The following is a 40,379-nucleotide window of genomic DNA, read 5'->3' as shown; positions in this document are numbered from 1 at the left end:
GGGCGCGGGCGGTGCGGCGACGACGCGGCGCGGGGCGGGCGGCGGGCCGGGCCGCCAGGTCGTGGCGGGGGCAAGCGGGTCGCGGAGCGAGACGTTGAGGTGCACCGGGCCGGGGGCGCTGGTGCGCAGGCCCTGGGCCGCGGCGAGCGCGCGGGTGACGACCTGGTCGAGCAGCGGGCCGCCGGGGGCGCCGGCGGGCAGGTCGACGGCGTAGCGCGGGGCGGAGCCGAAGATGCCCACCTGATCGGTGGTCTGGTTGGCGCCCGTGCCGCGCATCTCGTGCGGCCGGTCGGCGCTGACGACGACGACGGGCAGGTTCGAGTGGGCGGCCTCGAGCACCGCGGGGTGGAGGTTCGCCACCGCCGTGCCGGAGGTGGTCACCACGGCGACCGGGGCCGGCGGGCTCTGGGCGTCTGTCTGCGCCGCGCCGGCCCGGGCGAGGCCGAGGGCCACGAACCCGGCGACACGCTCGTCGACCCGGACGTGCAGCCGGAGCCAGCCGGCCTCCTCGGCCGCGAGCAGGGCGTAGGCCAGCGGCGCGCTGCGCGAGCCGGGGGCCAGGACGACGTGGCGCACGCCGTGGGCCACGAGGGCGGCGACGAGCTGGCGGGCGGTGGCGGTGGAGGGCTCGACGTCGGCCCGGGCGGAGCGCCCGTGGACGCCGTCGGCGCTCACGCGGCGGCCCGCAGGTGCTCGGCCATCGCGTCCAGCCGGGCGCGCCAGCGCCGGTCCTGGTCCGCGGGCGCCGCCACGGCGGCCAGGGTGTCGGCGGTGGGCTCGGGGCGGCGGACCTCGAGGTGGCCGTCGACAGGGAGCAGCGGGTCCGGGACGGTGTCGCGGTCGAAGAGGTGGACCGTGGCGAGGCCGCAGGCGTAGGGCAGCTCGGGCAGGGCCGCGGCCAGCGCGAGGCCGGCGGCGATGCCGACCGAGCTCTCGAGGGCGGAGCTGACCACCACCGGCAGCCCCACCTCCTCGGCCAGGCGCAGGCAGGCCCGCACCCCGCCGAGCGGCTGGACCTTGAGGACGACGACGTCGGCCGCCTCGGCGCGGCGCACGGCGAGAGGGTCGGTGGCGCGGCGGATCGACTCGTCGGCCGCGACCGGGACGTGCGTGCGGCGCCGTACGGCGGCGAGGTCGGCGACGTCGGCGCAGGGCTGCTCGACGTACTCGAGGCCCCCGGCGGCCCGGTCGAGCACGGCCAGGCGGGCGAGGGCGGTGTCGAGGTCCCATCCGGCGTTGGCGTCGACCCGGATCTTCCCGGCCGCTCCGAGCGCGTCCCGCACCGCCTCGAGCCGGGCCTGCTCCTCCGCGACGGACTGACCGGGCTCGGCGACCTTCACCTTCGCCGTCGTGCACCCGCCGGAGCCTGCCACGATCCGCGCCGCCTGCTCGGGGCCGACGGCGGGGACGGTGACGTTGACGGGGATGTGGGTGCGCACCGGCTCGGGCCAGCCCTCCTCGGCGGCCTCGAGCCCCGCCCGCAGCCAGGCGGCGGACTCGGCGGCGTCGTAGTCCCAGAACGGGGAGACCTCGCCCCAGCCGGCGTCCCCGCGCAGCAGCACGCCGTCGCGCACGGTGATGCGGCGGAAGCGGGTGCGCAGCGGGGTGGAGTAGACGGCGCGCACCGGCAGGGGTCCGGCGGCGGTGGAGGAAGGCATGATGGCCAGGATAGGAGGCCGCGCCGTCACGATGCCGCCGGGCGAGGGTACGGCCCCGGAGGGCGACGCCGCATCACAGCACGCGCCTGAGCAGGTCCGCCGCCGTCTTGCGGACGTCGCGGCCCTCGCTGAGCGCGCTCACCACCGCGCCGTCGACGACGGCGACGGCCAGGGCGGCCGGGCACCGGCTGCCGGTGGCGGCGAGGACGTCGCCGATGGCGGCGTCGAGCCGGGAGCGGCCGGCGTGGTAGGCCCGGGCGACCGCCGGCGTCGCCCCCGCTGCCAGGAGCTGCTGGTAGTGCCCGCGCACCTGACCTTCGGGCGGCAGCAGCGCCGCAAGGACGGCGGCGACGGCGAGCTCCGGTGTCGGCTGAGGCCCCGGGGCTGCGGGCTCGTTCGCGCTCGCTGGCTCCTCCGGCGGGGGCTCCGCCCCCGCCGGTTCCTCCCCCGCCACCTCCTCCCCCGCCGGCGCGGCCGTGGCCGCCGATCCAAGGCTCTCGAGCACCTCGTCGCGCACACGTTCGGCCTGCTCCGCCCATCGGGCCACCAGATGGGCGCCGGCCGCACCGAGGAGGTCGTCGAGGCCGGAGAAGTAGTACGTCGTCGCCGAGAGGGACGCCGCGGCCCGCTCGGCGACGGCCCGGTGAGTCACTGCCGCCGGCCCCTCCGCGACGACGAGCTCGGCGGCCGCCTCGACCAGGCTCTGCCTGCGTCGCGCGCCGCGCGCGCTCGACGATCCCGTCACCGTCATCGCCCGACGTTCTCCGGAAGGGCGAGGGCGGCGCCGTTCTCCGCCAGGTTGAGGCCGACGATGCCCGCCACGATGAGCACCAGGGAGACGAGCTTGAGCACCGAGACACCCTCCTGCAGGAATGCCATGCCGACGATCGCGGTGATGCTCGCACCGACGCCCGTCCACACGGCGTAGGCGGTACCGACCGGAAGCGTGCGCAGGGCGTAGGCGAGCCCCGCGAAGCTCGCGACCGCAAGGACCAGGAACCCGAGGGTCGGCCAGAGCTTGCTGAAGCCTTCCGACGCCTTGAGGCACAGCGCCCATCCGGCCTCGAGAAGGCCGGAGAGGATGAGAACGACCCACGCCATGATGACCACTCCCCTATCTAGTACGTACGTGCCAGCGTAGCGGCGTCCGCTCGCGGTCCCGCGATCAACACTGGCTGGTCCGTCTGGGATGCACGCCCTCGTGAGTCGAGCACTCTCAGTCACTTGTCCACAGCCCTAGCCGGCGCCCGACGCGATGTCAGCGGGTCGCCCTAGTCTGGACGCATGTTCGATGACGAGCAGGATGAGAGCCGCGGCGGCGATGGCGCCGTGCCCGACGGCACCCCCGGCCGCCCGGGCGTCCCCGATCCCGACGGTGCAGCTGACCGCGCCGATGCCGCGGATTGCGACGACGCCGGGGACGCGGGCGAGCGCGCCGAGGCCGCGGACCGCGAGGCCGACGTCGCGGGCGCTTGCCCGCCCCCGGGTGGGCTGGCCGGGGTGCTCGAGGAGATGGCGGCCCTGGTCGGGCTGCCGCTGGCGGTCGGGCTCGCCGCGATCGATCCGGACGGGCAGGACCCGTCGGATCTGGTGGAGCTGGCCGCGCAGTGGTCCCGGGTGCTCGCGTGGGCGCACTATCAGCGTGCCGAGGCCCTCGCGGCGCTGGTGGCCGGGGCGATCGAGCACGACGCGGCGCCCGGCGCGCTCACGGCGGTGAGCACCGAGGTGGCCATGCGCCAGGGCATCTCCCGCCCGGCCGCCACCCGCCTGGTGCGCACCGCGCTGGCGCTGACCGGGCCCTTGCAGGCCACCGGGGAGGCGCTGGCCCGCGGCGCGCTGGACCCGCGCAAGGCCGACGTCATCGCCGCCGGGCTCGAGCACCAGCCCTACCAGGTCTGCCACGACGTCGAGGACGCCGTGCTGCCGAAGGCCCCCGGGCGCACCCCGCCCCAGCTGGCCCGGGACGTCGCCGAGGCCCTCATCGCGGTGGACCACCACGAGGCCGAGGCCCGCCACCGCGGCGCCCGCGCCCGGCGGCGGGTGTGCCACCCGCGCCCGCTGGCCGACGGCATGGCCTCCCTCTACGCGGTGCTGCCCGCCGCCGACGCCATCGCCGTGGACCTGGCCCTGGACGGCGCCGCCCGCGCGGCCAAGGCCGGCGGGGACGCCCGCACCATCGACCAGCTGCGCGCCGACGTCCTGGCCGCCGCCGGCGCCGACGCCCTGACCCGCGGCGGCTTCGGCCTCCCACCCGACCAGCCACCATCCCGGCCCGCCACAGCCGCCACACCCACCACGGCCACCGCGACGGGCACGACCAGCGCGACACCCACGCCCGCCGCCACCACCACGGCGGCACCCGACGGGAACGCCGCCGCCCCGACGCCGGCCACCACCACGGCGACCACGACGCAGGCCGGGGCGAGCGACACCGGCCCCACCGCCCCGGGCGGCCCCGAACCCCCACCGCCACCACCGGCCGCGCCGCCTGCGCCGCCGGTGCCGTGGATCCCCATCGGCCGGGTCGGCGGGGTGCCGGTACGCATCAACGTCACCGTCCCCCTGACCACCCTCCTCGGCGGCGGGCAGGCCGGCCACCTCGACGGCTACGGCCCCATCGACCCCGCCACCGCCCGCGCCCTGGCCCTGGGCGGAACCTGGAAACGCCTCGTCACCGACCCCCTCACCGGCACCGTCCTCGACCTCGGACGCACCCGCTACCGACCCCCACCCGACCTCGCCGAGCTCATCCGCCACCGCGACAAGACCTGCTTCCGCCCCGGCTGCGGCGCCCGCGCCACCGGCTGCCAGCTCGACCACACCATCCCCTTCGCCCACGGCGGCACCACCGCCTGGGCCAACCTCGCCCCCGCCTGCTCCGTCGACCACCCCCTCAAGACCGACGGCCACTTCCACGTCCGCCAGACCACCCCCGGCATCTTCGAATGGACCTCCAAACGCACCGGCCGCACCTACCGCCGCGAAACCGACGGCACCACCACACCCCTGCACCCCCGCACCGGCCAACCCCTCACCCCACCCCACGACCCACCACCCTTCTGACCCCGAGACGAGTTCTCCGGCCCACCCGGCTCGGCTGCCGCCCAGAGGGCGGCGGTTAGGGTGAGCGCCGTGACTGACCTCCCCTCCCGTGTGTCCGAGATCTTCGACCCGACGCTGTGGCGCGACGTCCAGGGCTTCGACTTCACCGACATCACCTACCACCGCGGTGTCGACCGCACCGGCGAGGCGGAGCGCGACCTGCCGGTCGTCCGCATCGCCTTCGACCGGCCGGAGGTCCGCAACGCCTTCCGCCCCCACACCGTCGACGAGCTCTATCGCGCCCTCGACCACGCCCGGATGACCTCCGACGTCGCCGCCGTCATCCTCACCGGCAACGGCCCGAGCCCCAAGGACGGCGGCTGGGCCTTCTGCTCCGGCGGTGACCAGCGCATCCGCGGGCGCGACGGGTACCGCTACGAGGCGGAGGGCGCCGACGACGAGGCGCCGCTCGAGCAACGACGCGAGCAGATCGACCCCGCGCGGGCGGGCCGGCTCCACATCCTCGAGGTGCAGCGCCTCATCCGGACGATGCCCAAGGTCGTCATCGCCGCCGTGCCCGGCTGGGCGGCCGGCGGCGGGCACAGCCTCAACGTCGTCTGCGACCTCTCCATCGCCTCGCGCCAGCACGCCCGGTTCATGCAGACCGACGCCAACGTCGGCTCCTTCGACGCCGGGTACGGCTCGGCGCTCCTGGCCCGCCAGGTCGGCGACAAGCGGGCGCGGGAGATCTTCTTCCTCGCGCGCGAGTACTCGGCGGACGACGCCGAGCGCTGGGGCGTGGTCAACGAGGTCGCCGACCACGAGGACCTCGAGACGCTGGCCCTGGAGTACTCGCGCATCATCGCCACGAAGTCCCCGCAGGCCATCCGCATGCTCAAGTTCGCCTTCAACATGGCCGACGACGGGCTGGCCGGCCAGCAGGTCTTCGCCGGCGAGGCCACCCGGATGGCATACATGACCGACGAGGCCGTCGAGGGCCGCGACGCCTTCCTGCAGCGCCGCGACCCGGACTGGTCCGGCTTCCCGTACTACTACTGACGGCGGGCGGCGCTGCCCCGGGCCAGACCCCGGGCAGCGCCGCCTCACGTCTGCGGCGCTACTGCCAGCTGACGTTCCCGCCCGAGATGGGCACCAGCTCGATCCAGGTGTTGCCCGGCACCAGCTCGACCTTCTTGCCCGCGCCGTCGGTCAGGGCCAGCGGGTCACCGGCACCGGGCTTCGACCAGTGGGCGTTGACGACCTTCCCGCCGGACGCCACCACCGCCTCGCCCTCGCCGGTGAGCACGGTCTCGGGCACGGGGTTGCCGGCCGGGTCGCGGGTGCCGGTGTCGACGACCTGCACGCGCAGGACGACGACGTTGGTCGCCACGATCCGCGTGCCGCCCGCGGACGCCTGCGCCGCCCCGTTCTCGTCGCGCACCCAGGCCCCCGCCGGCCCGCCGCGCCCGGCGTCGGCCCCGGCGTCCCACGTCCAGCCCGGCGCCGCGGCGGGAAAGGCGACGCGCAGCCTGGACGCCGGGGCGCCGCTCAGCACGGCGGTGGCGCGGGCCGGGTCCCAGGCGTAGGCCAGCTGCTCGGGCGGCGGCGCGGAGTGATCGGCGTCGGCCTGGCCCAGCAGCTGGGGCCCGTTGCCGTACACGTTGTGCGGCGCCCGCCGGAAGCCCACCCGGTACATCCCCGGCGCGTGCTCGTCGTTGCTCAGCACCTGCAGCCCCGCGGCGCGCATCTGCTGCACGAACTGCGGCTGGCCGCCGGAGAACACGATGAGCCCGTGCAGCGGTGCCGAGATCGCGGCGTCCATCGGGCGCACCGACCGGATCGGCCCGATCTCCTCCGGGATCACCGAGTGGTAGACGGCGTTGAAGCGGGTGATGCCGCCCTCGACCATCTCCTCCCAGACGATGTCGGCGGCCTCGAGCCCCGTCTGCGGCCGCGCCGAGACCGAGTTCTCCACCTTGACCGACATCGCCGGCCGCTGCTCGACCTCACCGGCCACGCCCGTCAGCGGCCACCGCGCCGGCACGGGCTTCGGTGTGGGCTTCGTCGGCAGGTCGACGGTGGGGCTCGGGGTGGTCGGCGCGGGCTCCGGCTCGCTGCGGGACGTGCAGGCCGTCAGCGCCAGCAGCGCGGCGGCCCCCAGCGCGACGAGGGCACGACGGCGCCGCCCCTGCCCGGCCGTGCCGCGCGTCGACGCCCCCGGCTGGTCCCCCGCCGTCTCGCCACAGCCCACCTCGCTCCCGTGCCGACCGGGTCGGGGCGCCGCGCCCCGCGACGGGCGGTGCTCGGAAGTGGACGTGGTCATATCAGGCCTGCTCTCGGACGTGGACGTCAGGGGCCACGTTAGTGGCGGACCTACCCTGGATCGGTGAGCCAGGCCCCCGCGTCGCCCCAGTCGTCCCCCCAGCCGCTCGCCCTCCCGGGCGGCACCGGGCCGGGCGCGGTCGCCGCCCTGCTCGCCGGGCTGCGCCAGGCGCTGGCGGGCGACGCCCTGCTCGTGCCCCACGCCCCCGGCCGCGACGGGGCCGAGGTCCTGGGCGAGCTGCGCGCCCGCGTGCACCGGCCGGTCCCGCCGGGCACCGCCGTCGTGCTGCAGACCTCCGGCTCGACCACCGGCCAGGGCCACCTCGTGGCGCTGCCCGGGGCAGCGCTCGCCGCCTCCGCCCGCGCCACCTACGAGCGCCTCGCCGGCCCGGGCCGGTGGCTGCTCGCCGTCCCCGCCCACCACGTCGCTGGGCTGCAGGTGCTCGTGCGCTCGCTGGTCGCCGGCACGTCCCCGGTCGTGGTGGACACCGCCCACGGCTTCGCCCCCGACGCCCTCGCCGCGGCCGCCACCACCATGGACGACGGCGCCCCGGCCTACCTCTCCCTCGTCCCCACCCAGCTCGTCCGGGTCCTCGAGGCCGGCGAGGAGGCGGTGGCCCCGCTGCGGCGGTTCGCGGCGATCCTCGTCGGCGGCGCCGCGTCCGGCCGGCGCACCCTCGAGCAGGCCCGCGCCGCCGGGCTGCGCGTGGTGACCACCTACGGCATGACCGAGACCGGCGGCGGCTGCGTGTACGACGGCGTCCCCCTCCCCGGCGTCCGGCTGCGGCTGGGCGCGGAGGACCGGGTCGAGATCGCCGGGCCGGTGCTTGCCGCCGGCTACCTCGACGACGACGCGGCCGATGCCGCCGCCTTCCGCACCGACGGGACGCAGCGGTGGCTGCGCACCTCCGACCGCGGCCGGCTCGACACCGGCGCCGACGGGGCGACGCACCTGACCGTGCTCGGCCGCGTCGACGACCTCATCAACACCGGCGGCGTCAAGGTCGCCCCGCTGAGCGTCGAGCGCCTGCTCCGCGAGCACGAGGCGGTGGGCGAGGTCGCCGTCGTCGGCGTGCCCGACGGCCAGTGGGGCCAGCTCGTCACCGCCGTCGTCGCGCCCGCCACCGGGCGTCGCGCCCCCGCCCTGGCCGCCCTGCGCGACCTCGTGCGCCCTCGGCTGGGCGGGGCGCACGCGCCGCGCGCGCTCGTCGTCGTCCCGCACCTGCCCGAGCGCGGACCGGGCAAGGTCGACCGCCTCGCCGCCGCGCGGCTCGCCGCGGGCGTGCTCACCGGGGCGGAGGCGACGCCGCCCGGGGTCGCCGTCGAACGTCACGGCGGCGCACCGGCGCCGACCCGGTAGCGCCCGGGCACAAGCTTGCGCGCGGCAGACGGGGTTCCGCTCCGCCCGATTCGGGCCCGGTCCCCGGAGCGGAACTATCCTCGAGTGTTCCCTCTCTCGCGGCCCGGCCGCGTCCCCTCTCTTCCGGATGGAGTCTCATGGCCACGCTGACCGACTGGCTCGAGGGCGCGCGGGTGCGCACCCTGCCCGCCGCCGTCTCGCCGGTGATCATCGGCACCGGGGCGGCGGCCGGGATCGGCCAGGCGTCGGCCGGGCGCGCGCTGCTGGCCGCGGGCGTGGCGCTGGCCCTGCAGGTGGGCGTGAACTTCGCCAACGACTACTCCGACGGCGTGCGCGGCACCGACGACGTGCGCACCGGCCCGCCGCGGCTCACCGGCGGCGGGAAGGCCAGTCCGGCGACGGTCAAGCGCGCGGCGTTCCTCAGCTTCGGCGTCGGCGCGGTGCTCGGTCTCGTCCTCGTCGCCCTGTCCGGCACCTGGTGGCTGATCGCCGCCGGCGCCCTCGCCGTCGTCGCGGCCTGGGGGTACACCGGCGGCAAGCACCCCTACGGCTACCTGGGCCTGGGCGAGGTCGGCGTCTTCGTCTTCTTCGGGCTCATGGCCACGCTGGGCACCACGTGGACGCAGGCGCTCGCGCTGCCCTGGACGGCGTGGGCCGGCGCCGTGGGCGTCGGGCTCATCGCCTGCGCGCTGCTCATGGTCAACAACGTGCGCGACCTGCCGACCGACGCCCAGGTGGGCAAGCACACCCTTGCCGTGCGGCTCGGGGACCGGCGCGCGCGCTGGGGCTACGTGCTCATGGTGTGGGTGCCGCTGGCGCTCGGCGTGCTGTGCGCGTTCGCGTCACCGTGGGCGCTGCTGGTGCTGCTCCTCGTCCCGTGGGCGGTGCGCGTCTCCCGGGTGGTCCTCGGCGGGGCCGCGGGCCGCGACCTCATCGTCGTCCTGCGGGACACCGGGCTGCTCGAGCTGGCCTACGGCGTCCTGCTCGGTCTCGGGCTCGCGCTCTAGCGTGCTGCGCTCCGCGGCGGCGTCCTCGGGGGGCGCCGTCGTGGCGGGCCGGGCGCCGTGCCCGGCGTCGTCGACGAGGCCGTCCTCGTAGGCGGCGTCCTCCTCGACGCGCTCGGAGAACTTCGGGCGCTCCTCGCGCAGCGGGGACAGCTGGGAGATGGCCTCGGCGGCGGCGTGGCCCTGGTTGCGCAGCAGCAGGTAGGACAGCAGGGCGCCGACGACGACGGCGGTCAGCCACAGCAGCCAGGACCGCATGCCCAGCAGGTAGAGCACCCCGGCGGAGGCCAGCACGAGGAGCACGCGGAGCAGGGAGTAGACGAGCAGGCGCACGCCACCACCCTACGTGCCCCGTGGCGGGCCATCCGCTGCCCGGGCGGACCCCCGGCACGCCGCGCGTGCGCGCCGATTACCCTGGTGGTATGGGCAGGCTAGTGCCGGTGATACTTCTCCTGGCGATCGTGATCTACGCGATCATCGACTGCATCCGCACTCCGAAGGACTCGGTCCCCACCGGGATCCCGAAGACGGTGTGGGTGCTGCTGATCGTGATCTTCCCCGGCCTCGGCGCGCTCGCCTGGCTGCTGGTCAGCCGGATCGCGCGCTCGGAGTCGTCGGGCTCGGCGCGTGCCGGCGGTGCGGCGGGCGGGTGGAGCCCCGAGCCGCGGCGCCCCGCCCGGCGCAGCGGGCCGGTGGCTCCCGACGACGACCCGGAGTTCCTCGCGCGGCTGGAGGCCGAGCGTCGCCGCGCGGAACGGGAGCGGCGGGCGCGGGAGCGCCGGCAGGCCAAGGACGCGGGGGGCGGGGCCGACGACGGCGCGCGCCCGCACGGCGCCGACCGCCCGGAGCCGGACCGCCACGAGCCGGACCGCACCGAGGCCGACCACCACGAGACCGACCGCCGCGAGGCCGACCGGCACGACGGTGGTGCCGGCTCCGACGCCTGACGCACAGCAGAAAGGGGCCGCCGCGCCGACCGGCGCGGCGGCCCCTTCGTCGTGCGAGGGCTGCCCGGAAGGGCGGCTCAGCCCAGGCCGCTGTAGGAGTGCAGGCCGTTGAACACCAGGTTGACCACGAAGTAGTTCGCCAGGATGCACGCGAAGCCGAACAGCGACAGGTACGCGGCCCGGCGCCCCTCCCAGCCTCGCGTGGCGCGGGCGTGCAGGTAGGCGGCGTAGACCACCCAGATCACGAAGGACCAGACCTCCTTGGGGTCCCAGCCCCACGGCCGGCCCCAGGCGTGCTCGGCCCAGATGGCCCCGGCGATGACCGTGAAGGTCCACATCATGAAGCCGACGGCGTTGAGCCGGAAGGCCAGCCGCTCGAGGTCCACCGAGCCGGGCAGCGACTCGAGCACCCGGCCCCAGACGCTGGGGCGGGCGGGCTGAGCCGGGGCGGTGTCGGCGACGGTGGTGGTAGCGGCGGCGGTCCCGCCGGCGGCCCCGCCCGACAGCACGGCACCGGCGGGCACCGCGGCACCGGCGGGCACCGCCGCGGCCGTGGCGACGGTGGCGGCGCGACGCAGCTCGGCGCGCTCCTGGGCGAGCTGGAGCGCGGAGATGGCCGCGGAGACGCCGAAGATGCCGACGGCGACCGTGGCGATGGAGACGTGGATGATCAGCCAGTAGCTCTGCAGGGCCGGCTGGAGGCCGTCCGCGCGCACGTAGAGCACCGCGACGGCGACGCCGAGCAGCAGCAGCACCGGCCCGACGACGAACGTGCCGAGGATCCGCAGGTCGCGCACCCGCTGCAGGCCGAGGAAGACCGCGACGGCCACCAGCGTGGACAGGATCGAGAACTCGTACATGTTGGCCCAGGGCACCCGGCCGGCGGCGAGGCCCCGCAGGACGACGCCCACCAGGTGGAGCGCGAAGGCGAGCCACGTCGTCGACATGCCGATCGCCACCGCACGCCGCCGCCCGCCGGGGCCACGGTCGCGCACCCCCGACAGGTCGATGGCGAACGCGACGAGCGCCACCACGTACGCCGCCATGGCGGCGTAGACGAACATCGTGCTCAGCTGGCCGAGCTGTGTCTCGGGCATCAGTGTCCTTCCTGGGCCGGGCCTGCGCCGGCACTCGTGGCCACGGCCTCGCCGGTGGCCGCCGCGGGCGGCCCGGCGCTCGCCTGGGCGTCCTCATTCTGCCTCGCCGCACCGGCCGCGGACATCACGCGCTCGAGGTCCTTGTCGAGCCCGGGGTCGTCCCCGCGGGCCAGCGCGGCCCCCTCGACGACGCTGCCGCCGTCCTCGCCCGGCCTCACCCGCACCCACATCCGGCGCCGCGGCACGAACAACGAGCCGAACAGCCCGACCATCGCCGTGACGGCGAAGGTGAGCAGGTACGGCAGCGACGGGTCGTAGCGCAGGTCGAGCGCGGCGAAGCGCGGGAGGGACTCGAACGTCACCGACCCCAGCCCCTCGGGCAGCTGGACCGTCTCCCCGGGCCGGATCATGAGAGAGACGGGCTTCTGGCCGCCCTCGGCCGAGCCGGGCTTGCCGCCCGGCGCCGGCTCGTACACCTGGCGCATGCGCTCGGTGTCGAGGACGTAGACGTTCTGCGGGACGCCGTCGTCCAGGCCGAGGTCGCCGGCGTAGAGGGTCAGCGCGAGCATCGGGTTGTCGGGCTGGGGGTAGATCGACTGGGCGGTGCCGTCCGGCGCCACGAGCGCGGTGGGCAGGAACATCCCGGTCAGCCCGAGCTGGTCGCCGGTGGAGACGTCGGGGACCTTGACGACGCCCTTGGAGGTGTACGTCCCGTCCTGCGGCAGGAACGGCACCGCGCCGGAGAACGCGACCTTGCCCACGCCGTCGCGCACGGTGATCACCGGCGCGAACCCGTTGCCGGAGAGGTAGACGTTGGCGCCGCCGGCGGTGACGGGATGGTTCACCCGGATCGTCTCGGACCGCTTCGAGCCGTCCGGCTCGACGACGTCCAGCTCGCCCTTGAAGTTCCGCGCCTGCGCGACCTCGTTGAAGGTGGACTCGAACTTCGTCAGCGTGAACGTGAACGGCTCGAGCTGGTCCGGCTCGAAGAAGGTGCCCGGGTCGAAGGAGTCGTAGGACAGCACGGAGTTGGCGAAGGACTGCCCCTCGATGACCACGGCCTGCCCGCGGTAGCTGAACAGCTGCCCCGCCGCCAGGGAGACCAGCAGCCCGACGAGGGAGAGGTGGAAGACGATGTTGCCCGTCTCGCGCAGGTACCCGCGCTCGGCGGTGATGCCCTCGGGGGTCACCGCGGTGCGGTAGCGGCCCTTCAGTGCGGCCAGCACGCGGGTACGGACGTCGTCGGGGCCGGCCGCGACGGTGCGCTCCTCGTGCGCGGGGAAGCGCTCGAGGTTGCGCGGCACCCGGGGCGGCTGGGAGCGCAGCGCCCGCCAGTGCACCGCGATGCGCGGCAGGATGCAGCCGATGAGCGAGGTGAACAGCAGCAGGTAGATCGCCGCGAACCAGGGCGAGCCGTAGACGTCGAAGAAGCCGAACCGGTCCAGCCAGGGGGCCAGCTGCGGGTGGTCGAGATGGTACTGGGAGACCCGGTCGGGGTTCTGCGGCTGCTGGGGGAAGAAGGAGCCGGGCAGCGCCGCCACGGCCAGGAGCAGCAGGAGCATGAGCGCCACCCGCATGCTCGTCAGCTGGCGCCACATCCACCGGGCCCAGCCGCGCACCCCGAGGGCCGGCTGGGCGGGGCGCCCGCCGGCCGGCGCCGGCGCCGCGTCGGACGCCGCGGGCGCCCGCCCCTGGCCCGCCTTGGAGCTGAGGTTCGTCGGGTCGGTCTCGTTGGTCGGCCGAGCCATCACACCACCGTCTCGAAGTTCGCCACGAGGCCCTGCAGGTGGCTGGAGAGGACGCCCCACAGCCCTGTCACCAGGGCCAGGCCGAGCAGCACGAGCAGCGCGCCGCCGAAGACCTGGATCCCGCGCCGGTGCCGGCGCAGGAAGCCCAGGGTGCGGGTCGAGCGGGCGAACGCCATCGCGAGCACGACGAAGGGCACGCCGAGCCCGAGGCAGTACGCCAGGGCGAGGACGGCGCCGCGCGTGGGGTCCGCGCCGCCGAAGGACAGGCTGAGCACCGCCGCCAGCGTGGGCCCGATGCACGGGGCCCAGCCGAACCCGAACACCACCCCCAGCACCGGGGCGCCCCACACGCCCTGGCGCGGGGAGAGGTGGAGGCGCCGGTCGCGCTGGAGGAAGGGCACGCCGCCGAGGAACGCGACCCCCATGACGATGACGAGCACGCCGAGCACGCGCAGGATGACGTCCACGTGCTGCTGCAGGGCCAGCCCCGCGAGCGAGAAGACCACCCCGAGCAGCACGAACACCGCGCTGAAGCCCGCGACGAAGAGGAGCACCCCCGCCAGCAGCCGGCCCTGCGTCCCGCGGCGCGCGCCCTCGGCCCCGGCCATGCCGCCGAGGTAGCCGACGTACCCCGGCAGCAGCGGGAGCACGCACGGGGAGGCGAAGGACACCAGCCCGGCGAGGGCCGCGACGGGCAGCGCCACGAGCATCGAGCCGTCGACGACGGTGCGCTCGAAGAGGGTCGCGATCTGGTCCATGGGCCGCTAGGCCTTCTCCGCCAGGGTGTCGTCGATCAGCCCGCGCAGCACCTGGGGATCGAACTCGCCGAGGATGCGGGCCGCCACCCGGCCCTGCCGGTCCAGCACCACCGTCGAGGGCATGGCCTGCAGCGGCACGAGGCCCTCCAGGGAGGCCACGGCCCGGGCGTCGGAGTCGTGGATCGAGGGGTAGGGGATCTCGAAGGTGCGCTCGAAGGCCTGGGCCGCGCCGGCGTCGTCGCGCGGGTTCACGCCGAGCAGGTGCACGCCCCGGTCGCCGTAGTCCTCGGCGATCGCCCGCAGCTCGGGCGCCTCGGCCCGGCACGGCGGGCAGGCGGCGTACCAGAAGTTCAGGACGACGACGTCGCCGCGCCAGGTCGCGACGTCCACCTGCTCGTCGGTGTAGGTGGTGCCCGTCATCGCCACGGGCGCGCCGCGCTCGTCCGGCTTCCAGGTCGCGAAGGACCCGTCGCCGGCGACGTACCCGGCCCCGGCCGCGCTCGTGCCGGTGCCGCCCGGCGAGCAGGCCGCCAGCGCCAGCGCCGCGGCGCCGGCGCCGATCGCGCGCAGCAGCGTCCGGCGGGAGAGGGCGCGCCGGCCGTCCCCGGCGCCCGGGGTCATGCCCGCACCTCCCCCAGGTTCTCGGCGGCGGCCGAGGTGCCCGGGACCATGTCCGAGGCGCCGTCGAGCAGCTCGCCCGCCGGCTCCCAGTAGCTCAGGCCCACCAGCCGGCGCCCCTCGAAGGTCAGCGACGTCAACGACGCCAGCGAGCACTGCCGCCGGCGCGGGTCGTGCGCCAACGGCCGGCGCTCGAGGAAGAGCCGGGTCACCCAGATGGGCAGCTGGTGGCTCACCAGCAGGGCCTCCCCGCCGGCGGCGCCGGTCAGCGCGTCGGCGATGGCGGCCCGCATGCGGGCCACCTGCTCGCGGTAGGGCTCGCCCCAGCTGGGCCGGAAGGGGTTGACGTAGGCGTGCCAGTAGCGCGGGTGGGCGAGGATCGCGCGGTTCTTGTTCACCGCGACGCCCTCGAAGATGTTGGCGGCCTCGATGAGTCGCTCGTCCGAGCGCACCTCCAGCCCGTAGGCGCGGGCGGCGGGCAGCGCGCTCTCCTGGGCCCGCTGCAGCGGGGAGGCGATGACGGCGCGCAGGTCGTGCCCGCCGGCGTGCAGCACCTCCGCCACGCGGGCGACCATCTGCTGGCCGCGGTCGGAGAGGCGGTAGCCCGACGCGCGCCCGTAGAGGATGCCGTCGGGGTTGTGCACCTCGCCGTGCCGCATCAGGTGGACCGTCGTTCGCTGCATGGCCACCAGTGTCGCAAACTCCTGGGGCGGCTCCGACCGCCGGCCGCCGGCCGCCCCGCGTCAGGCCTCGTCGGCGGGGGCGTCCTCGATGAACGTGGCCATGATCTCGCCGAGCTGGCGCAGCTGGGCGGGGCTGATCCGGTCCACCAGGCGCGCGCGCACCGACTCCACGTGCCCGGGCGCCACCGCCTCGAGCCGGGCGAAGCCGGCCGGGGTGAGGGTGCAGTTGACCCCGCGCCGGTCGTCGGGGCAGCTCGAGCGCTCGACGAGGCCGGCCGCCTCCATCCGGCGGATCGTGTGCGTCAGCCGCGATCGGGAGTGCACGAGCTCGTCGGCGAGGACGGACATCCGCATCCGGCGCCCCTCCGCCTCCGACAGGCGCACGAGCACCTCGTACTCGCTGAGGGAGAGCCCGGACTGCTCCTCGAGGTCGCGGTTGAGGTCGTCGAAGAGCTTGGCGGACCCGCGCAGCAGCTGGCGCCAGCTGTGCTGCTGGTCCTCGTCGAGCCAGCGGGTGGTCGACGTCGTCGGCGCCGTCATGATGTCCTCCTCCTGGGGCCGTAGGCCAGTCTGCTCGTTCGCGCGCTCCCGCGGGAGCCCTTCGCGCCCGCCTCGGGGCGGTCCCGGCCGGTCCTGGCCGATCTTCCCGTTCCTCTTGCGTGAATGTTCAACCACCAATATAGTTCAAACGTCAACTATCCGCCTCGCCTCGAGGAGAACCACATGGCCACCGTTCCCGCTGGCAGCTACGTCATCGACGGCTCGCACACCGACGTCGCCTTCACCGTCCGCCACGCCGGCATCTCCAAGGTGCGCGGCAAGTTCGAGAAGGTCGAGGGCACCATCACCGTCGGCGAGAACCTCGCCGACTCCGCCGCCTCCGTCACCATCGACGCCGCCTCCATCAACACCGGCGACGCCAACCGCGACGGCCACCTGCGCTCGGCCGACTTCTGGGACGCCGAGAGCAAGCCGACCTGGACCTTCGTCTCCACCGGCGTGGAGGGTGACGGCGAGGAGTTCGTCCTCAAGGGCGACCTGACGATCAACGGCGTGACCAACCCCGTCGCGCTCGACGCGGAGTTCAACGGCTCGGTCGTCGACGCCTTCGGCTCCCCGCGCATCGGCTTCTCCGCCACCACCGAGATCTCCCGCAAGGAGTTCGGCCTGACCTGGAACGCGGCCATGGAGACCGGCGGCTTCCTCGTCGGCGACAAGGTCAAGGTCCAGCTCGAGATCGAGGCCACCCCGGCCCAGGCCTGACAGCCCCCACTCACGTCGAAACGGCGGCGCCCCTCGCGGGGCGTCGCCGTTCGTCGTCCCGGGCGCTGAGGCCGCGCCTCAGCGGGCGAGGGCCGCCCGCACCCGGGCCGCCTCGATGCGCCAGTACCCCTGCTGCACGCCGTCGACGGTGACCACCGGCACGAGCTCGCCGTAGCGCTCGCGCAGCTGCGGGTCGGCGTCGATGTCGACCTCCACGAAGCCCTCGCCGGTCTCCTCCCGCACCCGCTCGAGCATGGTGCGGGCCTGGTCGCACAGGTGGCAGCCGTCGCGGCCGTAGAGGACGACGCGGGCGGGGTCGGCGGGGGTGGTGTCGTGCATGGACCCGACCCTACGCGGCCCCGGGGCCCCCGCGGTGGGCGCGCGGGCCGGCCGGGGAACGACTCAGGCCCGGCACATGGGCCGGGCCTGGGGTCACGACGCCCGCGCGGGGCGCCGGGGCGTCACTTCTTGTTGCGACGCTGGTGGCGCGTCTTGCGCAGGAGCTTGCGGTGCTTCTTCTTCGACATGCGCTTGCGGCGCTTCTTGATGACCGAGCCCATAGGGGAACCTCACATGCTTGGTTGTACGTGCGCGAGCGCGCGGCCAGCGGCCGCGCGCAGAACAGAACGATCCTACCCGGTCAGCGCCCGGAAGCGGACGCCTGACCCCACTCCCCCAGCCCCTCGCTGATGAGGTGCTCGACCGCGGCCTGCGGGACGCGGAAGGACCGGCCCATGCGCACGGCAGGGAGCTCCCCGGCGTGCACCATGCGGTAGACCGTCATCTTGGACACCCGCATCAGCTCGGCGACCTCGGCGACGGTGAGGAACCGTGGCGCTCCCAGCTGCTCGGCCATGTCCGTCCGTCCTTCTCGTCCCCTGCCGGTGCGGCGGGGCTCTCCAGATCGAAATATAGGGGTAATCGCCGCGTCGGCGAAATGCTTCCGCGGAGCGTGTCTGTGACCAACGCCTCGGCCGTCAGTCCAGCAGCGGGTCCAGGCCGTGCCAGGGGAAGACGGCCTGGCGGGTGGCGAGGATGGCCCGGTCGGCGGCGTCGTCGGGGTTGTACCCGTCGGCGAACCGGGCGAAGGCACCGTCGCGGCCGTCGCTCATCGTCGACGGGGCCTCGACGTCGGCCATCTCCCGCACCCGCCGGCGCCACGCCTCGGGCACGGGCGTGGCCGGGTCGAGCGGGCGGCCCGCGACCGTCGCCACCAGGTGGGACCAGGCCCGCGGGACGACGCCGATCACCTCGTACCCGCCCCCGCCGAGGGCCACCCAGCGGCCGCCGGCGTGCCGCTCGGCGATGCCGGCGACGAGGAGCTGGGCGGCGCGCTGGGCGTCGACGGACACGTCGAGCTGGGCCAGCGGGTCGCTGCCGTGGCAGTCGCAGCCGTGCTGGCTGACGATGATGTCGGGCTCGTGGGCCCTGATCAGCGGCTCGGTGACGGCCTCGACGGCGCGCAGCCAGGCGGCGTCGCCCGTGCCGGCGGGGAGGGCGACGTTGACGGCGCTGCCCCGCGCCCGCGCCGAGCCGGTGTCCTGGGCGTAGCCGGTGCCGGGGAAGAGGGTGCCGGGGTGCTGGTGCACCGAGACGGTCAGCACCCGGTCCTCGTCCCAGAACACGCGCTCGACGCCGTCGCCGTGGTGGGCGTCGAGGTCGACGTAGGCCACCCGGGCGCCCTGCTCGACGAGCCAGGAGATGGCCACGGCGGCGTCGTTGTAGACGCAGAAGCCCGACGCGCGGCCCGGCATGGCGTGGTGCATGCCGCCGGCGATGCTCGCCGCCCGGGCGACGTCCCCGCGCCAGACGGCCTGCGCCGCCGTCAGCGTCGAGCCGACGATGCGGGCCGAGGCGGTGTGCACCTGCCCGAAGACGGGGGTGTCCTCGTCGCCCAGGCCGTAGCCGGGCCGGGCGTGCCCGCGCTCCTGGGCCTCGCGCACGACGTCGACGTAGTCGGGGGTGTGCACCCGCAGCAGGTCGGCGTCGGCGGCGACCGGCGCGGGCACGACCCTCAGCCGCCCGTCGAGCACCCCCAGGTCCTCGAGCAGCTGGTGGGTGAGGAGCAGACGGACCGGCGTCATCGGGTGGGCGAGGCCGAAGTCGTAGCTGACCAGGTCCTCGGACCAGACGAGGAGCGCGGCGGCGGGCATGCTTCACCGTAGCGGGCGGCGGGGCCGGCGTGCGCCGCCGCCTCGCGACGGGAGGGCCGGGCGGCCGCGCCGGTGACCAGGTGCGCCGTCGCGCTGGGCCGGGGGCCGTTGTGCCAAGGTGATCCCTGGCCCGCGCTCGGCGGGCCCGCGGTCGCGGCCGCGCCGGGTGTGCGGAAGGGGCAGGCGTGGCGACGCTGTCGTTCCCCGGGGCGCTGCGCGCCTCCCGGGACTGGGTCGACCACATCGCCCGCAGCTCCCCGGCCCGCCTGGCCCTGCTCGTCTTCGCCGCGATCATCGCCGTGGAGACGGCGCTGCTGTCGCTGCCGGCGGCCACCGCCTCCGGCGAGCGCGCCCCGTTCGCCGACGCCCTGTTCACCGCGACGTCGGCGGTGTGCGTCACCGGCCTGGTCACCGTGGACACGGCGACGTACTGGTCGTTCTTCGGCCAGGTCGTCATCCTCGTCGGCATCCAGATCGGCGGCCTGGGCGTGATGACCCTCGCCTCCATCCTCGGCCTGGCCGTCTCCCGGCGCATCGGGCTGACCCAGCGGATGCTCACCGCCGTCGAGACGAAGACGACGGGGCTGGGCGAGGTGGGCTCCCTCATCCGGGCCGTCATCGTGGCCTCGGCGGTGGTGGAGGCCTCCCTCGCCGTCGTGCTCGTGCCGTGGTTCCTCGACCAGGGCGAGTCGCTCGCGCCGGCCCTGTGGCACGGCGTGTTCATGGCCCTGAGCATCTTCAACAACGCCGGCTTCGTCGTCGTCCACGGCGGGCTGACCCCCTACGTGGGCGACTGGTGGCTGGGGCTGCCGATCGTCGTCGGCACGTTCGTCGGCGCCGTCGGCTTCCCCGTGATCCTCAACGTCGCCCGGCAGTGGCGCGAGCCGCGCAGGTGGAGCCTGCACGCCAAGCTGACCGTCGTCACCTCCGCGGTCCTCTTCGCCGGCGCCGCGGTGGCGGTCGCCCTGTTCGAGTGGACCAACCCCGCCACCCTGGGCCGGCTCTCCCTCGGGGACCGGGTGCTGGCCAGCCTCGTGCAGGGCATGACGCCGCGCTCGTCCGGGCTGGCCACGGTCGACGTCGGCCAGATGCGCGAGTCCACGTGGTTCCTCACCGACGCGCTGATGTTCGTCGGCGGCGGCAGCGCCTCGACGGCCGGCGGCATCAAGGTCACCACCCTGGCCGTGCTGGTCCTGGCCATCGTCGCCGAGGCCCGCGGGGACCGGGACATCGAGGCCTACGGGCGCCGGATCGGCTCCTCCACGGTGCGGCTGGCGGTGTCGGTGGCCTTCCTCGGCTCGACCCTCGTGGGGGTCTCCACGCTGCTGCTGCTGATGATCACGGACCTGCCGCTGGACAGCATCCTCTTCGAGGTGATCTCCGCCTTCGCCACCTGCGGGCTGAGCACCGGCATCACCGCCGACCTGCCCGACGCCGCGAAGTACGTGCTCACCGGGCTGATGTACGCCGGGCGGACCGGCACGATCACGGTGGCCGCGGCGCTGGCGCTGCGCGAGCGCCGCCGGGTCATCCGCATGCCCAACGAGCGGCCGATCATCGGCTGACACAATGGATCCCGGCCCGCCCGGGCCGGACGAGGAGCTGAGGATGTCTGAGAAGGCGCAGCCGCGCGACGCCGGTGTGCTGGTCATCGGCCTGGGCCGCTTCGGCGCCGCCATCGCCGCCACGCTCGAGCGGCTCGGCCGCGACGTGCTGGCGGTGGAGAAGGACCCGGCGCTGGTGCAGCAGTGGTCCAGCCGGCTGCCGGTGGTCGAGGCCGACGCGACCAACCCCGAGGCCCTCGAACAGCTCGGCGCCGAGGACTTCCCCGTCGCCGTGGTCGGCGTCGGCTCCTACCTCGAGGCCTCGGTGCTCATCACCGGCAACCTCGTCGACATGGAGATGCCGCAGATCTGGGCCAAGGCCATCAGCGCCGAGCACGGGCGCATCCTGCGCCGCATCGGCGCCCACCACGTCGTCTACCCGGAGTACGACGCCGGGCAGCGCGTGGCGCACATGGTCTCCGGCCGCATGCTCGACTACATCGAGATGGAGGACGGCTTCGCCATCGTCAAGATGCGCCCGCCGCGCGAGACGCAGGGCTTCACGCTGGCGGAGTCGAAGATCCGCCAGCGCTACGGCATCACGATCATCGGCGTGAAGCCCCCGGGCGAGCCGTTCGAGTACGCCACGCCGGAGACCCGCATCGGGGCCGACGACCTGCTGATCGTCAGCGGCGACTCGGGGCTGCTGGAGAAGTTCGCGCACCGGCCCTGACCTCACGGTCGGCCACCAGGTCGCGGCGGGCGGCGTAGCGCTCGCGCACCTCCGGCGTCGCCTCGGCCTCGTAGGTGCGCACCCCCGACGCGGTCCACGCGGGCGCGCGCTCCGCCCCGGAGAGCACCCAGGCGGCCTGGCGGGCGGCGCCGTCGGCCACGTACTCCCCCGGCTCGGGGACGGTCACGGGCCGGCCGAGGACCGCCGGGGCGATGCGCCGCAGCGCCTCGGACCGGGCGGCCCCGCCGATGAGCTGGATCCGCTCGACCGCCGCGCCCTGGGCCTCCAGGGCCGCGAGCCCGTCCGCGAGCCCGCACAGCAGGCCCTCGACGGCGGCCCGCGCCAGGTTCTCGGGGGTCAGGGACCCCAGGGTGAGGCCGAGCAGCGAGCCGGTGGCGTCGGGCAGGTTCGGGGTGCGCTCGCCCTCGAGGTAGGGCACCAGGGTCAGCCCGCCGGCGCCGGGCTCGGCCGCGAGCGCCAGGGCGCTCAGCCCGGCGTGGTCCACGCCCAGCAGCCGGGCGGTGGCGTCGAGCACCCGCGAGCCGTTCAGCGTGCACGCCAGCGGCAGGAAGGCGCCGGTCGCGTCGGCGAAGCCGCTGACGAGGCCGGAGGGGTCCGCCACGGGGGCGCCGGCGACGGCGGAGACCACCCCGGAGGTGCCCACCGAGATCGCCACGTCCCCCGCGCTCATGCCCAGGCCGAGCGCGGCGGCGGCGTTGTCCCCGGCGCCGGGGCCCAGGACGGCGTGAGCGAGGGGCCCGCGCCCCTCCCCCGCCCGGGCCCCGGGGCCGAGCACGCGCGGCAGCACGATGCCCTCGACGTCGTCGCGGCGCAGCGCCCGGGCGAGCAGGTCGCGGCGGTAGACCCCGCGGGCGGTGTCGAAGTAGCCGGTGCCCGAGGCGTCGGACCGGTCGGTGACCAGGGTGTCGAAGGAGCACGCCCCGCTCAGCCGCCAGGTGAGCCAGTCGTGCGGGAGGGCGACGGCGGCGACGCGGGCGGCGTTGGCGGGCTCGTGGTCGGCCAGCCAGCGCAGCTTGGTCACCGTCAGCGACGCCACGGGCACCGACCCGGTGGCCCGGGCCCACTCCGCCGCGCCGAGCTCGGCCACGAGGTCGGCGGCCGCGCCGGCGCTGCGGGTGTCGTTCCACAGCAGCGCCGGGCGGATCACCTCCCCGTCGGCGTCGAGCGCGACCATGCCGTGCTGCTGCCCGCCCACGCTGACGGCGGCGACGTCGCCGAGCCCGCCGGCCGCCGCGACCGCCGCCTGCAGGGCCTCCCACCACGCCTCGGGGTCGACCTCGGTGCCGTCGGGGTGCGGGGCCTGCCCGAACCGGCGCAGCGCCCCGGTCGCCGCGTCGCGGACGACCACCTTGCACGACTGGGTCGAGGAGTCGATCCCGGCGACCAGCGTCTCGCTCACGTCCCCACCTTCCCCCGGGTCAGCCGATGAGGTGGGCGATGGCGAGCTGGTTCAGCCGCACGAAGCCGAACCCGCGCTGGGCGGCGGCGTCGGCGTCGAAGTCCTCGAACGCGCGCCGGTCGGCGAGCAGGTCCGCCACGCTCTCGCCCGCGGCGAGGGTGGGCTCGGACAGCTCGAGGACGCCGGCCTGCTCCATGGCGGCCTGCACCTCGGGGTCGGCCCGGTAGGCGCGGGCCTTCTCGGCGAGCAGCAGGTAGGTCTCCATGTTGGCGCGGGCGGACTCCCACACCCCGTCGAAGCCCTCGGTGCGGGAGGGCTTGTAGTCGAAGTGCCGCGGGCCGCGGTACATCGGCCCGTCCTGGCCGGCGCTGGGGAAGCCGTTCTCGATGAGGTCGACGGTGAAGAAGGCCGAGAGCAGGTCGCCGTGGCCGAAGACCAGGTCCTGGTCGAACTTGATCGAGCGCTGGCCGTTGAGGTCGATGTGGAACAGCTTGCCCGACCACAGCGCCTGGGCCAGGGCATGGGTGTAGTTCAGCCCCGCCATCTGCTCGTGGCCGGTCTCGGGGTTGAGGCCGACGATGTCCTCGTGCTGCAGGCGCGCGATGAGGGCCAGCGCGTGGCCGACGGTGGGCAGCAGGATGTCCCCGCGCGGCTCGTTCGGCTTGGGCTCCAGGGCGATGCGCAGGCCGTAGCCCTGGTCCTTGATGTAGCCGGCGACCGTGTCGAGGCCCTCGGCGTAGCGGTCCAGGGCGGCGTTGACGTCCTTGGCGCCGTCGTACTCGCTGCCCTCGCGCCCGCCCCACATGACGAACGTCTCCGCGCCCAGCTCGGCGGCGAGGTCGACGTTGCGCAGCACCTTGCGCAGCGCGAACCGCCGGACGGAGCGGTCGTTGGAGGTCAGCGCGCCGTCCTTGAACACCGGGTGGGAGAAGGTGTTGGTGGTGACCATCTCCACCACCAGCCCGGCGGCGTCGACGGCCTTCTTGAAGGTCTGCAGGATCCGGTCGCGGTCCTCGTCGGGGGCGCCGAACGGGACGACGTCGTCGTCGTGGAAGGTCACCCCCCAGGCCCCCAGCTCGGCCAGCCGGCCCGCATACTCCCACGGGTCCAGGGCGGGGCGGGTCGCCTCGCCGAACTGGTCGCGGGCGGTCCAGCCGACGGTCCACAGGCCGAACGAGAAACGGTCCTCCGGGGTGGGCGTGCGCACCATGTTGCTTCTCCTCGTCGAGATTTGTTGTGCGGTGAAACATAACGGCGTTCCGGAGTAGGGTCAAGCCCGTGAACGCCATCCCGGGCGCCGGAGTCGCCGCCCCCACCGCAGGGCGCCCGTCCTCCGGCGCGGCCCGCCAGTCCTCCCTCCGCGAGCACAACCTCGCGGTCATCAGCCAGGCGATCTTCGCCAGCCCCGAGCCGGTCTCGCGCGCCCAGCTGGCCGCGCAGACCGGCATGACCCGCTCGACCGTCTCGCGGCTCACCGAGGAGCTCATCGCCGCGCGCATCGTGGCCGAGCACCACCCCACGGGCGGGCGCCCGGGCCGCCCGGCGGTGCCGCTCACCCCCGCCCGCGGGTCCTTCGCGGGCCTGGGCCTGCAGGTCAACGTCGACTACATGGCCGGGCGGGTCATGGACCTCACCGGGGCCATCCTCGCCGAGGAGTACGTCGAGGGCGACTTCGAGTCCTCCGACGCCGCGGCGGTCCTCGCCCGCGCGGCCGACCTGGCCCGCCGCCTGCTCGAGCGGGCCGGCGCCACCGGCGCCCGGGTCGCCCAGGCCTGCCTGGGCCTGCCGGGGCTGGTCGACGCCGCCTCGGGCCGGCTGCTGCTGGCCCCGAACCTCGGCTGGCACGAGGTGCGCCCGGCCGAGCTCATGGGCGCCGACGCGCTGCCCGCCGGGACCGCGCTCGTCGTCGACAACGACGCCAACCTGGCCGCCTACGGCCTGGCCAACACCGCACCCGGCCGCTCCGCGCCGTCGAGCACGTTCATCTACGTCGGCGGCGACATCGGCGTCGGCGCCGCCATCGTCGCCGAGGGCACCGTGGTGCTCGGCAAGCACGGCTGGGCCGGGGAGATCGGCCACATGGCCATCGAGCCCGCCGGGCCGCAGTGCCACTGCGGGGCGCGCGGCTGCCTGGAGCGCTACGCCGGCAAGCACGCCGTGCTCGAGGCGGCCGGGCTGCCGCTGGAGACCAGCACGGCCGCCCTCGCCGAGGCGGCGGCCTCGGGCTACGGCGCCGCGCGGGCGGCGGTGGAGCGGGCGGCGTGGGCGCTGGGGATCGCCCTGGCCGGCGTGGTCAACCTCGTCGACGTCGACGAGGTGGTCCTCGGCGCCGGCTACATCCCCCTGGTGGACCTCCTGCGCCCGGGCATCGAGGAGCAGCTGCGGGTGCGCACCCTGGCGAGCCCCTGGATGCGGGTGCTGCTGCGTGGCGCTCCGGCCGACCCGGCCCCGGCGGCCACCGGCGGGGCGATGCGCGCCCTGCGCACGGTGATCCAGCAGCCCGCGGCCTGGACCGGCACGTTCGCCTGACGGGGCCACGCGCCCCGTCTCCCGGCCCGAATCCGGCGCCACGCCGACGGATTTGCCATCCGGGACCAGGCGTGAATATGTTCTCCCGCACAACAAACCTGGTGCACCAGCGACGTGAAGGGGCGTCGCGGGACCTCAGCGAGGGTCCCGGCGACGACGGAGTTCGGGCACGTGGTTCACAGCGCGCCGGCCGCCCGGGCCGGATCGACAGAAGGGTTTGACAAGGATGTCTCTGCGCAACTTCAAGGCCGTGGCGGCGCTCGCGGGCGCCGCGCTCGCCGCGGGATCGCTCGCCGCGTGCAGCAGCGAGCGCACCGACAGCGGTGCCGCCGAGGCCGGCGACGGCGGGGAGGGTGGCGGCCTCGTCGGCATCGCCATGCCGACCCGCTCCCTCGAGCGGTGGAACAACGACGGCGAGAACCTCGAGAGCCTGCTCAAGGACATGGGGTACAAGACCTCGCTGCAGTACGCCGACAACAAGGTCGACCAGCAGATCACCCAGATCCAGAACATGATCAACCAGGACCCCAAGGTCCTCGTGGTCGCCTCCATCGACGGCACGGCCCTGGGCCCGGTGCTCGACTCGGCCAAGGCGAAGGACATCACCGTCATCGCCTACGACCGCCTCATCAACGACACCGAGTCCGTGGACTACTACGCCACGTTCGACAACTACCAGGTCGGCCAGCTCCAGGGGCACTTCATCGAGGAGCAGCTCGGCCTCAAGGACGGCAAGGGCCCGTTCAACCTCGAGCCCTTCGCCGGTTCCCCCGACGACAACAACGCCAAGTTCTTCTTCTCCGGCGCGTGGGACGTCCTGCTGCCCTACGTGGAGGGCGGCCAGCTCGTGGTGCCCTCCGGCAAGGCGCCGAAGTCCAACGACGAGTGGAGCTCCATCGGCATCCAGGGCTGGGAGTCCGGCAAGGCCCAGGCCGAGATGGACAACCGGCTCAACTCCTTCTACGCGGACAAGAAGGTCGACGTCGTCCTCTCGCCCAACGACTCCCTCGCCCTCGGCATCGAGCAGGCGCTCGACGCCGCCGGCTACAAGGCCGGGAACGAGTTCCCGCTGGTGACCGGCCAGGACGCCGACCTCGCCAACGTCAAGAACATGCTCGCGGGCATGCAGTCGATGACGGTGTGGAAGGACACCCGCACCCTGGGCGACCAGGTCGCGAAGATGGTCGACCAGATCGTCAAGGGCGAGGAGGTCGAGGTCAACGACACCGAGACCTACGACAACGGCAAGAAGGTCGTCCCCTCCTACCTGCTGCCCCCGCAGGTCGTCACGCCCGACACGGTCGAGTCCTCGCTCGTGAAGTCCGGCTTCTACGACGCCGGCGAGCTCGGTCTCTGACCCCACTCCCCCGCCCGCCCGCGACCCGGTCCCGGGCCGCGGGCGGGCCCCGGGCCCCCAAGGAGCAGCGATGCCATCCGACCACCCCATCCTCGAGATGCGGGCCATCACCAAGACCTTCCCCGGCGTCAAGGCGCTGCAGGACGTCACCCTCTCGGTGCGGCGCGGCGAGGTCCACGCCATCTGCGGGGAGAACGGCGCCGGCAAGTCGACGCTGATGAACGTCCTGTCGGGGGTCTACCCCCACGGCAGCTACGAGGGCGAGATCGTCTTCGACGGCCACACCTGCGAGTTCCGCACCATCCGCGACAGCGAGGCCCAGGGCATCGTCATCATCCACCAGGAGCTCGCCCTGAGCCCCTACCTGTCGGTCGCGGAGAACATCTTCCTCGGCAACGAGCAGGCCGCCGGCGGCGTCATCGACTGGAACCGCACCAACAGCGAGGCCGCAAAGCTGCTCGCCCGCGTGGGCCTGGACATCCGGCCCGACACCAAGGTCGTCGACCTCGGCGTGGGCCGCCAGCAGCTCGTGGAGATCGCCAAGGCGCTGTCCAAGCGGGTCAAGCTCCTCATCCTCGACGAGCCCACCGCCGCCCTCAACGACGAGGACAGCGCCCACCTCCTCGGCCTCATGCGTCAGCTGCGCGACCAGGGCATCACCATGATCGTCATCTCGCACAAGCTCAACGAGATCGCCGCGATCGCCGACTCCACCACCGTCATCCGCGACGGCCGCACCATCGAGACCCTCGACATGCGTGGCGAGGTGCCGGTCTCCGAGGAGGAGATCATCCGGCTCATGGTGGGCCGGGAGCTGGACAACCGCTACCCCGAGCACGCCCCGAAGATCGGCCCGGAGGTGCTGCGGGTGGAGGACTGGACGGTCCACCACCCGGTGGACACCGCCCGCAAGGTGGTCGACGGCGCCAGCCTCACCGTCCGTCGCGGGGAGATCGTGGGCCTGGCGGGCCTCATGGGCGCCGGGCGCACCGAGCTGGCCATGAGCATCTTCGGCCGCTCCTACGGGCACAACATCTCCGGCCGCCTGTACAAGGAGGGCCGCGAGATCCGCGCGACCACCGTCGAGCAGGCGATCCGCCACGGCATCGCCTACGCCACGGAGGACCGCAAGCGCTACGGGCTCAACCTCATCCAGGACATCAAGCGCAACGTCGCCGCCGCGAACCTGGAGAAGATGTCCCGCCTGGGGGTCGTGGACGTCCACGAGGAGACGACCGTCGCCGAGCGCTACCGCCGGGAGATGCGGATCAAGACCCCGGACGTCAACACGATCGTCGGGCAGCTCTCGGGCGGCAACCAGCAGAAGGTCGTGCTGAGCAAGTGGATCTACACCGATCCCGACGTGCTCATCCTCGACGAGCCCACCCGGGGGATCGACGTCGGCGCGAAGTTCGAGATCTACCAGATCATCAACGCCCTCGCCGACGCCGGGAAGGGGATCCTCGTGATCTCCTCCGAGCTGCCCGAGCTCCTGGGCATCTGCGACCGCATCTACACCATGAGCCAGGGGCGCCTCACCGGTGAGGTCCCCCGTGACGAGGCCACGCAGGAGCGGCTCATGCACTTCATGACCATGGACAGGGAGGGTGCGTCACGATGAGCGCACTGACGCAGTACTTCGGCCGCAACCTGCGGCAGTACGGGATCATGGCGGCGCTGATCGCCATCGTGGTCCTGTTCCAGATCCTCACCGGCGGCCTGCTGCTCAAGCCGAACAACGTCGCGAGCCTGGTGCAGCAGAACGCCTACGTGATGATCCTGGCGATCGGCATGGTCATGGTGATCGTCGCCGGCCACATCGATCTCTCGGTCGGCTCGGTGGTCGCCTTCGTCGGCGGCGTCACCGCGATCATGATGGACAGCTGGCACGTGCCGTGGCCGCTCGCCGTCCTCGCCACCCTCGTGCTCGGTGCCGTCATCGGCGCCTGGCAGGGATTCTGGGTGGCCTACGTGGGCATCCCGGCGTTCATCGTGACCCTCGCGGGCATGCTGATCTTCCGCGGCCTGGCCATCGTCCTGGTGGGCACCACCGTCGCGGGCCTGCCCCGCGGGTTCAACGCCATCTCCAACGGCTCGATCCCCAACGCCTTCGGCTACGTGGCCAACCTCGACGTCGTCACCCTCCTCATCGGGGCCGTCGCCATCGCGGGCCTGGTCGTCATCCAGCTGCGGGCCCGCCGCTCGATCCGCAAGCACGGCCTGGAGCTCGAGCCCTTCTTCGCGTTCGTCTCGCGCCTGGTGCTGTTCGCGGTGCTCGTCGCGTTCATCAGCTACCTGCTGGCCCGCAGCGCCGGCGGCACCCCGATCGTGCTGATCATCGTGGGCGTGCTCATCGTGGCCTACACCTTCGTGATGAACCGCTCGGTCTTCGGCCGGCACATCTACGCCATCGGCGGCAACCTGCACGCCGCCATGCTCTCCGGCGTCAACACCCGCAAGGTCAACTTCGCGATCTTCGTGAACATGGGCGTGCTGGCCGCCCTCGCGGGCGTCGTCACGACCTCGCGGGCGGGCGCCGCCGTCGCCGCGGCCGGCAACAGCTTCGAGCTGGACGCCATCGCCGCCGCGTTCATCGGCGGGACCGCCGTCACCGGCGGCATCGGCAAGGTCTCCGGCGCCATCATCGGCGCGCTCATCATGGGCGTGCTGAACATGGGCCTGTCGATCATGAACGTCGACCCCGCCTGGCAGCAGGCCATCAAGGGCCTCGTGCTCCTCCTCGCGGTCGCCTTCGACCTGCTCAACAAGCGGCGCGCGCGCCGCTGACCGCGCCCCGCCCGTGTGGCCCCGCACCGACCCGGTGCGGGGCCGCACGCGTCCTGGGGGCCGGCGCGGCCTGGCGGGGGCCCGTCAGGCCGCCCCGCCCATCGCCGGCTGGCCGTAGGCGCGCTGGTAGCGGTGGTACAGGGCGTCGACGGCCGCGTCGGGGATCCGGGTGAGCTCGCCGAGCATCCGGGCGGCGTGCACGGTGCGGGCGGCCTCCTCGCACATCACCGCCGCCTTGACGGCGCTCCTGGCGTCCGGGCCGATGGTGAAGGGGCCGTGGTGGCGCATGAGCACCGCCGGGGAGCGCGAGCCCCGCAGCGTCTCGACGATGCCGCGCCCGATGGAGTCGTCCCCGACGACGGCGAAGGGGCCCACCGGGATGTCGCCGCCGAACTCGTCGGCCATCATCGTCAGCACGCACGGGATCGGCTCGCCCCGCGCGGCCCAGGCGGTGGCGAAGGTGGAGTGGGTGTGGACGACGCCGCCGACCTCCGGCATGTGCCGGTAGACGTAGGCGTGGGCGGCGGTGTCGGAGGACGGCCGGAGCCGGCCCGTCCCGTCGTCGACCTTGGCCCCGTCCAGGTCGCAGACGACCATCGTGGCCGCCCGGAGCTCGTCGTAGGAGACCCCGGAGGGCTTGATGACGAACAGGTCCGTGCCGGGGACCCGCTCGGAGACGTTGCCCGCCGTCCACACCACGAGGGCGTATCGGGGCAGCTCCGCGTGCAGGGCGGCCACCCGCGTCCGGCAACGGGCGACGGCGTCACGGACCTCGGGCGGCAGCGCGGCCAGCTGGACGGTCATCCCGCGCGCCTCCCGGCGCCGTCGGCCCCGGTGGCGGGCTCGGTGGCGGGCACCGCCGGCCGGGAAGCGGCGGCCTCGCGGCGGATGCGCTTGAGGCGGTGCATGACGTCGTTGCCGTGGCGGCCGAAGTAGTCGTGCAGCGTCGTGTACTCGGCGTACAGGGCGTCGTAGCGCCGGGCCGCGTCCTCATCGGGTGTGTACGCCCCCACCGTGCGCCCGCCCATGGCCCGGGCGGCGGCGGCCACGTCGGGGTAGGCTCCGGCGGCGACGGCGCCGTGGATCGCGGCGCCCAGCGCCGGGCCCTGCTCGGAGGCGATGGTCGACAGCGGCAGCCGCGTGACGTCGGAGTACAGCTGCATGAGGAACCGGTTCGCCAGCAGCCCGCCGGCGACGACGAGCTCGGTCACCGGCACGCCGGCCCCCTCGAAGGCCTCGATGATCACGCGGGTGCCGAACGCCGTGGCCTCGAGCAGCGCCCGGTAGACGTCCTCCGGACGGGTCGTCAGCGTCAGGCCGAGCACCAGGCCGGAGAGCTCGTGGTCGACGAGCACCGACCGGTTGCCCGACTGCCAGTCCAGCGCGACGAGCCCGTGCTCCCCCACCTGCTGGCGCGCGGCGCGCTCGGTGAGCAGCCGGTGCACGGAGATCCCGCGGGCCCGGGCCTCCTCCACCTCGCCCGGGGGCACCGCGTTGTCGACGAACCAGGCGAAGATGTCCCCCACCCCGGACTGTCCGGCCTCGTACCCCCAGTAGCCCTCGGCGATGCCGCCGTGGACCACCCCGCACATCCCCGGCACCGGCGCCGGGTGCCCCGCGTTCATGACGTGGCAGGTGGAGGTGCCCATGATGGCGACCATCTGCCCGGGGTCGACGGCGTCCGCGGCCGGCACGGTCACGTGGGCGTCGACGTTGCCCACCGCCACGGCAATGCCCGCCGCCAGGCCGGTCCAGGCCGCCGCCTCCGCCGTCAGCCCGCCAGCCCGCCGGCCCAGCTGCCCGATCGGCGCCGCGAGCTTGTCGCGCACGAAGCCGGTGAACGCCGGGTCGAGGGCGGCGAGGAACGCCTCCGACGGGTACCGCCCGTCCTGGTAGATGCCCTTGTACCCGGCGGTGCACGCGTTGCGGACGTACTCCCCCGTCAGCCGCCAGACGATCCAGTCCGCCGCCTCCACCCATCGTTCCGTGGCGGCGTACACCTCGGGGTCCTCCTCGAGCAGCTGCAGGCCCTTGGCGAACTCCCACTCCGAGGAGATCGCCCCGCCGTAGCGGTCGATCCAGCGCTCCCCGCGCTCATGGGCCAGCGCGGTGATCCGGTCGGCCTGCGGCTGGGCGGCGTGGTGCTTCCACAGCTTGACGTAGGCGTGGGGCCGGTCCCGGAACCGGTCCAGCTCGCACAGCGGCGTGCCGTCCGCGGTGGTGGGCACCATGGTGCAGGCGGTGAAGTCCGTGCCGACACCGACGACGTCGGCCGGGTCGATCCCCGCCGCACGGACGGCGGCGGGCACCGCGGTGCGCAGCACCTCGAGGTAGTCCGAGGGGTCCTGCAGCGCCCAGTCCGGTGGCAGGGCCGCGCCGTCCCCCGCGCTCAGCCGCCGGTCCATCACCCCGTGCCGGTATTGCTGCACGGCGGTGCCGAGCTCGGCGCCGTCGCGGACCCGCACCACGAGCGCGCGCCCCGAGAGCGTCCCGAAGTCCACGCCCACGACGTAGGCGTCCCGCTGTCCCGCCATCGAAGGCTCCCTTACCCCCGAGGGTGACCCCGGCCCGGGCCTGGCCCGCTCGCCGCCCGGTGTGAGCGTTCAGCGGTTGTGCCCCGCGTGTCAAGAGGGCGGGCGTCCGCGAGGGAGGTCCGCCGAGGCCGGGCCGTCGCGCGGCGGGGCACGTCCGTGGGGTGGGACCCGGGGACCGGCCCGGACCTACCGGATCGGGCCCAGCAGCGCGTTGGCCCAGGCCCCGTGCACCGACTCGTCGTCGCTGGGGTGGAAGAGCCCGGCCAGCACGTCCCGGTAGAGACGCGAGAGCTCCTTGCCGTTGGAGTACGCCGAGCCGCCGCAGGCGCGCACGCACTTGGTCACGACGTCGAGGGCGACCTCCGTCGCCCGGGACTTCACCGCGGAGAGCTGGGGCATCCACAGCGGGCCGCGGTCGACCTGGTTGTCGACGTCGCGGGCGATCTCGGCGATCTGGGGGTAGACGCCGTCGAGCTGGATGGCGGCGTCGGCCAGGCGCCAGCGGATGTCGGGGTCCTGGGAGTAGGGGGCGTCGTTCTTCAGCGACCGGCGCTTCTGCACCGTCTCGACCGCCACCTCGATCGCCCGCCCGGCCAGCCCGGTGTAGACCGAGGCGAGGAGGATCTCGAAGTTGGCGAAGATGCCGAAGATGAACGGGTCCATGGTGGGGCCCGGGGCGATGCGCCGGACGATGCGGTCCGCGGGGGCGGGGGCGCCGTCGAGCCGGGTGGAGAAGGACTGCGAGGCCCGCATCCCCATGACGTCCCACGTGCCGACCGTCTCCACGCCGCCGCCGTCGCGGGTGATGAACCCCCACACGTTGCGCGGCTCCTCGCCGGTGGTGTCCGCGCCGAAGGTGCCCATGCGGGTCCAGGCGGGGGCGAGGGAGGTGAAGATCTTCAGCCCGTGGAAGGTGTAGCCGCCCTGCCCGTCCGGGCGGGCCTCGCTCTCGGAGCCGAAGAGCACGAGGTCGTTGCCGGCCTCGGAGACCCCGAAGGCGAAGACCTCCCCGGCCGCGGCCTCCTCGAGGATGAAGTCGGTGGAGCCGTCCCCGCGGGCGTGGACCGTGCGGGCCACGCCGACCCACACGTGGTGCATGTTCACCGCCAGGGCCGTGGCCGGCGCCGCGGCGGCCAGGCGCATCTGCTCGCGGGTCATCTCCTCCAGGGTCAGCCCGGCCCCGCCGAACTCCGCCGGCACGAACGCGGTGAGGTACCCGGCCTCCTTGAGCTCGGCGAGGTCCTCGTCGAAGAAGGTGTTCTCGGCGTCGTAGCGGGGGGCGCGCTCGCGGATGCGCTCGAGGAGGTCCTCGGTGAGGACCTGGCGGTGGTCGGCCATGGGGAGAGTCCTTTCCTGCCGTCGGTGCTCCTGTGACCCTATGCCCCGGCCCGCCCGGCACCGATGTCGGTACCCGCCCCTACGGTTGGCCCATGACCTCCGCCACCACCAGGACCGCCAGGACCGCCCGGCCCGCCTTCCGCTGCGCCGAGTGCGGGTGGACCACCGTGAAGTGGGTCGGCCGGTGCGGGGAGTGCCAGGCCTGGGGCACCGTGGAGGAGGCCGCGGGGACGGCGCCGGCGCGGGTGACCGCGGCGCTGGCGCCCTCGGCCCCGGCCCGGCCCATCGACGAGGTGGCGGTGGACGCGGCGCGGGCGCGCAGCACCGGGGTGGGCGAGCTCGACCGGGTGCTCGGCGGCGGCATCGTGCCCGGCGCGGTGGTGCTGCTCGCCGGGGAGCCGGGCGTGGGCAAGTCCACCCTGCTGCTCGACGTGGCGGCCCGGGCGGCGGCCGTCTCGGCCGACGTCGCCGCCGGCGGAACCGGCCGGCCGGTGCTGTACGTCACCGGCGAGGAGTCGGCCGGTCAGGTGCGCCTGCGCGCCGAGCGCATCGGCGCCCTCACGCCGCACCTGCTGCTCGCCGCGGAGACCGACCTCGCCACGCTGCTCGGGCACGTGGACGACGCCGACCCCTCCCTGCTCGTGGTCGACTCCGTCCAGACCATCGCCGACGGCACGGTGGACGGCGCGGCGGGCGGCACCAGCCAGGTGCGGGCGGTCGCCTCGGCCCTCATCCACGTGGCCAAGACCCGGGACATCCCCGTGCTCCTCGTCGGGCACGTGACCAAGGACGGCTCCATCGCCGGCCCGCGCGTGCTCGAGCACCTCGTCGACGTCGTGTGCCAGTTCGAGGGCGACCGGCACTCCCGGCTGCGGATGGTCCGGGCGGTGAAGAACCGCTACGGCCCCACCGACGAGGTGGGCTGCTTCGACCTGGGCGACACCGGCATCACCGGGCTGGCGGACCCCTCCGGGCTGTTCCTCTCCGGGCACCGCAGCGCCGTGCCGGGCACCTGCGTGACGGTCTCCCTGGAGGGCCGGCGGCCCATGCCGACGGAGATCCAGGCCCTGGTCGCCCGCTCGCCGCTGAGCTCCCCGCGCCGGACCACCTCCGGGCTCGACGGCTCCCGGGTGGCGATGACGCTGGCCGTGCTGCAGTCGCGGCTCGGCGTGACGCTGTCCACCGCCGACGTGTACGTCTCCACCGTGGGCGGGGCCCGCGCGGTGGAACCGGCCGTGGACCTCGCGGTGGCGCTGGCGGTGCTCTCCGCCGTGGAGGGCAAGGAGCTCGACCCGGGCATCGTGGCGGTGGGCGAGGTGGGCCTGACCGGCGAGGTGCGCACCACCGTGGGCGTCCAGCGCCGCCTGGCCGAGGCCGCGCGGCTCGGCTTCACGCGGGCGATCGTGCCCGCGCGCGGGGCGGGGGACCTGCGGGCGGTGCCGGGCCTGTCGGTGCACCCGGTCGACAGCCTGCAGGAGGCCGCGGGCGCGGCCTGGCGGGCGACGGCCGTGGTGCGCGAGCCGCAGCACTGACGGCCCGACGGGGTGCGCGGCCGCGCGGGTAACCCCCGGCCGTGACCGGATCGAGACGCCCCGATCCCCCGGACACCCGCCCGACCCGGCCGGCCGCGGCCCCGGCGCCCCTAGGATGACCCCGGGGGCAGACGACGCTGTTCCCTGACGCGAGCATCATGTGAGGACCCGTGCCCGACTTCCCCCCCGACGGCAAGCTGCGTGCCATGCTCCGTGCGGTCGCGCCGGGAACCGAGCTCCGCGACGGCCTCGAGCGCATCCTGCGCGGGCGCACCGGCGCGATCGTGGTGCTCGGCTACGACGAGACCGTCGAGGCGATGTGCTCCGGCGGCTTCGAGCTCGACGTGGAGTTCTCGGCCACCCGGCTACGCGAGCTCGCCAAGATGGACGGCGCCGTCGTCGTGGACTTCCCCAACCGGCGGATCCGGCGGGCCAACGCCCAGCTGCTGCCGGACTCCTCGATCGAGACCTCCGAGTCCGGCATGCGCCACCGCACCGCCGAGCGGGCCGCGAAGCAGTCCGGCTACCCGGTGATCTCGGTGAGCCAGTCGATGCGCACCGTCGCGCTGTACGTCGACCAGCACCGCCACGTCATCGAGGACTCCGACGTCATCCTCTCGCGCGCCAACCAGGCGCTGGCCACCCTCGAGCGGTACAAGGCACGGCTGGACGAGGTCTCCGGCACGCTCTCGGCGCTGGAGATCGAGGACCTGGTCACCGTCCGGGACGTCGTCACCGTGGTCCAGCGCCTGGAGATGGTCTCGCGCATCTCCGCGGAGGTGGACGGCTACGTCACCGAGCTGGGCACCGACGGGCGCCTGCTCTCCCTCCAGCTCGAGGAGCTCGTCATCGGGATCGACCCCGACCGGACCCTGGTGGTGCGCGACTACCTCGGCGACGACATCACGGCCGGCCCCCGCGAGGTGCTCGAGTCCATGGGCAGCCTCAGCTCCGCCGAGCTCATCGACATGCCGACCATCGCCCGCAAGCTCGGCATCGGCGGCCCCGACGGCGAGGCGCTGGACTCCGCCCTCGCGCCCCGCGGGTACCGGGTGCTGGCGAAGATCCCCCGGCTGCCCACCTCCACCGCCGAGGCGATCGTGGCCCACTGCGGCAACCTGCAGGCCATGCTCGCCGCGACCACAGAGGACCTGCAGGCCGTGGAGGGCGTCGGCCCGCACCGCGCCCGCGCCGTGCGCGAGGGCCTCTCCCGGCTCGCCGAGTCCTCGATCCTCGAGCGGTTCGCCTGACCCGGCACCGTGCGCCGCGCCCGGCCGCCCTCAGAGCGTGAAGGTGGCCTCCGCGCCGGGCAGCATCGCGCCGTCGAGCGAGGCGGTCACCCGGTAGGTGCCGCCGCCGGCGGCGCGCTGGCCGCCCGGGCAGCCCTGCGCCGAGCGGCTGCCGTCCCACGTCAGGGTGGTCTTGACCGTGTCCCCGGAATCGATCAGCAGCGCGCGCTTGGCGGGCTCGGCCGGGCAGTCCGCCGAGGACCAGACCCGGTCCTCCCCCGAGGAGACGGTCAGCACCAGCGTCTCCCGGCCGGCGTCGGCCAGGCAGGCCGCCTGGGAGGTGTTGCGCAGGGTGACGTCGAAGGTCACCGGCTTCCCGGCCGCCGCCGCGGTGGGGGCGAGGTCGACCTCCAGGTCGCGCGACTGGCAGGGCTGGGGGTCGACCGGGCCGGTCTCCGTCTCGGCGGCCGTGACCTGCTCGGCGGCGGGGGCGTCGTCGCCGCCGGTCAGGAGCCCGACGACCGCCGTGACACCCCAGACCAGCAGGGCGATGACGGCCAGGAGGATCAGAAGGGCGACGATCCGGCGCCGGATGATGACCGCACGGCTGGGCCGGCGCCGGGGGGTGCGGGGCCCGGGGCGGGTGTCCCCGGGGGCGGGGCGCGTCGGGCGGCCGGCAGGTCGGTCGGGCGTCGGGGTCACGCCGGAACCGTACGTCGGGCGGCCGCCGCCTCGTGTCACCCACGCCGGGCACACTGGGGATGATGACTGCCGCCGCCACCACCGAGGAGCCCACCACGACGCCGACCGACGCCGCGGCCCTGGTCGGCCCCGTGCTGGACTGGTACGCCGCCCACGCCCGCGACCTGCCCTGGCGCGCGCCGGGGGCGAGCGCCTGGTCGGTGCTGGTCAGCGAGGTCATGCTGCAGCAGACCCCCGTGGTCCGCGTCGAGCCCGCCTGGCGGGCGTGGATGGCGCGCTGGCCCACCCCCGCCGACCTGGCCGCCGCCCGCCCGGCGGAGGTGCTGCGCGCCTGGGACCGGCTCGGCTACCCGCGCCGGGCGCTGCGCCTGCAGGAGTGCGCCCGGGCCATCGTCGCCGAGCACGACGGCGCGGTGCCGGACACCGAGGCCGAGCTCCTCGCCCTGCCCGGCATCGGGGCCTACACCGCCGCGGCGGTGGCCGCCTTCGCCCACGGGCGCCGCGCCGTCGTCCTGGACACGAACGTGCGCCGGGTGCTCGGCCGGGCCCTCGAGGGCCGGGCGCTGCCGGCCCCGTCCCTCGGCCGGGCCGAGCGCGACCGCGCCGCGGCCTACCTGCCCGCCGACGCCGCCACCTCCGTGCGGTGGAACGTCGGCCTCATGGAGCTCGGCGCCCTGGTGTGCACGGCGCGGGCGCCCCGCTGCGACGCCTGCCCGCTGCTGGCCGTCTGCGCCTGGCACGCCGCCGGCAAGCCCGCCGACGAACACGCCGGACGGCGCCGCCCCCAGGCCTGGCACGGCACCGACCGCCAGGTGCGCGGGCGGATCATGGCCTACCTGCGCCACCACCGGCAGGAGTGGGCGACCGGGGACGACCTCCTCGTCGCCGGCGCCGACGGCGCGGCCCCCGCGGCCCTGCCCGACCCCGCCCAGCCCGCCCGCGCGCTGGCCTCGCTGGTCGACGACGGCCTCGTCGTCCCCGGCACGGGCCCGCACGCGGGCGGCTACCGGCTGCCGTGACGGGCGCGGGTAGCCTGCCGGGGTGAGCACCGACGTCACCACCGACCGCGCCGTGCGGGCCCTGCGCACCACCCTGGGCGTCAGCGCGGGCGCGTGCCTGGTGCTGGGCGTGATGGGGCTCGCCATCACCCTGCTGACGGGCACCGACAGCCCGGCGCTGTGGCCGGGCGTCTCCCTGCTCGCGCTCGGCCAGCTCGTCATGCTGGTCGCCGCCGGCGCGGCCGGGGCGGGCCTGCGCGCGGTGCTGCGCGGCGCCGAGCCGCGGCCGGTCACCACCCGGGTGCGGGCGACGCTGGGGACGCTGCGCACGGTCCTCGCCGTCGCCCTCGTCGTGGGCGTGGTGGCCTGGATCCTCGTGCGCCCCTCGGCGGTGGTCGCGGTGGTCGCCTGCGGGCTGGTCGCCGCGCAGGGCGCCGTCGCGCTGCACCTGCTGCGGCGCTGACGCCCGGGACCTTCCGGATCAGAGCTCGAGCAGCATCCGCGAGTTGCCGAGCGTGTTCGGCTTCGCCCGGGCGAGGTCGAGGAACTCCGCCACGCCGTCGTCGTGCGAGTGCAGCATCTCGGCGTAGACGTCGGTGCCCACCGGGGTGCCGGCGATGCGCCGGAACCCGTGCCGGGTGAAGAAGTCCACCTCGAAGGTCAGGCAGAACACCCGCTGCAGCCCCAGGGCGCGGGCCCGGTCGATCAGGGTCTGCAGCAGCTCGTGGCCGACGCCGCGGCCCTGGACCCGCGGGTCGACGGCGAGCGTGCGCACCTCGGCGATGTCGTCCCACAGCACGTGCAGCGCCCCGCACCCGACGATCCGGCCGGGCTCCTCGGGCAGCTCGGCGACGACGAACTCCTGGACCGCCTCGAAGTAGCTGATGAGCTCCTTGGCGATGAGCACCCGCGTCTCGGTGAACGGCTGGACCAGCTGGTAGATGTGGCGCACGTCGGCCGGGCGGGCCTGACGCACCACCGGCCGGGCCGGGCGTCGCCCGGCGTCCCGCGCCGGGGGCGCGGCCGTGGGGGAGGTGGGTGCGGTGTCGGGGTCCTCGCTCGTCACGGCTGCGATCCTGGCACGGCGGCGCGCGGCTGGCGGGCGCGTTCCACGACCGCCCGGGCGGTCGCCTCGTCGACGACGAGGTCGGTCACCGCGCCGGCGCGCAGCGCCCCGAGCAGCGTGGCGGCCTTGGCCGTGCCGGCCACCACGCACACCCGCCGGCCGATCCGGGCGAGCTCGCGCGGCGTGGGCCCGGTGGCGCGGGCGTTGAGCTCGATGTCGGCGTAGGTGCCGTCCTCGCGCAGCAGCACGGTGCAGATGTCGCCGACCACGCCTTCGGCCCGTAGCCGGGCGAGGTCCTCGGCGGCGAGGTAGCCGCCCTCGTACACGTGGGATGTCAGCGGCCCCGCCATGGCCCCGGCACCGAACACCGCGACGTCGACCTTGCCCTGCATGGCGAGCACCCGGCGGATGGACCGCTCCCGCCACATCGCCCGCTTGGTCTCCGGGAAGTCGAAGAAGGCCGGGACGGGGAAGTGGTGCACCCGGGCGTCGAAGGCGGCGGCCGCCGCGGTGATGATCGACCCGGCGTACGGGATCCCCGACGTCATCGGGTTGGCCGCGCCGTTGAGCTGGACGACGGCGGCGCCCGGCACCCGGCGCGGGACGAGGTGGTCCACCACCGCCGACACGGTCGTCCCCCACGCCAGGCCGAGCACCGTGCCCGGCTGCATCCACGCCGAGACGAGCCGGCCGGCGACGCGGGCCACCTGGTCCAGGGTCTGCACCTGCGTGGCGCCCTGACGGACGGCGACCACGTGCGCCTGCACGCCGAAGCTGGCGGTCAGGGCGCGGGCGACGGCGCCCACGGCGGCCCCGCGCGGCTGGACGGAGATGCGCACCAGCCCGGTCTCGCGCGCCTCCTTGATCAGGCGGGAGACGGTCGAGCGGGACACGCCGAGCCGGCCGGCGATGGACTCCATCGTCTCGTCCTGCAGGTAGTACATCGCGGCCGCCTCGTAGAGGACGTCCTCACGGTTGCTCACGCCGCCACCTCACCCGCGCACGTTTGTGCACGAAGATTGCAACTTCGTTCATCCGAAACGGAGCATATGTCGTATCGACACCGGGCGAGGACGCCGACCGGCGCCCTCCCCACCCAGGGAGGTTGCAGTGACGAGCACGGCTCTGACGAGGCAGGCGCGGGACGCGGCGCTGGCGGCGATGAGCGACGAGGAGGGCGTGGACGTCCTGGTCGTCGGCGGCGGGGTGACCGGCGCGGGCATCGCGCTGGACGCGGCCACCCGCGGGCTGCGCACCGCGATCGTGGAGGCCCAGGACTGGGCCGGCGGCACCTCCTCCCGCTCGAGCAAGCTGGTCCACGGCGGGCTGCGCTACCTCTACCAGCTCGACTTCAAGCTCGTGGCCGAGGCGCTGAAGGAGCGCGGCACGCTGCTGTCGACCACCGCCCCGCACCTGGTCAAGGCCCAGCCGTTCCTCTGGCCGCTGAAGACCCCGGTCATCGAGCGGGCCTACTCGGCCGTCGGCGTGGGCATGTACGACGCCCTGGCCCAGCTCGGCTCGCGCGGCCACGCGTCGGTGCCCATCCAGCACCACTACACCAAGGCCGGCGCCCAGCGGCTCTTCCCGGACATCCGCGACGACTACCTCGTCGGCGCCATCCGGTTCTACGACGCCCGCGTCGACGACGCCCGCCTGGTCATCGACCTGGTCCGCACCGCCGCCGGCTACGGCGCCCTGGCCGCCTCCCGCGCCCAGGTCACCGAGCTGACCAAGGACGCCGCCGGGCAGGTGACCGGCGCGACGATCGAGGACCTCGAGACCGGTGTCATCCGCCAGGTGCGGGCGCGGCACGTCATCGCGGCCACCGGGGTGTGGACCGAGGAGACCGAGGCGCTCGGCGGCACCGAGGGCGGGCTGAAGGTGCTGGCGTCCAAGGGCGTGCACATCGTGGTCCCCAAGGACCGCATCAAGGGCTCCACGGGGCTGTTCCTGCGCA

40 protein-coding genes and 1 pseudogene are annotated in these 40,379 nt (G+C 74.7%); 17 read left to right on the top strand and 24 right to left on the bottom strand.

Features of this window, described 5'->3' with window-relative positions; genetic code table 11:
• The 4 genes from GD970_RS17065 to GD970_RS17050 all read right to left on the bottom strand — a co-directional run.
• A partial coding sequence (locus GD970_RS17065; RefSeq protein ID WP_264372242.1) for a thiamine pyrophosphate-binding protein occupies window positions 1-675 on the bottom strand: 675 nt, incomplete at its 3' end.
• The gene (locus tag GD970_RS17060; RefSeq protein WP_152204104.1) at window positions 672-1,658 is read right to left on the bottom strand and encodes an o-succinylbenzoate synthase; all 987 of its coding nucleotides are present in this window, start codon (window positions 1,656-1,658) and stop codon (window positions 672-674) included. The genes GD970_RS17065 and GD970_RS17060, both read right to left, overlap by 4 nt.
• 73 nt (window positions 1,659-1,731) lie before the next feature.
• A complete protein-coding gene (locus GD970_RS17055; RefSeq protein WP_152204103.1) occupies window positions 1,732-2,409 on the bottom strand; it encodes a TetR/AcrR family transcriptional regulator in 678 nt (225 codons plus the stop codon).
• Window positions 2,406-2,759, bottom strand: a complete 354-nt coding sequence (locus tag GD970_RS17050; protein WP_152204102.1) for a DMT family transporter — start codon at window positions 2,757-2,759, stop codon at window positions 2,406-2,408. Before GD970_RS17050 ends, GD970_RS17055 begins: the two co-directional genes overlap by 4 nt.
• A gap of 183 nt (window positions 2,760-2,942) precedes the next feature.
• Here GD970_RS17050 and GD970_RS17045 point away from each other — a divergent pair, with 183 nt between their 5' ends.
• Together GD970_RS17045 and GD970_RS17040 are read left to right on the top strand one after the other, a co-directional pair.
• On the top strand, window positions 2,943-4,721 hold the full coding sequence (locus tag GD970_RS17045; protein ID WP_152204101.1) for an HNH endonuclease signature motif containing protein: 1,779 nt from the start codon (window positions 2,943-2,945) through the stop codon (window positions 4,719-4,721).
• Between the two features lie 60 nt (window positions 4,722-4,781).
• Complete coding sequence (locus tag GD970_RS17040; protein WP_152204100.1) at window positions 4,782-5,759, top strand: 1,4-dihydroxy-2-naphthoyl-CoA synthase; 978 nt, start codon at window positions 4,782-4,784, stop codon at window positions 5,757-5,759.
• A 58-nt stretch (window positions 5,760-5,817) separates the two neighbouring features.
• Here the strand turns inward: GD970_RS17040 and GD970_RS17035 are convergent, their stop codons facing one another.
• Entirely contained in the window at window positions 5,818-7,023 is a 1,206-nt protein-coding gene (locus GD970_RS17035) for a DUF3048 domain-containing protein (protein WP_152204099.1), read from the bottom strand.
• A gap of 63 nt (window positions 7,024-7,086) precedes the next feature.
• Between GD970_RS17035 and menE the strand changes: the two genes are divergently transcribed.
• Window positions 7,087-8,382, top strand: coding sequence for an o-succinylbenzoate--CoA ligase (gene menE, locus GD970_RS17030; RefSeq protein WP_226925419.1), 1,296 nt, complete (start codon window positions 7,087-7,089; stop codon window positions 8,380-8,382).
• A gap of 137 nt (window positions 8,383-8,519) precedes the next feature.
• The gene (locus tag GD970_RS17025; RefSeq protein WP_152204098.1) at window positions 8,520-9,389 is read left to right on the top strand and encodes a 1,4-dihydroxy-2-naphthoate polyprenyltransferase; all 870 of its coding nucleotides are present in this window, start codon (window positions 8,520-8,522) and stop codon (window positions 9,387-9,389) included.
• A gap of 159 nt (window positions 9,390-9,548) precedes the next feature.
• Here the strand turns inward: GD970_RS17025 and GD970_RS17020 are convergent.
• Window positions 9,549-9,719, bottom strand: a pseudogene (locus GD970_RS17020) (DUF4229 domain-containing protein); the annotation flags it as partial.
• An 89-nt stretch (window positions 9,720-9,808) separates the two neighbouring features.
• Between GD970_RS17020 and GD970_RS17015 the strand changes: the two are divergent.
• Window positions 9,809-10,333, top strand: a complete 525-nt coding sequence (locus GD970_RS17015) for a PLD nuclease N-terminal domain-containing protein (protein WP_152204097.1) — start codon at window positions 9,809-9,811, stop codon at window positions 10,331-10,333.
• Between the two features lie 77 nt (window positions 10,334-10,410).
• Here GD970_RS17015 and ccsB read toward each other — a convergent pair whose 3' ends face one another.
• Genes ccsB through GD970_RS16985 form a run of 6 tightly spaced genes read right to left on the bottom strand, consistent with a single transcriptional unit; the run spans window position 10,411 to window position 15,777 of the window.
• On the bottom strand, window positions 10,411-11,430 hold the full coding sequence (ccsB, locus tag GD970_RS17010; RefSeq protein WP_226925418.1) for a c-type cytochrome biogenesis protein CcsB: 1,020 nt from the start codon (window positions 11,428-11,430) through the stop codon (window positions 10,411-10,413).
• Window positions 11,430-13,178, bottom strand: a complete 1,749-nt coding sequence (gene resB / locus GD970_RS17005) for a cytochrome c biogenesis protein ResB (protein ID WP_152204096.1) — start codon at window positions 13,176-13,178, stop codon at window positions 11,430-11,432. Before resB ends, ccsB begins: the two co-directional genes overlap by 1 nt.
• Window positions 13,178-13,936, bottom strand: a complete 759-nt coding sequence (locus GD970_RS17000) for a cytochrome c biogenesis CcdA family protein (RefSeq protein ID WP_152204095.1) — start codon at window positions 13,934-13,936, stop codon at window positions 13,178-13,180. The genes resB and GD970_RS17000 overlap by 1 nt, the downstream gene beginning before the upstream one ends.
• A gap of 6 nt (window positions 13,937-13,942) precedes the next feature.
• Entirely contained in the window at window positions 13,943-14,557 is a 615-nt protein-coding gene (locus GD970_RS16995) for a TlpA family protein disulfide reductase (RefSeq protein WP_152204094.1), read from the bottom strand.
• A complete protein-coding gene (locus GD970_RS16990) occupies window positions 14,554-15,237 on the bottom strand; it encodes a histidine phosphatase family protein (protein ID WP_152204093.1) in 684 nt (227 codons plus the stop codon). The genes GD970_RS16995 and GD970_RS16990 overlap by 4 nt, the downstream gene beginning before the upstream one ends.
• A 60-nt stretch (window positions 15,238-15,297) precedes the next feature.
• The gene (locus tag GD970_RS16985; protein ID WP_152204092.1) at window positions 15,298-15,777 is read right to left on the bottom strand and encodes a MarR family winged helix-turn-helix transcriptional regulator; all 480 of its coding nucleotides are present in this window, start codon (window positions 15,775-15,777) and stop codon (window positions 15,298-15,300) included.
• Window positions 15,778-15,960: 183 nt separating this feature from the next.
• On the opposite strand from GD970_RS16985, the gene GD970_RS16980 reads away from it, so the two are divergent.
• A complete protein-coding gene (locus tag GD970_RS16980; RefSeq protein ID WP_152204091.1) occupies window positions 15,961-16,500 on the top strand; it encodes a YceI family protein in 540 nt (179 codons plus the stop codon).
• Between the two features lie 78 nt (window positions 16,501-16,578).
• Here the strand turns inward: GD970_RS16980 and GD970_RS16975 are convergent, their stop codons facing one another.
• The 4 genes from GD970_RS16975 to GD970_RS16960 form a co-directional block, all read right to left on the bottom strand.
• Entirely contained in the window at window positions 16,579-16,839 is a 261-nt protein-coding gene (locus GD970_RS16975; protein WP_152204090.1) for a glutaredoxin family protein, read from the bottom strand.
• Between the two features lie 122 nt (window positions 16,840-16,961).
• A complete protein-coding gene (locus tag GD970_RS16970) occupies window positions 16,962-17,060 on the bottom strand; it encodes a 30S ribosomal protein bS22 (RefSeq protein ID WP_005504750.1) in 99 nt (32 codons plus the stop codon).
• Between the two features lie 80 nt (window positions 17,061-17,140).
• Entirely contained in the window at window positions 17,141-17,356 is a 216-nt protein-coding gene (locus tag GD970_RS16965; RefSeq protein ID WP_152204089.1) for a helix-turn-helix domain-containing protein, read from the bottom strand.
• A gap of 121 nt (window positions 17,357-17,477) precedes the next feature.
• The gene (locus tag GD970_RS16960) at window positions 17,478-18,653 is read right to left on the bottom strand and encodes an acetoin utilization protein AcuC (protein ID WP_152204088.1); all 1,176 of its coding nucleotides are present in this window, start codon (window positions 18,651-18,653) and stop codon (window positions 17,478-17,480) included.
• A gap of 185 nt (window positions 18,654-18,838) precedes the next feature.
• Here GD970_RS16960 and GD970_RS16955 point away from each other — a divergent pair, with 185 nt between their 5' ends.
• Entirely contained in the window at window positions 18,839-20,218 is a 1,380-nt protein-coding gene (locus GD970_RS16955) for a TrkH family potassium uptake protein (RefSeq protein ID WP_226925417.1), read from the top strand.
• A 43-nt stretch (window positions 20,219-20,261) separates the two neighbouring features.
• Window positions 20,262-20,930: a potassium channel family protein gene (locus GD970_RS16950; RefSeq protein ID WP_152204087.1), complete on the top strand. Its 669-nt coding sequence runs from the start codon at window positions 20,262-20,264 to the stop codon at window positions 20,928-20,930.
• On the opposite strand, the gene xylB is transcribed toward GD970_RS16950, so the two are convergent.
• Together xylB and xylA are read right to left on the bottom strand one after the other, a co-directional pair.
• Window positions 20,884-22,350, bottom strand: coding sequence for a xylulokinase (gene xylB, locus GD970_RS16945; RefSeq protein WP_152204086.1), 1,467 nt, complete (start codon window positions 22,348-22,350; stop codon window positions 20,884-20,886). The genes GD970_RS16950 and xylB overlap by 47 nt on opposite strands.
• Before the next feature lie 19 nt (window positions 22,351-22,369).
• Window positions 22,370-23,560: a xylose isomerase gene (gene xylA / locus GD970_RS16940; protein ID WP_152204085.1), complete on the bottom strand. Its 1,191-nt coding sequence runs from the start codon at window positions 23,558-23,560 to the stop codon at window positions 22,370-22,372.
• Between the two features lie 68 nt (window positions 23,561-23,628).
• Between xylA and GD970_RS16935 the strand changes: the two genes are divergently transcribed.
• The 4 genes from GD970_RS16935 to mmsB all read left to right on the top strand — a co-directional run bounded on the left by GD970_RS16935 (window position 23,629) and on the right by mmsB (window position 29,023).
• Window positions 23,629-24,879, top strand: coding sequence for an ROK family transcriptional regulator (locus tag GD970_RS16935; protein ID WP_226925416.1), 1,251 nt, complete (start codon window positions 23,629-23,631; stop codon window positions 24,877-24,879).
• Between the two features lie 226 nt (window positions 24,880-25,105).
• Window positions 25,106-26,236, top strand: a complete 1,131-nt coding sequence (chvE, locus tag GD970_RS16930) for a multiple monosaccharide ABC transporter substrate-binding protein (RefSeq protein ID WP_152204084.1) — start codon at window positions 25,106-25,108, stop codon at window positions 26,234-26,236.
• A 70-nt stretch (window positions 26,237-26,306) separates the two neighbouring features.
• Window positions 26,307-27,857, top strand: coding sequence for a multiple monosaccharide ABC transporter ATP-binding protein (mmsA, locus tag GD970_RS16925; protein ID WP_152204083.1), 1,551 nt, complete (start codon window positions 26,307-26,309; stop codon window positions 27,855-27,857).
• Window positions 27,854-29,023 carry a multiple monosaccharide ABC transporter permease gene (gene mmsB, locus GD970_RS16920; RefSeq protein ID WP_152204082.1) on the top strand — a complete coding sequence of 390 codons (1,170 nt, stop codon included), beginning with the start codon at window positions 27,854-27,856 and terminating at the stop codon, window positions 29,021-29,023. Before mmsA ends, mmsB begins: the two co-directional genes overlap by 4 nt.
• Before the next feature lie 84 nt (window positions 29,024-29,107).
• Here the strand turns inward: mmsB and GD970_RS16915 are convergent, their stop codons facing one another.
• The 3 genes from GD970_RS16915 to GD970_RS16905 form a co-directional block, all read right to left on the bottom strand.
• Window positions 29,108-29,827 carry an L-ribulose-5-phosphate 4-epimerase gene (locus tag GD970_RS16915; RefSeq protein ID WP_152204081.1) on the bottom strand — a complete coding sequence of 240 codons (720 nt, stop codon included), beginning with the start codon at window positions 29,825-29,827 and terminating at the stop codon, window positions 29,108-29,110.
• Entirely contained in the window at window positions 29,824-31,557 is a 1,734-nt protein-coding gene (gene araB, locus GD970_RS16910) for a ribulokinase (RefSeq protein ID WP_152204080.1), read from the bottom strand. The genes GD970_RS16915 and araB overlap by 4 nt, the downstream gene beginning before the upstream one ends.
• Before the next feature lie 186 nt (window positions 31,558-31,743).
• Window positions 31,744-32,895, bottom strand: coding sequence for an acyl-CoA dehydrogenase family protein (locus GD970_RS16905; protein WP_152204079.1), 1,152 nt, complete (start codon window positions 32,893-32,895; stop codon window positions 31,744-31,746).
• Between the two features lie 92 nt (window positions 32,896-32,987).
• On the opposite strand from GD970_RS16905, the gene radA reads away from it, so the two are divergent.
• Together radA and disA are read left to right on the top strand one after the other, a co-directional pair.
• Window positions 32,988-34,427 (top strand): DNA repair protein RadA, encoded by a 1,440-nt coding sequence (gene radA, locus GD970_RS16900; RefSeq protein WP_152204078.1) that lies wholly within the window; start codon window positions 32,988-32,990, stop codon window positions 34,425-34,427.
• A 206-nt stretch (window positions 34,428-34,633) separates the two neighbouring features.
• Window positions 34,634-35,677, top strand: coding sequence for a DNA integrity scanning diadenylate cyclase DisA (gene disA, locus GD970_RS16895; protein WP_152204108.1), 1,044 nt, complete (start codon window positions 34,634-34,636; stop codon window positions 35,675-35,677).
• 30 nt (window positions 35,678-35,707) lie between these two features.
• On the opposite strand, the gene GD970_RS16890 is transcribed toward disA, so the two are convergent.
• On the bottom strand, window positions 35,708-36,358 hold the full coding sequence (locus tag GD970_RS16890) for a hypothetical protein (protein ID WP_152204077.1): 651 nt from the start codon (window positions 36,356-36,358) through the stop codon (window positions 35,708-35,710).
• A gap of 62 nt (window positions 36,359-36,420) precedes the next feature.
• Between GD970_RS16890 and GD970_RS16885 the strand changes: the two genes are divergently transcribed.
• On the top strand, window positions 36,421-37,377 hold the full coding sequence (locus GD970_RS16885; RefSeq protein WP_152204076.1) for an HhH-GPD family protein: 957 nt from the start codon (window positions 36,421-36,423) through the stop codon (window positions 37,375-37,377).
• 22 nt (window positions 37,378-37,399) lie between these two features.
• On the top strand, window positions 37,400-37,819 hold the full coding sequence (locus tag GD970_RS16880) for a hypothetical protein (RefSeq protein ID WP_152204075.1): 420 nt from the start codon (window positions 37,400-37,402) through the stop codon (window positions 37,817-37,819).
• 18 nt (window positions 37,820-37,837) lie between these two features.
• Here GD970_RS16880 and GD970_RS16875 read toward each other — a convergent pair whose 3' ends face one another.
• Window positions 37,838-38,422, bottom strand: coding sequence for an amino-acid N-acetyltransferase (locus tag GD970_RS16875; protein ID WP_193314975.1), 585 nt, complete (start codon window positions 38,420-38,422; stop codon window positions 37,838-37,840).
• On the bottom strand, window positions 38,419-39,405 hold the full coding sequence (locus tag GD970_RS16870) for a sugar-binding transcriptional regulator (protein ID WP_226925415.1): 987 nt from the start codon (window positions 39,403-39,405) through the stop codon (window positions 38,419-38,421). The genes GD970_RS16875 and GD970_RS16870 overlap by 4 nt, the downstream gene beginning before the upstream one ends.
• A 178-nt stretch (window positions 39,406-39,583) precedes the next feature.
• Between GD970_RS16870 and GD970_RS16865 the strand changes: the two genes are divergently transcribed.
• Window positions 39,584-40,379: glycerol-3-phosphate dehydrogenase/oxidase (locus GD970_RS16865; RefSeq protein WP_152204105.1), on the top strand; the 796-nt coding region annotated here is incomplete at its 3' end.

Origin of the sequence: Georgenia thermotolerans, assembly GCF_009193185.1 — a bacterium.
In the GTDB taxonomy this organism is placed as follows: Bacteria; Actinomycetota; Actinomycetes; order Actinomycetales; family Actinomycetaceae; genus Georgenia; species Georgenia thermotolerans.
Note: the sequence above shows the minus strand (reverse complement) of the source record. Positions and strands in the feature narration are given on the sequence as shown.

Excerpts from the sequence above, each read along its gene's own strand:
- GD970_RS17060 (WP_152204104.1), bottom strand. The coding sequence starts at position 1,658 with ATGCCTTCCTCCACCGCCGCCGGACCCCTGCCGGTGCGCGCCGTCTAC.
- GD970_RS17055 (WP_152204103.1), bottom strand. The coding sequence starts at position 2,409 with ATGACGGTGACGGGATCGTCGAGCGCGCGCGGCGCGCGACGCAGGCAG.
- GD970_RS17050 (WP_152204102.1), bottom strand. The coding sequence starts at position 2,759 with ATGGCGTGGGTCGTTCTCATCCTCTCCGGCCTTCTCGAGGCCGGATGG.
- GD970_RS17045 (WP_152204101.1), top strand. The coding sequence starts at position 2,943 with ATGTTCGATGACGAGCAGGATGAGAGCCGCGGCGGCGATGGCGCCGTG.
- GD970_RS17035 (WP_152204099.1), bottom strand. The coding sequence starts at position 7,023 with ATGACCACGTCCACTTCCGAGCACCGCCCGTCGCGGGGCGCGGCGCCC.
- GD970_RS17025 (WP_152204098.1), top strand. The coding sequence starts at position 8,520 with ATGGCCACGCTGACCGACTGGCTCGAGGGCGCGCGGGTGCGCACCCTG.
- GD970_RS17015 (WP_152204097.1), top strand. The coding sequence starts at position 9,809 with ATGGGCAGGCTAGTGCCGGTGATACTTCTCCTGGCGATCGTGATCTAC.
- ccsB (WP_226925418.1), bottom strand. The coding sequence starts at position 11,430 with ATGCCCGAGACACAGCTCGGCCAGCTGAGCACGATGTTCGTCTACGCC.
- resB (WP_152204096.1), bottom strand. The coding sequence starts at position 13,178 with ATGGCTCGGCCGACCAACGAGACCGACCCGACGAACCTCAGCTCCAAG.
- GD970_RS17000 (WP_152204095.1), bottom strand. The coding sequence starts at position 13,936 with ATGGACCAGATCGCGACCCTCTTCGAGCGCACCGTCGTCGACGGCTCG.
- GD970_RS16995 (WP_152204094.1), bottom strand. The coding sequence starts at position 14,557 with ATGACCCCGGGCGCCGGGGACGGCCGGCGCGCCCTCTCCCGCCGGACG.
- GD970_RS16990 (WP_152204093.1), bottom strand. The coding sequence starts at position 15,237 with ATGCAGCGAACGACGGTCCACCTGATGCGGCACGGCGAGGTGCACAAC.
- GD970_RS16985 (WP_152204092.1), bottom strand. The coding sequence starts at position 15,777 with ATGACGGCGCCGACGACGTCGACCACCCGCTGGCTCGACGAGGACCAG.
- GD970_RS16980 (WP_152204091.1), top strand. The coding sequence starts at position 15,961 with ATGGCCACCGTTCCCGCTGGCAGCTACGTCATCGACGGCTCGCACACC.
- GD970_RS16975 (WP_152204090.1), bottom strand. The coding sequence starts at position 16,839 with ATGCACGACACCACCCCCGCCGACCCCGCCCGCGTCGTCCTCTACGGC.
- GD970_RS16970 (WP_005504750.1), bottom strand. The coding sequence starts at position 17,060 with ATGGGCTCGGTCATCAAGAAGCGCCGCAAGCGCATGTCGAAGAAGAAG.
- GD970_RS16965 (WP_152204089.1), bottom strand. The coding sequence starts at position 17,356 with ATGGCCGAGCAGCTGGGAGCGCCACGGTTCCTCACCGTCGCCGAGGTC.
- GD970_RS16960 (WP_152204088.1), bottom strand. The coding sequence starts at position 18,653 with ATGCCCGCCGCCGCGCTCCTCGTCTGGTCCGAGGACCTGGTCAGCTAC.
- GD970_RS16950 (WP_152204087.1), top strand. The coding sequence starts at position 20,262 with ATGTCTGAGAAGGCGCAGCCGCGCGACGCCGGTGTGCTGGTCATCGGC.
- xylA (WP_152204085.1), bottom strand. The coding sequence starts at position 23,560 with ATGGTGCGCACGCCCACCCCGGAGGACCGTTTCTCGTTCGGCCTGTGG.
- chvE (WP_152204084.1), top strand. The coding sequence starts at position 25,106 with ATGTCTCTGCGCAACTTCAAGGCCGTGGCGGCGCTCGCGGGCGCCGCG.
- mmsA (WP_152204083.1), top strand. The coding sequence starts at position 26,307 with ATGCCATCCGACCACCCCATCCTCGAGATGCGGGCCATCACCAAGACC.
- mmsB (WP_152204082.1), top strand. The coding sequence starts at position 27,854 with ATGAGCGCACTGACGCAGTACTTCGGCCGCAACCTGCGGCAGTACGGG.
- GD970_RS16915 (WP_152204081.1), bottom strand. The coding sequence starts at position 29,827 with ATGACCGTCCAGCTGGCCGCGCTGCCGCCCGAGGTCCGTGACGCCGTC.
- araB (WP_152204080.1), bottom strand. The coding sequence starts at position 31,557 with ATGGCGGGACAGCGGGACGCCTACGTCGTGGGCGTGGACTTCGGGACG.
- GD970_RS16905 (WP_152204079.1), bottom strand. The coding sequence starts at position 32,895 with ATGGCCGACCACCGCCAGGTCCTCACCGAGGACCTCCTCGAGCGCATC.
- radA (WP_152204078.1), top strand. The coding sequence starts at position 32,988 with ATGACCTCCGCCACCACCAGGACCGCCAGGACCGCCCGGCCCGCCTTC.
- disA (WP_152204108.1), top strand. The coding sequence starts at position 34,634 with ATGCTCCGTGCGGTCGCGCCGGGAACCGAGCTCCGCGACGGCCTCGAG.
- GD970_RS16885 (WP_152204076.1), top strand. The coding sequence starts at position 36,421 with ATGACTGCCGCCGCCACCACCGAGGAGCCCACCACGACGCCGACCGAC.